We start from the raw sequence: 57671 nt of genomic DNA on the forward strand, positions 1-57671 counted from the left end.
GTCTTTTTACGAATTCACTTTAAAATTATTGTCTTTTCATATTATTTTATATAAAATTTAATCAATTGAGAAGGCCCATACAAACTATAACTTAACCGAAGAGGATATGCACTTATGAGTAATGAATTTATCAACCTTGGCTCCGCCACGAGCAGTCGCGACGATTTTAGTCTTCGCTATATTTCTATTTCTAAATACGAAGGTGACTGGAACTCTCTACCGCACACACATCAGTTCTCAGAACTCTTCTATGTTTTGCACGGTGAGGGTATCTTCTATATAGAAGATGAAAAGTTTCTATGAAAACAGATGATTTAATGATCATTAATCCTTATGTAGAACACACTGAAAAAACACTTCCAAACAACCCAATGGAATACATTGTATTTGGTGTTGAAGGACTTGCGTTTTCTTTCGATGATCCTGAACAGGACGCTTCAAAAGGATATAGTTTCTATAGTTATGGTTCTGATAAAAATCAGTTTATTAATTTTGCACAATTAATGATGCATGAATTTCAAGAACAAAAACCCGGATTTGAAAAAGTCTGTCACGGATTACTTGAGGTTCTTCTGGTATACATTTCCAGAAAGCAAAACCTTTCTGTTATTTCTGAATCCTCTTTCCAGCTTTCTAAGGAATGTGCATTAGCTAAACGATATATTGATACAAACTATTCCCAAAATATTACATTGGATTTATTAGCTGAGATCACACATATCAATAAATTTTATCTGGCACATTCTTTTACAGAATGCATTGGTCAATCTCCGATCAACTATTTAGCAGATCGAAGGATCGAAGCATGCAAAGAACTTTTGACAACCTCAGATCTCTCTGTAACACAGATTGCCTCCAGTGCAGGTTTCTCTTCCCAATCTTATTTCTCACAGATCTTTAATAAGAAGGTTGGAATGTCACCAAGGCAATACCGTAAATTATATTCACATGTAAAAAGGGAGTAATATATTTATACCAAGAAAGGGCTGGCACATGCCAGCCCTTTCTTTTGAAAGAATTCTTGAAAACTTCTTTCCTTTTACTTTTCAGGAAAATTTTTATCTTCTTTTACGTCTGCGTAAAATAACTGTAACGCTGGCACCTGCTGCCAGTATTGTCGCAGTTCCCCACAAGATCAGTGGAGTTGCATCTCCGGTCTTAACCGCACCTGACTTCTTATCAGAATTATTCTTCTTGGAATTATCTTTCTTAGAATCATCTTTCTTATCATTATCAGTTGCAGGTTTTTCAATCAATTCCGCATATGCCTTATTGATTGCTGCTGCCATTGCATCAACTTTATCCTGTTTGGATTCTTTCAGACCTTTTTCTACTGCTGCTACTGCATCATCTAAAGCTTTCAGACTTTCCTTTGTATACTTACTTCTGTCGATCTTTCCTGCTTTTTCCAAAGCTGCGTTCACTGCTGTATAATCGGCGTCTTTTTCTGGTTCTACCACTGGTTTTTCTACCAGTTCATTTAATGCTTTCTCAATCGCTGCTGCCATTGCATCAACTTTGCTCTGTTCGGATTCTTTCAGACCTTTTTCTACTGCTGCGATTGCATCATCCAAAGCTTTCAGACTTTCTTCTGTATACTTACTTCTGTCAATCTTCTTTGCTTTTTCCATTGCTGCGCTTACTGCTGTGTAGTCTGCTTCCTCTTCTACAGCTGGTTTCTCAACTAATGCTGCATAAGCCTTATTGATTGCTTCTGCCATTGCATCAACTTTATCCTGTTTGGATTCTTTCAGACCCTTTTCTACCGCTGCTACTGCATCATCCAAAGCTTTCAGACTTTCTTCTGTATATTTACTTCTGTCAATCTTTTCTGCTTTTTCTATTGCTGCGTTCACTGCTGTATAATCTGCGTCTTTTTCTGGTTTAACTACTGGTTTTTCTACCAGATCACCTAACGCTTTCTCAATCGCTGCTGCCATTGCATCAACTTTGCTCTGCTCGGATTCTTTCAGGCCCTTTTCTACTGCCGCTACTGCATCGTCCAAAGCTTTCAGACTTTCTTCTGTATATTTACTTCTGTCAATCTTATTTGCTTTTTCCATTGCTGCATTCACAGCTGTGTAATCAGCGTCTTTTTCTGGTTTCGGTTCTTCTTCCTTTTTCTTAACTGTTACTGTTACAGAAGCAGTCAACTCCTTCGGATTGGTAACATCATCTGCAAAGGAAAGCTTTCCTGTCAGAGTATAGTCTCCTGCTTTATTTCCATCGTAGTTGTCTGTATTCCATGTAACACTTGCTATTCCTTTTGTTCCGTCTGTGTAGCTTACTTCTACTTCTGTCGGAAGTCCAAGATCTGTTGCCGCTGTTCCGTATGCAACTTCTTTCTTATCCAGTTTTGCAACGGACTTAATCTCATACGGTTTCTTTGTAACTGTTACCTTGATAGAAGCTTTCACGCCATCTGGGTTTTTCATATTCTTACCCATTGTCAGTGTTCCTTCCAATGTGTAAGTTCCCGGTGTTGTCTGGTAATCACCTTCTGCCCATGTTACTTCTACTTCTTGATCCAAGTTTCCTGTCACTGTGACAGTTACTTTCTCTGGTAATTCAAGCTTCTTAAATGCAGTTCCTTCTTCTACTGAAATTCCTTCTGGGTTTGTTACACTAAGTACTTTTACACTATTTTTCATTTCAAAAGAAAACTGCTTTGGAAGTGCTGACTGTCCTGCTGCTGTCTTTGCAACAATCTTAACAACGTATGTGCCGTCTTCCAGATCCTTAAGTGTGAACTCTTTTTCTGTCGTATTACCTTTCAGCTGACCATTGACATAAATTTCATAGCTTGCGAAAGTGGAGCCTTCTTTTAATGTCCATGTGAGTTTTACAGAATCATCACTGACCGGAGTCTTTGTAACAGACTCGATCTCACCTTTTGTTGATCCGTCACCCATTGTTGCCACATTGCTGATCTCAATTGCCTTCTCTGATGCAACATCTACACTATTCAGAGCATATACTTTGAAGTTATAAGTTGTTCCAGGTGTCAGATTCTCCAGTGTTACGGTTGTACCACTTACAATCTTTTCAATTCCATTCTTTTCATCAACTACTTTGTATTTTGCTGCTCCCAGAACCTTCGTCCATTTCAGTACAACTTTCTTGCTTTCCACAAGAACTGCTGAACCTGTCTGGTCTTCTACTGTAGGAACTTTCGGTGCTCCAAGTGCTCTGATTGCTGCATCTAATGCTTCTTTCTTTTCATCTACAGTTTCCTTTGTTGCAGCTGCATCATTCATTACCGCAACCGCAGCATTATATGCGTCCATAAATGCATTCCAGTTTGTCTCATCATATTCTGATTTAACAAGTGCTGCTCCTGCCTCAACTGATTCCTGGAGCGCTGCTTTATCAACTGTTGCACCTTCGCCTGGTGAAAAGATCTTTAAGTAATCCAGGTTGACCTGATATTTTCCGTCACGCTCAGCTGCCACACATTTGATTGTGTGCTTACCATTCTCAAGACCTTTCTTTGAGAAGATAAGTTCCTGCTTTTCTCCAGTGCCTGAACCCGCTAATGAACAATTTTCAATCTTGTTATCATCAATATAAACATCAAAGCTTGCAAAGTTAGCATGCTTCTGAGAATAAACATCTACGCCAGTTCCAGTGAATGTATATGTAAAAGAGTGTCCCTTACCATTCTCACCATCTCCAGTTTCTGTTTTTGTTCCACCATGTTGTCCATTCTCAGCCCAGGTATACCATGACTCACCCTCCCATTTGATATCATTACTTTTTGTTCCGTATGTATTTGTTCCTGACGCCGGTGGATTACCATCTTCTACGATTGTCTCAACATCTGCCACATCCTGTTTGATTGCAACTGTCAGTTCAATTGTGCCAGACTTTGTAGCATCTGCAGCGGATGTTGCAGTGATAGTAACTGTTCCGTTCTTACTTAAGAATGTTACCAGTCCGTTTGTATCTACTGTTGCAATGCTATCATCTGATGTACTCCATGTAACTGTTTTATCTGTTGCATTCTCCGGTTCTACAGTTGCTTTTAACTGTAATGTGCTGTTTGCTTTAGATACTGTAGTCATTCCGGATTTGGAGCTTACTGTCACACCTGTCGGTGCTACCAGTGTTGAATCTAGAATTTCAAATGCATCAAGTTCAATCTTTGTACCAGAACTTGCAGCCTGTTTCTCATTGAGAACTTTCAGCTGAAGTGTATGGATTCCTGCTTTAAGGTCATCTTTGCTGAAGTATTCCACCTGACGCACTGTGCTTGCACTATATGTATCAACTACTTTCTGGGACTCGCCATCGATAAATACTTCAATCTTACCTCTGTCTTTATTCGTACAACCAATTACCTTGATTCCTGTTCCCTTAAATGTAAGAGTAACCGTCTCTCCGCCCTTTGGACTATTCAGATATTGAATTGTATCCATATAGTTGACATTTTTATCCTGTGTCCAGTTGCCCCATTCACCTACATATGCGATTCTTTCATCAGCATTGTCAATCTTACCTGCGCCAATCGGCTCTGTTACAGTTACTACTGCACTCTTTTCAGATTCAATTCCATCCACAACTGCGGCCACCTGATATTTCATTGCTCCAAGTGTCTTGTATGCTGTTGTATCTTTATAAGTTGTTGTTGTTAAACCTGTCTCAATACAGATCACATCACCATCTTCTACCTGACGGTATACATTATATGTTACATTGCTTCCCTCTTCTGCTGTCACAGCGTTCCAGGAAAGGTTTACATTTTCAGCATCTGCACGAAGTGCTGTCAGTCCTGTCGGAGCTGTCACAGTAGCGGATGTCGGAATGTCCTTTAATGTATAACTCTTTCCTGCTTCTGTTACGAAAGAAATACGGTTTTCCTTTACAGGTGTCACATCAACTACATTTCCATCACTGTCTACCACTGTTGCAAGAGATGCATTCGCTGTCTGCACAACTGCTTCTCCGCCATTCTTAGAAAGGATTGTAGCAGTTTTTACATTTCCATCTGCCCAGTCCATAGATACTTCAAAGTTACCCTGTGCAACCAATCCATCTACACTTCCGTTAGCCCAAGCGTCTGGAACTGCCGGAAGAAGATTGATATATCCTGCATTGCTCTGCAGAAGCATCTCAGCTACACCTGATGTATATCCGAAGTTTCCATCAATCTGGAAATATTTTGGCTCATGATAATCGAACAAGTTCGCATAGATTCCATTCTTGAACAGGTTCTCAATAAGCTGAAGAGCTTTATTTCCATCACCAAGTCTTGCCCAGCTGTTGATTCTCTGTGCCATTCCCCATCCGGTACTCACGTCCGTACGGTTCTGCATGGAAACCTTTGCTGCTGCAAACCATTCTGCATTGTCCTCTGTGATGAGATCTCCAGGATAAAGTCCGAGCAAGTGAGACATATGACGGTGACCATATCCATCACCCATTGAATTAACAGTTGTCTCTGTATACCACTCTTTAATCTGTCCGCTATCACCAACTTCAATTGGTCCTTTCAGATCTGCCTGGTTTGCTTTCCATGTAGCTACCAGCTCGGCATCTTTTCCAAGTACCTCTGCAGCTTTAATCGTATCTTCATATAACTGCCAGATCAAAGACTGCTCATATGTATTTCCATTTGTAACCGGTCCATGCTCCGGTGAAAATGCCGGTGAAGATACCAACTTTCCATCTGCTCCACGAACAAGCATCTGGTCATACAGTTTAGCTTCTTCTTTCATCATTGGATAGATATTATTTTCTAAGTAAGAAGTATCTCCAGTATATTCATAATAATCCCAGCAATTCTGTAAGATCCACGGTACTGCAGCCGGTGACCATCCCCAACTAAAGTCCCATCCAGGACATGTCCATCCAAACGGATTGTTCTGTGTATGTGCCATGAATCCATTTTCTTCACCTTCGGCACTGGAAACTCCTGCATAGATTGCCGCGGTCACACGCCCCGGTTCTCTCAAAGCATCGATATAATCGATCAGTGGTTCTGCACACTCTGCCATGTTGGTAGAATATGTCGGCCAGTAGTTCATCTGTAAGTTTACATTCATATGGTAGTCTGAATGCCATGGAGAATTGTTCGCTCCTACCCACAGTCCCTGAAGATTGGAAGGAAGTGTCTCTCTTACATAACCATTCTCATCTGTAGTTGTCTCTCTGGAAGACTCAATTGTCATAAATCTTCCATACTGGAATAACATAACTTCCAACTGACGTCTTTCAGCATCTGTTGCAGTTCCTGCTTTGTATGCAGAAAGAAGTTCGTCTGTTGGCTTTGTTGAGACTGTCTGTCCAAGATTCAGATCCACACGGTCAAAGATCTTCTGATAATCACTTACATGATTTGCTTTCAGTTCTTCGTATGTCTTCGCTGCCGCCTGATCTACATACCATTTCACACGACTTGTCAGTTCATCCGCAGATTCGCCTGTTCTATAGGACGGATATTCATCCTTATAATCTGTTCCTATAGACGTGATGATGGTAACCTCACTTGCTCCGGAAACACTTACTTTTCCATTCCCATCTTTCACAGTACCGGCATTGTCAGTAATAACCTGTGTCTGGGATGTGAATTTCATCTGATTGTCTTTAAGCTGTCCGTTGATGGAAATCAATCCATTTGATACTTTTGTATCCCAATCTCTCTTATAGCTGCTATCACCAATCCCATTAACAGCATCCCCTCTGTTATTATCCGGTTCTACACTTACATCCAGACTGATCTTCTCAGAACCGTCTGCTGTGATATGAGTAACAATAACATTGTCCGGATAGCTTGTGAAGTTCTCTCTTGAATAATGGGTACTTCCTTTATCATAATTAACACCGGCAATTGCTGTATTCAGATCCAGATCACGAGTGTAATTTTTCACATCGCTGTTGGATGATACATTCTTAAAATCGATATACATATTTCCAAAACTCAGATAATATCCATATCCATTTGTTCCGTTATCATCACTTGCACCTATCAAGTTTCTTTTTGCAAGATTAGTTGCAGAATTATCCTGGCCATTCGCAAAGTACTCATGGATTGAATTCATTGTCGCTCCATTATTTCCTTTATTCTCCAGATTACCTCCATTGTAATTCTTTCTACTCTCACTTGGTCCTCCTGACCAAAGTGATTTTTCATTGAGCTGGATACGTTCTCTGGTAATTCCACCAAATACCGTTCCACCGATTCCTCCATTACCTATAGGAAGGGACTTTTCCTGCCATCCTTGGTAATACTTGGTAATATCTGCCGGGCTCGTATACCATAGCTTCAGATCATTATTACCGGTCTGCTGCGTTACAGCCGCTGGTTCTGCATGGACCTGCGTTGCCATATACGGCATAGATGTCACAGCTACCGCTGCTGCACAAGCACTTGCAAGCACCCTCCATTTCATTTTCCTTCTCATAATTTCCCTTTCTGATACATATTTGATGTATCTTTTTTATTGTCTTAAGATTCATCTGTTTTTGGACAGACTCCACCTAGTGACTGATTATTCTCATTGTAAATTTTTTCTATTCATTGTGCTTGTTTAATTCATCCTTTATAGGTGCCTTTTTTGTCAAATTCGGAACTCCAGTATTCCTTTTCATTTATGCTATTTCTTTTTCATTGCCTTGTAACCAATCAGTACTGTCCACTGCTCGCTACAGTCGTCCCATATACCAGACAATTCTTCCCTTCACATCATCCATATCAACAACTCCAAACGCTCTGGAATCGTCGGACACTTCTCTATTATCTCCCAGTACGAAGATCTGGTCATCACCTACCGTCAATGGATAGCTTACTTGATTGTTTTCCTCAGTCAGTGTCTCACCAAGCGTTCCTTCCTGCTTTTCTTCTGCTCCGTTCACATACAGCTTGCCGTTCTGTATATTCACAGTATCCCCGGCCACAGCCACGATTCGCTTCACAAACTCTTCTCCATCCGGTCTTTTCAAGACAATCACATCTCCGGCTTTATAATCACTGACTCTTTGGTTATACACAACCTTCTCACCACTGTGCAATATCGGATACATAGAGTTTCCCTGCACTGTTGAAATTCCCATCAAAGCATAGAATAACACCATAATAAGTACGATCAGGACAACAAATTCTAATGTTATCACTGCACGGTATTTGCGCATCTGTTTCTTCTTTCTTCTTCCGATCGAAGTTGAAAACTTATCTGTTCCAACGGATTCCCAAGTCCGATACTCTACTCATTAAAATACGGTAATTCCTTGCTGCATGTCAATGAGTTTCACTAAAAGAAACAGCAGCCGGAACATTGCTGCCCCGGCTGCCATTTCATCCTAGAATTTCTTCTAATTTAAGAATTTCTTCTAAACTTTTGTTTTTACTTCACGATCTTTTCATTCCCGCTTATTCCTGTATCACCGAATTGTCTTTTTTCGCATCTCCTGAATACAGGTCATCCAGCTGATCTTCCAGATCTTTCTGCTGCTTTTTCAAGTCTCGATTTCTGACACCGAATACAACGATTACTGCCAGCAATATAAGCAATGCAAGAAGGTCCAACCAGCAAAAACCAAATTTGGTATGTTCAAATAAATATGCCATATATCTCCCTCCTATACTCTTGCGGTCTGATCATTTCCTGAGTTCTGTTCTCCTCGAATCTCCTGAATCTTATCTGCCAGCTCTTTCTCAAAATCATAATCACGCTTTTTCTGATTGTTATGATGCACAATAATCATAATTACTAAAATCACCAGGGCAACTAATGCTGGAATATCCCAGGCATGTAAGCCAAGGTTATGAACAAATTCAAAATAACGCATATCGCTACCTCCTAGTATAATAATGATGTAGTCAATCAAGACTACATCATTATTATACTAGGGAGGTGATGACCGTGGAGAAAATGAAAACCGGCTTTGTAGAGAGAATCGGCGACACGATTTTCGTTGTCAATGCAATGCCCGCAGAGAACGCAAAGCACACGCAGGAGGAGCTTGTAAAGGCTCTGGTTGCAAGAGAAACAATGGCTTTGCAGGAAGCAGATGTTGCCTGATTGACTTTACGCACAACTATACGCTTTGGAGATTTTTCAAAAAATATCTCAAAACCACTTGACAGAATGTCTGGTTTTCTACTTTCTTGCTATCGTGAAGTTTCGTTGTTGTTCCCTCTTCATAATAGTTTACTGTGTAAGCAAGATCCGCTCTCTTTGTGTAATAGAATGTGATCTCATTCTTTCCTGTTGTGATCTTTACATTTTTTGTTTCAGCATCTACTGTATATCCGTCAATTGCTTCTGCAGCCGGTAATAAGAGCTCTGCAGACAAATTCACTGCACATAGTACAAATTATTATAAAGCATCGAATCAGGCGAAAGAGATTCTAGATCAGATTGATGGAATCCTTGCGAAGTCCTATCAGATCTCCCCTGATTCCAGCTCTTATTTTTCTGAAATTGAAGCAATGCTAGTGAATCGGATATGGATGTGAACTTAAACTTTTCTATAGAAATTAATTCAGCTACTCTTAATTACACTACTACTGTTGACGACTCACAGGCTCAGGAAGTGGATTTAACACTGAATGATCCATGGACGACTTCCTCCGGATTCTATACGATCACATCCTGGAAGGAAGTAGCAACCAATGCGTGGGATGCCGACAACTCTATGAAGCTGATTCAATAAGTAGGTGCATCCGATGTGTTTATCGTCGCCGGTCTTCCATGCTCCATGCGAATCAATGGAATTATCACTAGAAAAAATGGGGAAAATCTTCCCCCTGCCGATACGAGTAACATTGTATCTCCAATCTACCAGTTGGCCGGAAATCGTGATGTGAATGACTTCGAACAAAGCGGTGACGACGACTTTTCTTTTGCTATCCCGGGATTGTCACGTTTCCGTGTCAGTGCATATAAGCAAAGGGGTGCGCTGTCCGTTGTGATTCGAATCATTTCCTTCTCTCTGCCAAATCCGACTGAGATTGGAATCCCGCAACGGATCATTGACTTTTCTAATTTTTCTAAAGGTCTTGTCCTTGTAACGGGAACTGCCGGAAGCGGAAAGTCTACAACACTCGCTTGTATTATTGATGCGATCAATCATCATTATAGGAAGCATATCATCACGCTGGAGGATCCTCTGGAATTCCTTCACAGACATGACTTAAGTATCGTCAGCCAACGTGAGATCAACGTCGATACAGAGAGCTATGTGACTGCTCTGCGTGCTTCTCTTCGCCAGAGTCCCGACGTTATCCTACTTGGGGAGATGCGCGACTACGAGACTATGCAGGTCGCAATGACGGCGGCTGAGACCGGACATTTGATCTTCTCAACATTGCATACGATTGGTGCTGCCAGCACAATTGACCGTATCATTGACGTATTCCCGCCAAACCAGCAGCATCAGATCGCAGTGCAGCTATCTATGGTTCTGCAGGCCGTTATCTCACAGCAGCTTGTACCGACGATTGATGGGAAAATGATCCCTGTCTTCGAGATTATGACTGTGACACCTGCCATCCGAAATATGATCAGAGATAATCAGGACCACCCGTCCAACGCAACATCATAAACTTAAGGAAAAAATAGAAAGGAATCTGTTCGCAGGTTCCTTTCATTGTGTTAAAATATAGGCAAGGGTGTATATGATTAAATCTTATAAAACAAGATTTCAAAAGTTTTCTGCATTATTATCTGATCCGGAAATTGCAAAATATGCGAGACAGAATGAAAACTATGCTTTTATTTCATGCTATTATTTTATCCTATTTATAACTCAAATACAATCACAAACCTGACGGCTCTGCAAATCACTCCTGTACATTTGTTTTTTGTTTTCTCTGCCTGATCACTTCCAACACCCAATTTTCCTGTTTTTTCCACAGATTTCATTCAATCTTTCAATTTCTGTGCTATAATACGATATTGCAAAAATATAGAATGCTTAAACAGGGGTGATTTACTTGAAGAAGAAAACGCTTGTGCCTCTAATCGTTTTTTTACTGGGCATGTGCCTTGTTAGTTTGATTGTATACAAAACAGACGCCTTTGAAAAAGAACAGAGACACACAACTGCACAATTAAACGCAGCGACCTATGGAGAACGCATAAAAAATGAGATTGTAAATGGAACTGAGATTACGGATACTCTGGAACAAATCTTGATCAGTGATGATGGAACGATCAAGCACTTTAACACGATCGCTAAAAATCTTATGTCTGATTCCATTGAAAGTGTGCAGCTCGCTCCACATGGTGTTGTGACAGATATTTATCCTGCTGAAGGAAACGAAGCGGGTAAGATTGATCTGCTTCATGATAAAGATCGTGGTGAAATCTCCTGTTATGCAAGAGACAATCATACAGTCATTACGCAGGGACCCTTTGAATTAAAACAAGGTGACTATGGAATTGCGGTTCGCAATCCAGTCTACTTAAATGATGAAAACGGACAAGAATATTTCTGGGGATTTACGATTGTTATTTTGCGTGTTCCTGAGATTTTTTCCGACTCGATCAGTGCACTTTCAAATTTTGGTTATGAATATAAGCTTTCAAAAACAGACGCTCCCTGGAGTGACACATATGAAGTTGTTTGTCAGTCAGATGGAAATTTAACAAATCCTGTTTCTTATGATTTTACAATAGGTGAAGAGAACTGGAGATTTGAGGTTATGCCTGTGAGTGGATGGAGAAATGCTAAACTTATAGCTGTAATCATCGGACTTTATACTTCTATCGTATTTGTTCTGTCGGTTCTTATCTGGGTCTGGTTAACAGCAAAAGAACATAAAAACAAATTCCAGAAACTAGCACATATGGATTCACTTACCAATATTTATAATCGTTACGGATTTGATGAATTAGCAGAAGAAATGATCGCTAAAAATCCGAACGCTCCTTATGTAGTTGCACTCTTTGATATAGATAATTTTAAGTTTATTAATGATATCTATGGACATGTTTACGGTGACAGGGCTTTAAAGAATCTTGCTGACAGTATGAAGAGTTTTTTTCCATCGGATACATTGTTGGGACGAAACGGCGGTGACGAATTCTGTATTCTTCTCCCAAATTGCACATATGATGATGTGAAAGAACAGTTACAACAATTCACTATGCTTCCAAAGATATTCTCATGCAAGGGAAATGACTACCCGTTTTATATTTCTCTTGGATATGCTGAATATCCTATAGCTGCATCAAACCGTGCACAGCTCATGCGCTGTGCTGATGCTGCACTTTATGAAGTAAAACTGCATGGTAAAAATGGATGTATGGCTTACAGAGAAGGACTCCATTCAAGGAGCCGCAAACAACTTGGATTTGCACTCAAGGATATCTCTGAACATCTTCCTGGTGCGTTTATTATCTACAGAGCGGACAAGGAAAATGATGAACTCTTTTATGCAAACCATGAGTTTCTCCACATGACCGGATATAAAGATATAGATGAGCTGTTTAAGCTTACAAAGAAGAGCTTTCGAAACCTTATCCGTGAAGATGAGCAACAGCAGATTGAGGCAAGTATCTGGCAGCAAATTGACAGCGGCAATGAAAATGACTATATTCATTTTCATCTTCGAAAAGCTGATGGAACTTACCTTTCTGTACTTGATCATGGAAGAATAGTAGAAAACCAGCAATATGGAAGAGTATTTTATGTGTTGTTTATGGATTGGGCAGACATGCATATCCGTTACAGTGATAAGTTCTCTGAATAAATAACAGATGGTGTGGGATTATATTAAAATCCCACACCATCTGTTATTTCTTTCAAGAATGCCTTTTTATAAATCTTCCTGTATTTTGACGTCGCTGTTATCTGCCAGACACTGTTTTAACACAGTGATCATTTTTTCCCCATCCAATGGTTTTGCAATATGACCGTTCATTCCTGCATTTTTTGCCATCTGTATATCTTCCGCAAGAAGAATTCGCTTTCCAATACTCTTATCAGATATAACAGACTGTTCCGACTCTTTCTTTTTGTATACATCCTCTTCTGATGCAATCTCCAGTGGAATTTCCACTGTGAATTTTGTTCCTTTCCCCTGTTTGCTTTCTACATAAATCTTTCCGCCCATCAGTTCAACAAAAGATTTCACAATAGAAAGTCCAAGACCAGTACCGACCACTTTATTCTCTGTCGCCGTATGTTCTCTTGAAAATTCATCAAAAATATGTGGAAGGTATTCCTGCTTCATCCCTATTCCGGTATCTTCACAGATGAATACATACCATGCTTTTTTATCATCTGATGCTGTTTCCGTAATATTTACATGAATCGCCTGACCGTTTGGAGTATATTTGATTGCATTACTCACTATATTTAAATATATTTCCTGAAGTTTTGTCTTATCACAGACTGCGTATTTATGCTGTATATTTGTATCTATCGAATATTGAATTTCCTTCGATTGGATAGCAGATTCAAATACTGTATTCACAGAATAAAACATTTCGCTCAAATTCTCTGCCTGCATTTTTAACACAGCTGTTCCACTTTCAATGCGAGCCTTTTCCAGCACCTGATCAATAATCGTCATCAGAAAATTGCCCGAGGACTTGATCTTTCCTAAATACTCCCTTGCTTTTTCCTCGTTCTTAAGATTCTTTCCGAGAAGATCTGAAAATCCAATAATTGCATTCATCGGGGTTCGGATGTCATGACTCATATTAAACAGAAATCGTGTTTTTGCCTCACTTGCTTCTTTTGCCTGTTCTGCCGATTTTTTCAATTCAGCTGCATACTGCTTCTCTCGACGTTTTTTGCTGCAGATCTGATCAAAAATAGTAGCACCCATCATGGCAATTATGAGGGCTGATACAATAACAGCAATCCATTGATAAATTGAAATCCATCCCTCCTTTGGTACGATATCCACATACCATGTGTAATTAGGAATCTCACACTCTACCGTAAGGCTATTCTCAGGCATATGTTCCTGATTTTGAGCCAGAACAATCCGATCATCGGTATTCTCATCATTCGTCCATATCTCATAACAATAGGATGCTTCACTTAGCCGTTCCATGCCAATTTCATCTATAAATTTATCCCAGTCGATAACTATGATCACAAACCCCCAAAAGGTGTCATTTCCTGTAATATTATTCTGATAAACCGGATGGAACAGCAAAGCTCCTGTTTCTCCCTGTTTTAATTGATATGGACCTCCAAGAGTATATTTTCCCGTTTCTTTGGCACGCTTTGCGTCTCCACTGCGTTCATGCTCTGTCAGCATATTCATTCCAAAAGCCTGCTCATTTCCCTGCTCTGGAAAAATATCAGTAATAATCCCATCCGGTGCGAGTTCGAATGCTTTTACAACACCTGCTTCATTCGGAAGCATTTCTGCCAATTCTGAGAATGTAGTCTGATTCAGATCATATCCTGCAAGAATCACGTTTTCAAGAAATTCTGAAAGTTCAACATACTGATCTAATTGTGCATTGATCCGCTTTACTGTACTTTGTGCAGTATAAGCAGCTGCTGTCTTTTTTTCTTTCTCTATGTTCTTTACAATAATACAGCCCAAAAGAAGTGCTGTTATAAAAATAAGCAAGCCAATGATCCAACTGTATCTTTTTGTCTGTTTAGAACCGGTACTTCCCTTGTCCATTTACTGTTGCCTATTCATCTTCAATGTTTTCTGTTATTTTTAATTATATTATGTCATGTTTTTTCATGTCTTTTTTTTCTACAGTAAACGGATAACAAGTTCTTTCATTGTCTGCTGCTTTCCTTCGCATTATCCTTAACCTATTTCTTTTTTCTTATGTCAAATAGATCTTTTCAGCATTACCAGCATTGTAATAAAGCATAAACTTCCACCAATCACATTAGATATAGGCTCTGCTAAGAACACCCCTCTCGTTCCCATGCGAAATGTATATGGAAACAAATATGTAAGCGGTACAACGATAAATACTTTTCTAAGTAGCGAGAAGAAAATCGCCTGCTTCTTTTTGTTCAATGATTTGAAAACCGTTTGCCCAACATATTGCAGATCCATAAATATAAATGCTGCGAAATAAAGTTTCAGTGCTTCTACGCAATCGGCAAGTAATTCACTGTCTGTGCTGAAAATTCCGATCAGAAATTCCGGTTCGAAAATAATCACGCTCCACGCAATTGCTGTATAGATCAATATCATACAAGTCAATACGCAGATAGCTTTCTTGACTTTCTTCGGACGCTGAGCTCCATAATTATAGCTCAAGATCGGAGAAGTTCCTTCATTGATAGCATAAATCGGAGTTTCCACCATCTGACGAACACTTGATACGATCGTCATAACAGAGATATATACATCACCGCCACTTCCAAATAAATTGCTAAATGCAGTGATGAGCACAATGATCGGAAAGCACAATCCCACTGCTCCAAGCGCTGTTGTTCCCACGGACGGAATTCTGGCAATATAAATACGGTCTACGATATTGTACAAAAGGCTCAATATCTGTGCCACAAGCATCGGTAACGCTGCTCCTAAAATATTCCCTGTAACCGTTCCGTGGTCAAAATCAATCTGTTTCATCTTTATAATATTATCTTAAACCAATCTTTCTCTTCAAATTCAACAACCGTACAATCATTTGCATAAGTACATTCCGGAAGTACGATCATTGCATGAAGTACCTCATTATTCGCCGGAAGTGGACACAGATGCCAGATCGCTGCATTGATCTTTACCATGCATCCCTTTGGTACAAGGAAAGCCTTCGCAAGTTCCGGAACCGGTGTTCCGCCGGAAGCAGGTGCAACATGGATAAGCATGTCGTCATCAAGAGCAACAATCCCTTCCCATGTAGTTGTATGATATTCTGCCATCTTGACAATTCTTTCGTCCTTGCGAACTTCAATCGGTGAAAATGCCATTGTTCCAACACAGGTTCCTGAGATGCGGTCCGGATAGAATTTATGAATCTCTCCCTCCAGTGGATATCCCTCTGGTTCTGTCATACTGCAAAATGTTCCGTACGGTGCAAAATCTGCTGCATTAATCTTTACTGCTTTTACTTCTCTCATCGAGTAAGTCCTCCTTTGTTTTAATATAATCGTATCGCTGATGGAAAGCAGACCAGCTTGCTCCACTCTCACTACCAACTCATTACGTCTAGTATATCATAATCAGGACCAATAGCGGGTGGTTTTTTGTTTCTATGGATTCTGGTCTATTGACTCTATACAAGGAAAACCGAATCACTGCGGAAACAGCTCTGGAGTATGCTGCAAATCCGGAAATGTTGAAACGTAAAATGTAACGTCTTCTTTCCGGATTCGCAAACATTTAATATCCAGTAATTTATGCAATTAAATCTGCGAATCCTGTGGATACAAGGAACAGGACAAGCATTACGACCGGAACAACATAACGGATCATAAAGCGGTACATACCTGCACGTTTGAATTTCTCTCCGTTGCGTTCTACTTCTCCTATGATCCAATCCGGTCCGATTACCCAGCCGATCAGGATACTTGTCAGAAGTGAAATAAACGGCATCAGAAAGCTGTTGCTGATATAGTCCATAACATCGAGCAGCTGTCCTACGGATCCGTTCGGAAGCTTCAATTCGAAGTAGAGTTTGTTATATCCAAGACAGATCAAAACCGCTGTAATAAAGGAGTAAATACCAACTACTCCACACATTTTCTTACGTGGTTTGTGATACAATTCCATACCGTTTGCAACCAGTGTCTCCATGACAGATACGCAGGATGTCAGTGCTGCGAATCCCATCATTAGGAAGAATGCAATCGCTGCAGGGCGTCCGAATACTCCCATAGCATCAAATACCTTCGGCAGTGAGATGAAGATCAAACTCGGGCCGGAAGCCATTCCGTCATTTCCAAGGAAAACAAATACTGCTGGGATGATCATCATTCCGGCAAGAATTGCCACACCTGTGTCAAAAATCTCAATCTGATTTGTCGCTTTATTCAAATCAATGTCATTTTTCACATAAGAACCATATGTGATCATAATTCCCATGGATACACTCAGAGAGAAGAACAGCTGGCTCATCGCATCCAGGAGAATCTCGAGGAAACGCTTCACTGTCAATCCGTGGAAATCCGGTTTCAGATAAACAGCCAGTCCCTGCATACCTGTACGAACAGTTCCGTCTGGTGCTGTATTTGTCAATGTCAGACAGAAGACTGCAATGATCACGATCAGAAGGATCAATCCCGGCATAATAATCTTGGAGAATTTCTCAATTCCCTTCTCTACACCGCGAAACACGATCCATGCTGTCAGCGCAAGGAAGATCAGCATAAATACGATCGGTGCAATATCTGATGTAATAAAGGATGTGAAATATCCATCTGCCGCAGCTTCTATTCCATCAGAAACGAGGTATACAAACAGATATTTTGTGATCCAACCGCCGATAACGGAATAATATGTCATGATCAGTACTGGAACGAGGAATGTCAAACGTCCCAGAAACTTCCACTTCGGGTTAAGCTCCTCAAAGGCTTTCAATGCATTTTTCTTAGTCTTTCTTCCAATCGCAACATCTGTTGTCAGCAATACGAATCCAAAAGTCAATACAAGTACAAGATAAACTAAGAGAAACAATCCGCCCCCATCTTTCGCACAGAGGTACGGGAATCTCCAGATATTACCAACACCTACAGCACTTCCGGCTGCCGCTAAGACAAAGCCTATCGACCCGGAAAAGCTACTTCTTTTTTCTTTCATGTCAAAATCCCCACATTCATAAAGTTATTTAAAGGGCCTGAATATCAAGCCCAATAGCTATATTCTATATAAATTTCTGATAAATGCAAACCGAAGAAGTTTCTTTATGCGAAATTTTTTATCAAAAAAGTTTCTTGTGACTTTACAAATACGCTGTTTCTCAGATATAATCATATAAAAACAGCATTTATCATGAAAATGGATAGTATGAGGAAACAATATGAGTAATTATACATGTTATGTCGGAAAACAAATTCGAAAATACCGAAAAGCAGGGAAAATGACACTGCAGGATCTCGCAGATGCCATCCATAAGAGCCGCGCCACAATATGTAAATATGAAAATGGAGAGATTGCTGTTGATATTGAGACTTTATATGAGATTAGCCAGGTTCTTCAGGTCTCAATCTCTCAGCTGACTACTTATCTTCCGGAAACAACCAGTGAGCTTATCAGTACGCCCGGAAGAAGTCGGAAAAGTCCTTTCTTTCAGGCGCAACGATTATATTTCTACTTCTATGACGGACGATATCAACGCACGAAAGATGGCGTCATTGATATTTATGAGAAGAAAGGTGAACCCGGAAAGTACGAAGCGACTCTGACGATTTGCTCTGTCTCCGCTAACGGAAGCAGCAGCGAGATTTTCTACACCGGACGAGTTCTTTATAGTGATATGCTAATCCGCTTTTCTTTCGTAAATCAATATAACCCACTGGAAGAAGACCTTCTGTACATCTTCAACCCTCTGGAACTTCGAGATTTCACAATGGGACTCTTGTGCGGTATCTCCAGTGCAGACCTTATGCCTTGTGCATTTAAATGCGTAGTCACCTTAAAACCACAGGAACACACAGAGAACTTCCGCCATCAGTTGCTTTTTACAAAGAAGGATCTTAAACGGTTAGAACAACTTAATATGCTGTTGGTGGAGAATAAAGAGAATTAACATACAGTGAAAGGGTTCGGCATCTTGCCGAACCCTTCGTTTTCATCTGACATATCACCGCAAAACTACTGCGGATAAAATCATAAATCCTACAATTGATACCATCGTGTATACCGAAATCGCCGATGAGTAGAATTCTTTTTTCTCTTTTCCATTCCATTCTGATGTATCACACTTGATATTTTTCTATCACACACGTATGCTTCCGTTCGCCCACCGGAGCATCTTTATCATAATTAATTCCAACCAGCAAAATCTCACCGCCAAAATCTTTGATTGCCGCCGGGTAGTTCCGTTTCTTAATCTGTGTAATTGCTCCTTCCGCTGATTTATCCCACTTCATTTCAACTACTAATGCCGGAAGATTCGACGTTTTCTTTGGAAAATATACAATATCTGCATAGCCATTGCCTGACGGAAGTTCTTCGAACTTCAGATAATAATCGCGATAACTAAAATATGCAAGCTTGATCACGCTTCGTAATGCCTGCTCATTATTGTAGAAAAGAGCCGTTGTCTCCTCTATATGGATCTTCTCAATCTGTGTTGCTACTGCATCCGCATTCATATGTACTGTATCTGAAATTATCTGGTCGCTTTCACGCACACGTTGAATTGTCTCGTTCCGTCTGACTCCCCTGATCGTCCTTGAAAATTCCCGCTTGATTTCTTCATTTGGAATATGCACTTTTTCCGTTTCTTTGTCATAAGCCAGATAGCCCAGATGAATCAACAATGTCAGTACATCATCTTTCTCTCTGAATGTTACAAGATCATTCGAAAATCCACTCGTATCAACTTCTACTTCAATACCACCGATCAGTTCAGCGATTGTCTTGGAAAGTCCGTCATAATCAAGACTAATATATTCCATCAAACTCTCTGCTGCCGATGTCTGCGTCCAGTAGGAATCGAAATCATCATTTCTAAGTGCTTTCATTACAGAGTTCGGATTATAAATTGAATTTGCATTTGGGAATGAATATCCATCATACCATAGCTTCATCTTCGAAAAATCTATTTGATATTCGCTGCACAGGTTCTTTACTTCCTGTTCTGTAAAACCTACATATGGCGCAAACTTTCTTGGTTTTACCATTGTAAATTCTTCGAAGTCAGAAATTGCAGACTGTGAACCATCTTTTTTAATCGGCAGGATTCCTGTCATATAAACTGCTGCGAAAATCTTATCCGTTGTTCCACTATTTTTAAATAATGACCGTAAAAATAATAGATACTCTCTCTGGATTCCTGCATTTCCACCATTCTCACGAATCGGTGCATCCCACTCATCGATAATCATAATGATTTTATTTCCTGTATAAGTCACCAGATTCGCTAATGTATCAAACAGTGCTTCTGCTTCTTTCACTTCCGAATAAATATCTAAAACTTCTTCTGTTATATTTCGTTTCACATAGGAGACTGCATCTTCCGATGATGTCACACCAAGAACACTCGCCATATCCAGATAGATCACATCATACTGATTCAAATATTTTAAATATTCATCATCTTTTGCAATTTTAAGATCATCAAACAATTCCTTGGAATCACAAGTCTTATCATAATATGCACACAACATTTTGGCAGCAAAAGATTTCCCAAAGCGCCGTGGTCTGCTAATACATGTCAGATTCCGTGGCGTATTGATTGTTTGATTAATCAGACTTATCATTTCTGTTTTATCGACATAAACGTCATTTCTCATATTCGAAAAACCGCTGTTTCCCGGATTCAAATAACTTCCCATCTGTGCTGTCACCTCCTCGCATATTTTTTATTTAATTTCTTGTAACTTACTTGTTATCTTATATGTTTTCTTACTATATTATATCTAATTTTTATTTGTTTTACCATAACTTACGTGTTATCTTGTACGTTTTCTTGTCTTTTATTAATTTGCGAACATATCAAGACTTCTCTCTGCAAGTTCCTCAAATTATCATTACAATCATCATTTTCTCTTGACAATCCTTTGAATTTCCATATAATTATCTATGGTAATTAACTTTGGTAACTATATAGGAGTTTTATTATGACAAATAAAAAAATCAAACGCATGCTCGATGCATGTTATCAGGCAAAACGAATTCGTGAGATGCTCCCTCCGCTTCCGGAAGGTATCGTGTCATCTCACATCCGCTATATGGATATGATCCAGGAGCTTCAGAAACAGAAAGTCCATGTAAGAGTTTCTGATCTAAGTGACGTTCTGAATATCCCGCGACCGGGTGTCACAAGGACAATAAAAGAGATGGAGAAGAAAGGATTAGTTCAAAAGATCTCCTCTCCGGATGACGGACGTGTCACATACTTGTCTTTGACAGAGCACGGGAAGAAAATCTCAGAAAAGTATAATGAAAATTATTTTAATGAGCTGATTCCTTACCTTGACGGAATCTCTGATGCGGACGCTGACTGCATGATTCAGACGATTCAGAAATTTTACGACATCATGTGTGAAAGGAGTGCTCAAAAATGACTGATAAAACTGCTGATTTTACACAAGGAAGCATTTTAAAGAAACTGGTGGCATTTATGATGCCGGTACTTGGTGCATTGATCCTTCAGGCAGCATATGGAGCGGTTGACCTTCTGGTCGTTGGAAGATTTGGTTCTACTTCCGGGCTTTCTGCTGTTTCTACTGGAAGCCAGGTTCTGAATCTGGTCACTTTCGTAGTTGTCCAGTTTGCTATGGGTATCACGGTTCTGATTGCACGTTATCTCGGCGAAAAAAGACCGGAACAGATTGGCTCGGTCATCGGCGGTTCTGCAATTGTATTTACAGCGATTTCAGTTGGATTGTTCATCGTCATGGTTTGTTTCGCGCATCCAATCGCGATCCTGATGCAGGCTCCTGCAGAAGCTATAGAATTGACTGCTGTTTACATCCGTATCTGCGGAAGTGGAATCTTTTTTATCGTCGCTTACAACCTGCTTTCTGCGATTTTCCGTGGACTTGGAGACAGCAAGTCCCCTCTGCTTTTTGTACTTGTCGCATGCATCATAAATGTTTTCGGTGACTTGATACTTGTTGCAGGTTTCCACATGAACGCAGCCGGTGCCGCGATTGCAACTGTTTTCGCCCAGGCAATCAGTGTTGTCTTCGCAGTAGTTCTCCTTATCAAAAAAGAACTACCATTCAAGATTAGAAAGAAAGACTTCTGTCTGAATCCACAGTGCAAGAAATTCCTCATTATTGGACTCCCTCTTGCACTCCAGGAATTCCTGACACAGATGTCATTCCTCGCACTCTGCGCTTTTGTAAATCGGCTCGGACTGGAGGCTTCTTCTGGTTACGGCGTTGCCTGCAAAATCGTAAACTTTGCAATGCTGGTACCTAGCGCACTCATGCAGTCCATGGCTTCTTTCGTCTCTCAGAATGTCGGTGCCGGAAAAGCAAAGCGTGCAAAGAAATCTATGTTCACCGGAATCGGTGTCGGTCTGGTTGTGGGATGTTTCGTCTTCACTCTTGTATTTCTTAAGGGAGATGTGCTGGCCGGATTCTTCTCTACCGATGCAGCTGTTATTCAGAATGGTTTTGCTTACCTGAGAGGATTCGCACCGGAAACAATTGTAACAGCCGTTCTTTTCAGTATGGTAGGGTATTTTAATGGAAATGATAGGACTCTTTGGGTTATGACACAAGGTCTGATTCAGACACTTCTGGTTCGTTTGCCAATGGCATACATCATGAGTATCCAGCCAAACGCCAGCCTGACAAAGATCGGTCTTGCTGCACCGGTTTCTACAGCAGTTGGAATTATGTTGAACGTTGGATTTTATGTTTATTTAAATCGAAAAAAATAGCCCCCTGCAACCGCTGCCACCGGCATTACAACCCCGCAGGCGATTGCTCCGAAGATCATTGAGGCACAATTTTCAAACATGATTTTAGAATTCAACAGTAGTTCAAACGAATATCCCTGCATCCGCAGATAGGAAAAAAGCAGAAGTGATTCTCCTAAATATGCAAACAGAAGTGTATTCACCGTTGTTCCGGTCACTTCTTTTCCTATCTGCATTCCGCTGTGAATCAGTTCTTTAAAAGTCATATCTTCTTTATGGCTTTTCACTTCATAAACAGATGTGGTAACTGTCAGTGCCATATCAAGAACAGCTCCAAGAGTACTGAGAAGTATAACAGAGACAGCAACATTTCTCATACTGATATTCAGGTTTATATTATAATAAAATACATCTTCTCCAACCTGTTGTATCTCGTTAAGACCTCCCGCCTCACTTCTCCATACAACGATATATATGAAGAAGAACAGCAACAGCATTGTGATCATAGTTGCAAGAAATGCACTCCATGTCTTTCTATTGCTACCATTTTGATAGAACAACGTAATACAGGAAATGACAACACCGACACAAACCGTAACGAGAAGAACAGGAACTCCTGATGCCATAAGCCAGATTGCAAGACTTAAGATCAACAGATTTCCACACAAAGCAATAAGCGAAACGACACCTCTGTCTCCACCGACGACCATAATTAAAATCAGTAAAATCAATCCAAGTGTTATCAGCATTTTCCTTCTCCCTGCACCTTTCTTGCTTTCTTCTGTCTATGAAACATTCCTGAGACCTTTATCATCACAGAAGTAACCAAAATAGAAATCGGTATTGCCAGAACAATTCCTATACTTTCCACCAGAAATCTGCACAATTCACATGGAATGTGTAGCTTTATAATAGTAATTAAACTCACATCATTATTCATTCGGATCAGACACATTGGAATCAGTCCACAGCCAAAGACAAACAACAGCACATTTATCATCGTTCCCATAATGTCATATCCAATTTCTCTTCCTGATTTAAATAATTCCAAAAATGTCACTTCCGGCTTCTTTTCAACAATTTCACTTAAGGATGCAGCGATGGCGACCGCCACATCCATGATTGCTCCCAGTCCTGATATCAGGATTTCTGCATGGAAAATTTCATCCGGATTTTCAATACTTCCAAGATACTCCATGGTCGAATAATCAAGATCTTCTGCATGATGGATTACAACATCAAAGATTCCCATGATCATTACAAGAACAATCAATGTTGTAAAAAGTGCTGCCCATGTCTTTTTATGAATCCCGTTTAATCCAACCAATGTAATAACCGCAAAAAGAATCACCAGCCTGCTGCACATTTCCAGCACATTTGATGTATCTCCCGCTTTCCAAAAACCAATTGAAAAAACAGTAACATTAAAAATAACGGTCAATATCGTAAGCGCACCCTGTCTTCCTGCAACGATAATTAATATAAACATCAGAAATCCTATGAGTATCATAAGCTCTGTATCTCGTTTCAGTCCACGAATTCCAGAACCCATTCTCTTGCTTGTTCCATTGAGCAGTACCTTATCTCCCTTATGATATGGCTGTTTCATCATTCCGGTATACGTGCACTCATTCGTAAAACTTATTGTCTTTCCCTTGTTTTCTCCATTTAGGATTACTCCCTGGATATTCTGCTTATATTTTTTCTCCTTCGTCCCTCTGGTTCCTGTCTCTTCTCCTGAAACACTGGTTTCGACCTTTGTCAGTTTTGCAATGGGTGTGCTATACAACCATGCATCATTTGCAACAAAGATAATACACAGCAGATACAATATGCCAAGGATACAATATAACTTTCTTTTCTTGCTTTGTTTTACAAATTCCAACATTACTTTACTTCCATCTCGAATCTATCAAAAATCATTTTTTTATTTTAACGCAAAAAATTTTATTGTCAAGATGAATTTGAAAATGATTTTCATGTTAAAAGAACAGGACAGCACGCTAACGCGCACTACTCTGTTCTTCTGTTCTTCTTTTCTCTATTCTACTTTACTTCTCCCTCCGGGAAAATAATCTTATTCACGAAGAAGAATACCACCATCGACACTCCTCCGTTCAGCACGGTTGTTCCGATATTATAAAGCCATCCCGGTACAAACATTCCGGCAACTGCAACCCAGATACAATTGATTGAGTTTACAATACATGTAACAATACAGAATGCGATCAGATACCAGAACGCCTGATACCAGATCTTTCCTTTGCTGCGGAACACAAAGCTTCTCTGGATTGGGAAGTTGATACACTCACCAACGAGCATTGCAATCATGTATGCACAGAAATACGGAAGACCGCCATGTGCCGCATCATATCCGATAATATTCCACTTAAATGTCTCACCGAATAATGTAATGTCGATTCCCGGGAAACCGAAATCAATATTCGGAAGTCCTGCGAATGCCAGTGGCAAAAACAGCAACATTACATATTTAAGTACAGTGATCAGATTACTTACAATTACGAACAATCCGCCTTCTCTTATCCATTTTGAAGCACTCGGATGTTTCTCTGCAAAACGATTCCATATGTTGTTTAGCTTATTCATTCTACATTCTCCATTCTTCTAAGATTCTAGATTCTCTTGTCCTCCCTTGGACTTCGTATCTATATCCTAACATGGATTACATGCCTATCTATTATACTTACATAACCTGCACTTTTTCTGCATAAACTGCAAATGTTCTTTCTTATCGGAACCCAAAAATGTGTGCGGTCTTAATCTCCTTGTTCTTCTTTAATCGGAATCAAAATTTTCAAGTCAAACCAGTTCTCTTTTGTATCGATCGTGACTGCCCCGCCGTATTTATTCACTGTATAACGAATACTCTTCATTCCGTATCCATGATACTTTTTGTCTTTCTTTGTCGTCGCAATATTTCCATCCTGGTACTGCAGTTTTTCTTCACAGTAATTCTCGAACTTAAGAATCAAAAATGCCTTCTGTCTGGACACTGTAACATGGATCAGTCTTTTTTCCTTATCCGGTATTTTCATCTCGCATTCGATCGCATTATCGAGTGCATTTCCAAAGATACTGCAGATATCCATAACATCCATAAAGTCTAACAGCGTTCCGTCTGCCACACAGGTAAATGTAATTCCATTCTTATTACAATACAGACTTTTGCTCGTCAGCACAGTATCAAGTACCTTATTTCCGGTTTTATTCTGTGCTTCATACTGACGGATCTCCGCCTCCATCTCATCCAAAAATGCTTCTCTTTTCTGAGGATCTTCTTCACTTCTCAACACCGCAATCTGATGTTTCAGATCATGATATTTATAATTGATCAGTTCAATACTTTCTTTTGACTGCACATACTGTGCATACTGATTCTGAAGTACATTCTGAACTGCCTCAAGCTCTTTTCTTGCCCGCATCTCACAGCATTGCATGAGATGTGCGTACAGAATCGCAATTCCGGCCAAATCCACAATTGTACGGATATTTGCTATCTCAAATGAATACCTTCCGGAAAATGGAGTATTGATTGTAAGATAGCTAATATTACTGACAGCGAAAACAGATATCGCAATCAAAAATGCTGACAGACATTCTTTCCAACCTATCTCTATCTGGCCATCTTCCGGGAAATGTACATGCAAGATCTTGAACAAGATCACGCTGATTATTCCATATCCGAGGATAAGGCTAACCATTCTTTCCACCATACTCCTGATTGCGCTATCCTAAAGTAACAAGCAACCTGCCATTCAATCGACGCCATGAATTCTGCCACAACAAATGCAATCAACACGAAATATACTGCGTCTGTTACTTCAATCGCGCAGGATACATAAATGAAAAACAGCATAAGGAATACAGCTACCATCATGCAGGGAATCCAGAAAAACAAGCTGACATCTTCCGTCACGACCATGAATCCGCTCTGTACAACAAGCATCACCGCCATGATCACACCTGTCTTTATTTTTGAAAATCTCTTTTTAAATGGCAGGATAAATATCATGCATGCAAGCCACTCTGCAATTGCCGAGTAAAGTCTCGGGATATCCGGCATCAAATGATCAATCATTTTATCACCTCTCCCCAATATCTTGTCAAAGCTTCCATAAATTCCTTTTTACGTGCACGGCTCAACACCAGCTCTTCGCCTTTTACTACCGCACAGTTGTCCTGAATCCGGTCTACATGCTGCAGATTGATCAGATATCCTTTATTTCCTCTGCAGAAATTCATCCCCGAAAGCTTTTCATCCATCTCTTTCATTTTCCCTGTAGTTTCATAATCCCCAAGGATCGTATGAAGAATCAGTGTATGTCCCTGGCTTTCAATATAGTAAATATTTGCGATGTTAATACGCACCATACCGCCTTTTATATTTACCATAATGACCTTTGCCTCTCGCTTTTTCATACGTTCAATCGCACGGTTCAGTCTCTGTGAAAATGCGAAATAAGATACCGGTTTTAATACATAATCCAGCGCATCTACCGCGTAACCTCTGATTGCATACTGTGCCATGTTTGTAATAAAGATAATCACAACTTCACTGTCCATCTTGCGAATCTCTTCCGCAGCAGACATTCCATCCATGAATTTCATCTCAACATCCATAAGGATAATATCAAATTGGGACTTGTATTTATTTACAATCTGATCTCCGTCTGAATAGATTGTGATATCGAATGCTTCATGGTTTTCCGCCTCATATTGATGTAGAAATTCTTCCAACTGTTTTGCATACATTGCTTCGTCTTCTACAATCGCAATTTTGATCATCGGAATCCTCCTCCTGGTATATTTTCTGTCGTCTTATGTTCTATCTTATAATAAAGGAATTTTTATTCTGCCACAAGTCATATAATGAGATTTACCTGTTGCTGACTCTGAGCAATCACTATTTTAGCAAAAGGAAAACAGGATTGGCCTGTTTCTATCTGTCCAATCCTGTCTTTCATTTAATATATTACGCTTCTGCTTTATCTACATTTTTTCTTTTCTTTCTGAAACGTACGATCACGATCGCATCTGCTGCAATTAAGAGAACTGCCAGAATCACGTCTACTGTTACGAAAAGTTTTGTCATATTGCTCATACCTGCAGCCGGGTTACCATCTGCATAGTAGCCGCTGTTTGCTACAGTGTAAAGAATATTCTTGCATGCCTGTCTCATTGCGAGTACTGCTGTTGCACTCTTATCTGTAAGCTTGTTAGACTCAGCACTGTTGAATCCAAGCATCAGGTCGTTTCCATTTCTGATACAGTGATCTGTGATCATGTATCCGTAAGAACCGTCGTAATCTGTCTCTACCATTCCAACGAATCCCCATTCTCCACGAAGAACGTTATTCAGAAGTCCGTTGTTTGCACAGCTTGGAACTGTACCGATCCAGTTGAAAGCGGACATTGCTGCCATTGCATTTCCTTCGAATCCCTTAACTGCAAGCTCGAATGCTTTCAGGTATCCTTCACGGATCGTCTGCTCAGAAGCAAATGTCAGAAGGAAGGAACAACGGTTTGTTTCCTGATCATTTAATGCAAAATGTTTGATATAAGGATATACACCTTTCACTGCAGCTCCGTTCATCTCGTTTGCTGCCATGTATCCGGATAATACGCCGTCTTCTGAATAGTACTCGAAGTTACGTCCTGCAAATGCAGATCTGTGGATATTCATTGCCGGTCCATACCATCCGAAGTTGTCTGCGTCAACATACTCCTGTCCCATAGAATCTCCGACTTCTTTTGCCAGATCTTTATTCCATGTCTGAGCGATCAGTACTTCTGACGGATAAGCTGTTCCGTATGTCTTTGTGATAAAGTTATTCAGTCCTGCCGGTCCGTCACAATCAGATGTTGCAACCTTTCCTACAGACTTGATCTCTGCTGTCTGCCATCCACCTACATTGATAAGTGTTGACATATCCTCGAAGCTTAACTGGTCTAAGAGTTTATTCCAGTCTTCGTCATCATATGATTTTCCTGTAAGGTCTGCAAGCTGAAGTCCGTTATCCTGCTCCATCTTCGGCATCTCGTCGGAATCATCATTGTATTTTGTACTGTCATAGATTCCAAATACATTTTCTTCTACTGCTTTTCTTGTCTCGTCGCTCATTACATAAGCATCTTCACTTAACTTTCCACAAGCAGATTCATAATTTGCAAATCCGTTTGCTCTTGAAAGCTGTTCGAAATCACCACGTGAGTAATCTTCAAACTGGTTTGTTGATACAGTTTCGTCGGAAGAACGTCCGTCTTTACTGTAGTCAATATCACTGTCTACTGTAAATTTCTCTTCTGCTACAACAGTATGTGAATCGGAACGAAGAGAGATTGTGTATTCTCCAGCCTCTAAGATATATCCACCACCGGAAATCTTGATTCCTTCAGAATCATAGGATGCCATATCCTCTTTGTTAATAGTGATTGATTTTGTCTCTGCTGCTCCCGGATCAAGAGTTTCTGTTTTCTCAAATGCGATCAGATTCGCAGCTGCTTTTTCAATCCCACCATTTGTATATGGCGCTGTGTAATAAATCTCAATAACATCTTTACCTGCAACATCACCTGTGTTTTTCACTGTCACATCAAATGTTACTGTATCACCATTGTCTTTAAAATTCTCAATTGTCTTTTCAAATGTTGTATAGCTCAGACCATATCCAAATGGATACTGTACTGTATCTTCGTACTGGATCAGCCTTCTTCTGCTGCTGTCTCATAGAATTTATAACCTACATAGATTCCTTCTGCATAGTTTACAAATCCCATACTTCCTTCGTAAGCTGCATCATTTTTTGCGATCTGGTTTTTCAGATCATCTACATTTGTGTATGCGTTCAGACCCATATTGTTGTAATAAGGTGTCTGCTGAAGATCTTTTACAAATGTATCGACTGTCTTTCCTGATGGATTCACAGATCCGTTGATAATCTCTCCAAGTGCCTCGAATCCTGTTGCTCCTGCTCCCGGTGCATAGATAACAGCACCGATCTGCTCATACTTATCAACCCAGTCAAGTTCCATCGCATTGTTTGCATTTACAACCACAATAACATTTTCAAACTGAGAGCAGACTGTATCTAACATATCTTCTTCTGTGTTAGACAGTTCAAGATAGCTTTCGCCCTCGTCGAAATCATCATAATCACCGTTGTTTGTGTAACTTCCTTTTACATATCCGTAATTTTCCGGTGTGACTGACACCGTTTCTGCCAGTTTCTTGTAGCTTCCGTCGATCACTGATTTCATATCTGTCGGAAGGTCTGCACCTTCTCCACCGGAACGTCCGATCACTACAACAGCTGTATCAGAGAATTCTTTTGCTTCGTTCATAAGGCTGTCTGTATAATATTCTTTTGTTGGCTCCGGTAATGTCCAGTCCTGCTCAGCCATAGCGATTGTCGGACGGTCTTCTCGGTAATCTGTGTACATCTTTGTCAGAGATTCATTTGTCTCATATCCTGCATCTTTTAAAGACTGTAAAATACTGATCGCTGTGGAAGAATCTGAAGATCCGGATCCTGTTCCACCGTATAACGGATTTGTTGAATCCCATCCGAACACATTCAGTTTCTCCGTGTCAGAAGCGAGTGGTAAGATTCCTTTGTTTTTCAGAAGAACCATTCCTTCTTCTCCGACTTTCTGAATTGTTTCACGGCTCTGCTCTGTTGTTTCTTTTGAAAGCTCTACTTTCTTCGCATTTAAAATACTTGATACGTTGTTGTACATCGGACCATAACAGATCACATTAACAAGTACTGCAACGATAGCCACAAATGCAATTCCTGCCTGCCAGCGGATCACGTGGCGAACTCCCTTTTTCGCTTTATGCGCTGCGATCATTACTACGATCATTGCAACTAATGCAACAAGGATAGCAATAATATAACCACTCAGTCGTTCAATATATGACGTCAGGTCTGCAACACTTACTCCCAGACTAGTGAATATCGGGGACAATAAGTTTACTAAAAAGTTTGTCATAATGTTTCCTCCCTTTTGTTGATGGGCTTATGTTAACATAATTTATTCTCTCATGCCTTTTTTCGCATAAATGGTACGTTTTTTTCATAACCTGCAATTCCATTTGGCATATTTAACAATTTATATATTTCGTTTTTGTCTATATTGCCTATCCTCTGTTGATTGCAGCTTTGATCAGATGTGCTGTTCCTTTAATTCGATGTCCGTTCGCCATCTCTGTCAATGCCTCTGCCATTTTCATCGTCACAATACCGCCTGTCATTTTCGCATATCCACGAATTGGCATATTGTAGTTAAATAATACATTCAGGTTCGGCTTTCCCTTCCAGTCACTGATTTTCAGAAGTAATTTCAGGATTGCACAGAGCAGTTTTCCAAGAATTCCTTTTCCGTAATACAACTGACAAACTGCATCGTTCATTCGGATCTCACCGCTCCAGCTTCCATCCGGAATCTCTCTTCCATACAGAATACGGAATTTTTCGTCTGAAATGTCTTTAATCTTGCCGCTGAAATATTCCGGCAGTTCTTCTTTCTTGTAGCCGCCGTTTTCAACAGTACCTTTTACGTCTAAAGCACCTTCCAGAACCATCTGCTGCGCATTTTCACCGATCATGATCTGATAAGTACCGCTTTCAATCTCCCAGCTATCTGTTCTTGTATCATAAAAACGGAATGTCTTATCATCAAACCCGATTCTTACTTCCTTTTCTTCTCCTGGCTGAAGCTCTACTCTTACGAAACCTTTCAGCTCGCGAACCGGTCGAAAGACAGTCTCAGAAGATTTTCCAACATACAGCTGTGCGATCTCAGTTCCTGACACATTGCCTGTATTCTTAATTGTAAATGTCACACCTTCTGTATCTATTTTCAAATCTTTATATTCAAAGGTTGTATAGCTCAATCCGTAACCAAATGGGAAACGCGTTGATTTTCCAACAGTTGTGTAATAACGGTATCCGACATAAAGAGACTCTCTGTACTCACTGCTTCTTTCTTTACTTGGATAATATGCATACGCCGGCGTATCCTCATAATAGATTGGGTAAGTCTCATTTAACTTACCGGATGGATTCACCTTTCCTGTCAGAACGTTCAACATTGCTGACGCGCCTGCCTGTCCACCAAGATAACCGTGCACGATTCCTTTTACATATGGATACCATGGCATCTCGATCGCTGATCCGGCTGAAAGAACTACGATTATATTCTTATTTACTGTTGTAAGTTCATTAAGTAATGTCTCCTGTGCGGCAGGCATGGACATATGTGTACGGTCAAGTCCTTCGGATTCGCTGATTTCATCAAGTCCTCCGAAGAAAAGTACGATATCCGCCTTCTTTGCAAGTTCTACTGCTGCCTTTGTCAGCTTTTGGTTCGGTTTTCTGTTACGGATATATCCCTGCTCATATGCAACAACATCCAGATCTGTTGATCCAATCACATCAAGGATTGCTTCCGGCTGTTTTGCCGGGTTTACAAGTGATGATCCTGCGCCCTGATATCTTGGTGTCTTTGCAAAATCACCGATCACTGCAACTTTCGTTCCCGGTTTCAACGGAAGGATCTGATCCTCATTTTTCAGGAGGACAATACTTTCCTCTGCCGCTTTTCTTGCCAGGTTATGATGCGCTTCCACATCAAATGTTTTTCCCTTTGCGTCTTCTGTTGCCTGATGTGTTGAGAAAATCACATTTAAAAGTTCATCCAGTCTCTGATCCAATACTGCTTCATCAAGATCACCGTTCTCAACTGCATGAATAATATCATACATACCTGATTTTCCTGTTCCCGGCATCTCCAAATGGCTTCCATTCTTCACGCCAAGTGCATGGTCGTTACTTCCGCCCCAGTCAGATACAACAAAACCATCAAAGCCCCACTCATCTACCAGAATTTCCTGCAGCATATGGTTGTTTTCGTTTGCATAGATTCCATTTACTTCATTATAGGAAGACATGATGGATTTTGATTTACCTTCCTTGATCGCAATCTCGAATCCTGTTGTATAAATCTCACGGAACGTTCTTTCGTCTACGACAGAATCGTTCGCCATACGGCGCAGCTCCTGACTGTTTGCTGCGAAATGCTTTGGACAAGCTGCAATTCCTTTGCTTTGGATTCCACGGACATATGCCGCTGCCATCTTTCCTGCATGATACGGATCCTCTGAAAAATACTCAAAGTTTCTTCCACACAGCGGACTTCTCTTGATATTCAGTCCAGGGCCAAGGATCACATTGACTCCCATTGTCACTGCCTCTTCTGCAAGTGCTTCTCCGATTTCTTCTCCCAGTGCTTCATCCCAGCTGTTTGCCACTCCTGCCGCTGTCGGAAAACAAGTCGCCGGAAGACTTGCGTTCAATCCCAAATGATCTCCCGCTCCTGCCTGTCTTCTCAGTCCGTGAGGTCCGTCAGACATTACCATAGACGGAATTCCATATTTTTCAAAATCAACGGTCTCCCATGTGTTCTTTCCTGACATCATAACTGCTTTCTCTGCCAGTGTCATCTTTCTGATCAGTTTTTCGTATTTCAGACTCATTTTGAAACCTACCTTTTATTTTATACTATGTTACTTTGTTACCCTTCGCAGTACCTGTGATCGTTTTGCATTTTCCACTTCACAAGTATCTTTTTTACTGAACTTATCATAACATAAAAAGCAGACCGCTAAGGTCTGCTTTCATAAATGGTCGTTTTTTCTACATGAACTGTTTTAATAACATTTTTCTATTTTGATTTTTCCAATAATTTCTTATATGAGAAATCAATCGCAAATGCACCCAGCGGAGCTGTCAGCACAATCGCTAAAACAGCCACAGTAAGAACGGTATCTCCGCAGGCAAATCCCATCGCAAGAGGGATTCCGCCGATTGCGGCCTGAACTGTTGCTTTCGGTGTATAAGCCATCATGGCAAATAATCGTTCTGTCTTCTTGAGACTTGTTCCAAGAAGGCAGACGAATACGCCTAGCATACGGAACACCAGCGCACCTGCGATAACAACTAATGCTTTTACTCCGATTTTTCCAAGGTATCCGACATTCACCGTTGCTCCTACAAGCACGAACAGAAATACTTCTGCTGCCACCCACAGCTTCCCGTATTTCACAGAAATCCTCTTCGCAACGACTTCTCTCTTCTTCTGCAAACCGATTCCAATAAACATGATCGCGATCAATGCCGAAAATGTGATCGCTGTATTCAAGCTGTCTTCCATCACAACAAGCAACAGAGAAATACTCAAGATGATCAGCACTTTCGAGGTATCTCTTATATGTACTTTCTTAAAATAATATGCGAGACAACTTCCAATCAATAATCCAATGCCAATTCCAAGGAAAATAGAAACCGGAATATTAATAAAACTGAGTATAGATGTGCTCTGTCCCTGCATCATTCCTGTAAATGTTGAGAACAGCACGATGACATAGACATCATCTACAGATGCACCTGCCAAGATCAACTGCGGAATCCCCTGTTTCACGCCATATCCTTCTTCCATCAGTTTCACCATCCTCGGTACTACAAAAGCTGGTGAACTGCCGCAAGTACAGCACCCATGATTGCAGCTTCAAGTATAGATAATCCCATCAGCTTCGGAGCCAGCAGTACAATTCCAACAATCTCAAATGTCGCCGGCACGAAACACATCATCACAGCCGGCCTTCCAATCTTCTTAAGCCCTGAAAGATCCAGACCAAGACCGGCTCTTGTAAGAATAATGATCAGCGCAATCTTTCGAAGCTCGGCTGAGATTCCAAGAATACTGTCATCCAACAGATTCAGTACATATGGGCCGAGTGTCATGCCCGTAATCATCATTCCAAGCAGGCTTGGCAGTTTGATTTTCTTACAGATCCAGCCCATAGACATTCCTACAAGCAGGATCAAAGCGATACTTAATAACATGTTAATCTCCATTCCACCGCCTTTGGCTGGCGGCACAAATTTCTTTTAGATTAATCCGTTCTCTATACAATAATGATAAATTCCGTCTTCTGCAACATTTCCACAGATTTCATCTGCAATTGCCTTCAAATCCGCTGACGCATTTTCCATTGCAACTCCTGTTCCAACCGTCTGAAGCATCTCTATATCATTATTCCCATCTCCAAATGCGAGAGCTTCTGAACGATCCAGCTGGTAATGCTCCAACATCTTTTGGATTCCCATTCCTTTTCCGCCATTTGCCGGAATGATATCAGCTGCGTGATCCCACCATGCTGTAATCTTCGCCCCTTCTACATCTTCCAAAATTACAGAATAGTCACTCTCACGACACCCTAACATTACTTGATAAATCTCTTCCTGACAGATGATATCTTCAAAATCTTCCGCAATCACTACACTCTGATGAGCAAAGGAATAATACTCTTCAAGATCTTTATCTGTTCCATTTGCTGCAAGATGCTCCTTCGTTGCAACAGAGACCGGACGTCCAATTGCTGATGCATTGCCAACAATTTTCTGTACATCTTCCAAACAGATTGGATTACTATAGATCGTTTCCATTCTGTCATAACACAATGAACCGTTAAATGTCAGCCATGCATCAAACTCAATCTCTTTGATTTTTGGAAGTGTTATTGGTGCACGTCCCGTAGCAATACATAACTTAATCCCATTTTTCTTAAGTTTTTGCAGTGTTTCTATCATTTTTTCAGAGATCTGCTTTTTCTGCATATCAATCAATGTACCATCAATATCAAAGAAAATAATTTTAATTTTTCCCATATTAGTTTCCTCCTGTGCTTCTCTATTTTACGGCAAAAAGAAGAGTTTGCGCAAGATTCTCTTTCACAAACTCTTCATAATGGTTTTGTGCATATTACTTTTTACAATACCTGTGCAGATGCTCCCTTTGCATAAACAGTCATCTTCCGTTGATCTTTCAGACATTCTTCTGTTGGAATTTCTTTTTTAAACGTATCATTACTCAAAAACAAATTCCTTAAATCTAATGCTCCCTTCCCACATACCTTAAAATAAATTGGATAATCGCCCTTTTTCCCTTTTATCATTACTTCCTCCCAACTCCATTGCTTATGATTTTCTAAATGATTCACTGCAATTACCGCACAAAGATTATCTGGCTCTAGATTTCCTATATACATTTCTAATATTCCCTCGAATCTTCCTCTACTACAGATCTTTACTTTTCTTTCTGTCTCATCAAAATGAAAATATTTATATCCACAGATTGCCCCATTTCTAAGATTATATATATATTGCATTTCCGAAGTAGCATTATCCTGTATTCTTTCATGTGCAATATACGGATGTTTTTCATCCCAATGTACTGATTTTGAATATTGCTTTACTCCATCCACACTTTTTAAGCAACATGCAATTCGCGCCGGATAAGTCCCTTTTGCCTCTAATGATCCGTTATTCAATCCACAACTTGTCACTTCAGCCTGTGAAAATTCCCCATTGAAATCCATTTGTATTTTTTCAGCACAGCCTTGTCGCGAATACGGTATTCCATGAGTATGTCTATGATAAAAAATATAGTAATTATCTTCTATTTTTAAAATTCCTCCATGATTGTTTCCAAGATAGTTCACCGCATCCTTCTTTTTTCGGTCTTTTAATCCCACATCGCCATTTGATATCAGTGTTCCTTTATATCTGTAATTTCTATCTGGAGAATCACTTATCGCATAGGATAATTCATGTCCATTTTCTGATGAATATACAAAATAGTATTTGTCTCCATAATGCCGTATACTTGATGCTTCCAAAAATGCATGTCCTTCAAACTCTGTCTCCTTTGAATACAGTTTTCCCGGAATTATACATACAGGATCTGTTTTCATTGTCAACATATCATCTTCAAGTTTTGCACAGAATGCTCCACAATAACCATTTTCATTAAACTTTTCTTTTTTTTCCTGAAATGCAAATCCATAATACAAAAAGATATCATCTCCATCACACAATATCGACGGATCAAACGGCAATCCGTATCCACTATTTCCATCAAATACTTTTCTATTTTTTAGGTGTACGTCGCCTAAATACGTATAATGACCTGCTGGAAATTCACACACTGCAACACTAATTCGATCCAATTTATTTGAAAAATAGTATAAATAGAATTTTCCATCCTTCCCCTTACATACATCCGGTGCATAGAGCCGGACTCCTGATTCATTTCTATACCCTGGATCATCTTCTTTTCTATATATAGTTCCTTCAAAGCTCCATGATGTCAGGTCATTTATCGGTGCACTCCAGCATACATAATCCTCTGAACAATAATTTTGTCCTCCTGCAATATCATGTGAGCCAAATATGTAGACTCTATCGTCAAATATCTTTGGCTCTCCATCTGGAACATATTCCCATTCTGGAAGATATGGATTAAAGACCTGTTTACTCATATGTTTCTCCCTTATATTCAAGATCATTTCCATTTGATTGGATTACCTGTTTATACCAATAAAAACTAGCTTTTCGTCTTCTTACCAAACTGCCTGATCCATCATCTTTTTTATCTACATAAATAAATCCATATCTTTTCGTCATCTCGCCGGTAGATGCCGAAACCAAATCAATCGGTCCCCATGATGTATAGCCGATTACCGGAATTCCATCTTTTTCAACCGCATCTTTTAGTGCTTTAATATGCAACTGTAAATATTTTATTCTATAAATATCATGTATTTCACCATTTTCTTCAATCTCATCTACTGCACCCAAACCATTTTCAACAATAAATAATGGCTTTTGATATCTGTCATAAAGTGTATTTAAAGTAATCCTTAACCCTAACGGATCAATCTGCCATCCCCATTCGCTTGATTTAAGATATGGATTTACTAATGAAAGAATTGCCGCATTGCCTGGCCGTTTCTTTTTCTCTATTACTTCTGAATCCGCTGAAATACAACGACTGGAATAATAACTCAATGCAACAAAATCAACAGTTCCTTCCTTTAATATTTTCAAATCTTTTTCTGTTATGTCTAAAGTAATGTTCTTCTCCTTCATACGCATTTTTGCAAATATTGAATACTCTCCACGTGTTTGTACGTCAATAAAATAATAATTATCCCTGTCTGCCTCCATTGCACGATAAATATCTTCCGGATTACAGGTATATGGATAGTACTGTCCCGCTGCAAGCATGCATCCAATCTTTACCTTTGGCATCATTTTTTTTGCCATTTTCACAGCCTGTGCGCTGGCCAGTAATTCATAATGTGCAGCCTGATACTTCACAGCTTCTTTATTCTCATTTTCTTTAAAAACAATTCCTGCTCCCAAAAATGGCATATGCATCAACATATTAATTTCGTTAAATGTAATCCAATACTTTACTATTTTTCCATAATTCTTAAATAAAACATAACAGTAATTCAGATAACTATCTATCATCTTCCTACTTTTCCAGCCACCATATTTCTTTATAAGTGCTACAGGTGTGTCAAAATGGCAAATAGTTACTAATGGTTCAATATTATATTTTTTGCATTCCTTGATGACATCTTTATAGAATTTAATTCCTTCTTGATTCGGAATTTCATCATCTCCATTTGGAAAAATTCTTGTCCAGGAAATAGAAAAGCGAAAAACTTTAAATCCCATTTCTGCAAAAAGTTTTATATCTTCTCTGAATGTATGATAAAAATCAATCCCTTCATGACTTGGATATCTATGCTTATCGTCACATTCCAACATAATCATTTCACCTAAAGCTACTTTTCGTCTGTCTTCTCCATATGGTAATACATCAACTGATGAAAGACCTCGTTTTCCCTCTTGAAAAGCTCCTTCACACTGATTAGCTGCAACTGCTCCTCCCCATAAAAAATGTTCTGGAAAATTTTTCATTTTTACCTCTTTCTAAAAAAGCAGATCCCTATAGAATCTGCTTTTTCTGAATCTGCTTTTTCTGAATCTTCTATTTCTGAGCATCTACGCTGTTCTTGCTATAATAGACCCATCCAACACTGAAAGAAACTACTAATGCTGCAAGTGTTGCACCAAGTACAACCCATACACTATACATTCCCGCACCATTTGGTGCCGGATCAATATATGATGGAATTCCTAGCAGTCCTAATGCTCCCATCATATATCTTCTTGCCCCAAAAAATCCTGTGATAGCGCCTCCCACGGCGTTTCCTATAATTGCTATTATGAAAGGTTTTTTCATCGGAAGTAATGTTCCGTAAATTGCCGGTTCAGAAACACCAAAAAGCATAGAGATAATTGATGGAACCACTCTCTTCTTTGTATTGTTATTCTTTGTTTTCAAAAGAATAACAAATAATGCCCCCAGTACTCCGCCTGTAGTACAAAAATTGCACGGAAGAATCCAGTCATACCCAAGACTTCCAAGATTAATCAATCCCAATGGAACAATACCCCAATGGAATCCAAAAATAACAAGCACCTGCCAGAGAGCAGCAACTAATAATCCTCCCACAAGCCCTCCTACAACCGGAAGTGAAAACAGGAAATTAAATATCACCTGTAATACTGCACAGAACAGCGATGCCAGTGGTCCAATCAACAAATAAGTAAGTGGAGCCATTACTACTAATGTAATAACAGGTGTAATAAATGCTTTAATCACATCTGGCAAAACTTTATTCAACTTTCTTTCCAATTTCGATCCGATACACACAGCAAGAATGATTGGAATTACTGATGAGGTATATCCTGCTTTTGGCATTACAACTGGAATATTAAATATCGTCGTATAATAATTCATTTCAAAAGCAGTTCCTGCAAAAACAGTTCCAAGCACATCTCCTGATGTCAGTGCTGTCATGGTAGGATATACCAATGCAACACCAAGTGCCATTCCTGTAAATTCATTCATCTTGAATTTCTTAGCAGCTGTATATCCTAAAATAATTGGAAGAAAATAGAAAAAACCATCTCCTACAGAATATAAAATCTGATAGATTCCATCCGTGGTCTGAAGGACTCCGAAAAATGTACAACATGCCATAATTCCTTTGATGATTCCTGCTGCACACAATAATGAAATTGTTGGAGCCAAAATACCAGAAATAACATCAATCATTATATTTAGAGGCGTCTTTCGTTCTCTTGATTCTTCTACATCATCTTCAACTTCCCCGGAAGCTACATCTTGCAGATGTGCCACATTAATTACTGCCTGATAAACATCTCCAACCGTCTGTCCAATAACCACCTGATATTGGCCGTTTGACTGAATAACTTTCAGTACTCCATCTGTGCTTTCTAAAACATCTGTATTGGCCTTGCTTTCATCCTGCAGTTTGAAGCGAAGTCTTGTTACACAATGTGTCAGACTTACTATATTCCCTTTTCCTCCTACATTCTGCACTATGATCCGCGCAAGAGCATCGTATTTACTAGCCATACCCTTCCTCCTTTATGTATGTCCCTGTCGCCATTTCCAGCGAACTTTTCTTTACATAAATCAGTGTATCACTCCCAATCATTTCCTCCTATCCAACATTTTATTTTTTATGGTTTTGCTTGTTTTATTTTCTATCTTCGAGGCACTGCTTTCTATATTTGTAGAATTTCAACAAGTTATTTAAATTTTCTTTAAATCTTTTTAAAGGTATGTATAACGTAATTTATTAAATACTGTATTTCCCTCAATAACTCTCATACGATAATTTACAGTAATTGTTTGTAATTCTTTCTCTTGGATCTTTCTTATTAAATATTTCACACCTTCAATATGTCTCGACATATGTGCTCCTTTGACCATTGTCAAATGCAGCCCCCCTATACTCTCAGGTATAACTGGATCAAAGCCAATTAGTGAAAAATCTTTCGGAATTCTGTATTTTCCCTCAAATAATGCTTTCACTGTACCAATTGTCACTGCCGGACATTCACATATAAAGGCTGTTGAATTTTTTACTCCGTTATACAATAATCTTTGTATTCTCTGATAGGCCTCATTGTACTCAGCTCCTGTCTCATAAATCCTGTTGGAAGCATCTCCCATATGATTTTTTTTCATCAATCGAACAAAAGCATTTCTGCGTTCTTCAAAATTAAATGCAGGTAACCCGCTGGATAAATATAAGATATGCCGGTGCCCCTTGCTTCTCAGATAATCAATGCATAACTGTACTCCTTGATAACTGTCATTATTATAACTATCAATATCTGCTGTATAGAATTTATTGTCTCCAACAATAATTGGAATGTTTAATTCCAAAAATGGATAAATATCCTCTTCCTCCATTTCTGCTGCCAATATATAGATACCAACAACTTTTCTTTCACGACAGGTCTGTATTAATCTTTCTTCTGTTTCTCTTGTTCTATCAAGAAAATAGTTTGCAAATTGAAACCCCTGGACTTCGACAATCTTTTCAAGTTCTAGAAGCAAACGATAATGGTTATTTATCTTAGATGCTTTTCCACTTTCATATTTTTCGACACCATCTTCCGTTCCCAGTCTCCCATAATCTCCTAAAACCCATCCGTTCTTGAAATAATGAACAACCATGATTGTTTTATCCTTATTAATACGTTTATGATTCTCTATCTCTTTTGGCTTATCATTATCTATTATATACTTTTGAATTCTTTCCACTGTTTTTGCACTAACACCAGGGCGTTTATTTAACGCTAATGACACTGTTGCTTCTGAAATATCTAATGCTTTTGCAATTTCTTTTGATTTCATTTTTTCCCACCTCGTTCCTTTGTAGAATATTATTTCGACATATAGAAAATAAGTTTGTGCAAAGCCATCTTGCACAAACTTATCTTTTCATTAATAATGTGCAAGTATTCATTGCACGCTATTTTGATTTCAGTATTTCATAATTTTTTATATAACCCAAAAGCTGATTTTTTAAATTGCAAGCAGGTTCTTGATTGCTTCCATATAAACATGTACTGCTTCTTCAACTTCTGATACAAGTGTATACTCGTCTGCACCGTGAATACGGTAATCCACACCCGGTTTTTCCGGTCCGAATGCGATAATGTTCTTTAAGGATTTCGCATAAGTTCCGCCACCGATTACTAACGGCTTGTTCTCTGTATCTCCTGTTACATCTGTATAAGCTTTGTACAGTGCCTCTACAAGTGGAGACTCTTTCGGGAAGAACAATGGTTTTGTAGTTGTGTGGATCTCAATGCGTCCATTCTCGTCTTCGAGCTTTCCTTCGCACATCTTGAGCATATCTTCTACAGAATATGTTACCGGGAATCTGATATCGATTGTAGCGGAGATCACACCGTCTTCTGTCTTAACGATTCCGTTACAGAATGTAAGCTCTCCAAACTCATCTGCGCATTTCAGTCCGATTCCTGATCCGTCACATGCTGTGCCAATGTGTGAGTTATAGAATTCTACGAAATCATCTTCAAATCCGGCTTTTGCAAGACAGTCAAAGATAACACCTGCAGCATTAACTCCAAATGCCGGTGTACTTGCATGTGCAGATACTCCCTTTGCATAAATAGTGATCTTTCCATCTTCCTCTGTTACTTTGTATTCCTGAAGTTTTGTCTCTGCGAAAGCAGCTTCCAGTCTGTCTTTCAGTCCTTCTTCTGCCGGAATCTCTGCTGTACATGCATCACATACGGCATTGAATACAAATCCACCATTGATAGAAATAATCTTTGTATTCTTAGAAGTTGCCAGCATGCCAAGCATACCTTTCTCTCCGTGAATACATGGGTAACTTGCATCCGGTGTAAATCCACAAGATAACTCTTCTGCCACTTCATTATAATGCTCCATACATCTGGAACCATTTTCCTCATTACATCCCATGATCAGACGAACTCTCTTGTTAAGCTTCACACCTGAATCACGAAGAAGCTTCATCGCATAAAGTGCTTCCATAACAGGTCCTTTATCATCTGTTGTTCCACGTCCGTAAACGTAATCTCCTTCTCTTGTCAGCTTGAATGGATCATATGTCCAATCACCGCCTGCCGGTACGATATCCAGATGTCCTGCGATACCAACGATCTCTTCGCCTTCTCCCATCTCTGCATATCCACAGTAGTTATCCAGGTTCACTGTCTTGAATCCGAGTTCATCTGCAATCTGCAGTGCTTCGTGAAGAACCTTTGCCGGTCCCTCTCCAAATGGCATTCCTTCTGCCGGTGTTCCAAGCTGTGAATCTATCGCTACAAGTCTTTCCATATTACTTAACAATTCTTCTGTTGTTGCATGAATCTTTTCTTTAATATCCATTATTTTCATCCTTCCTTTTTTACTGTTTTCTATCATATGATATGAGTGTCAAAAGTAAATTTTGCCACTCACTGATGTAACCGGATTGCTCCATTGCTATGCAATTCCCGCAATCCTCGAGCACCTCAAACTCCCATAAAATGGCGTGTTCACACCATTTTATTCCGTTTTCGGTGTTCGGCGTGTCAAAAAGTATAAATTGCTTATTTGTGTGAGCACAAACGCAATTTATACTTTTTGACACTTACATCATCATATCATGTATCGTGAAAAATTTCCAGTCTTCCCTTAACGAAATTGTCGACATTTTGTCTATAATCTAGGTTAAACATTTCTTCAGTTTTAAATTATATTCTCTTAATAAATTTTACTTTTCTTTAGCTTTCGTGACACGAGGTGTTCATAATTCTTCCGTATAATAACATCATCAAGTTGATACAGATGAATGCTAAAGCAAACATGAATGTTACTGGTCACAACAAAAGATAGCTAGTACCATTCCAGTATCATAAATAAAAGAAGACGGTGATTGTATTAGCGACAGATCTTTTATGATTGCCGGACTTCGACCAAAAATTACGAATAGTTATATAGATAATGGCCCGGTGCAGTGCACCGGGCCACGTTTTTTATATTTTCTTAACCTCTTTTTCCATTTTTCAGATCTTCCACGATTTCATTGTAACGCTTTTTATTCAAACGATAGAAGAACAGTACAACCGCTGTGACAATCCACAAAATTCCGGGAATTGTTGAAAATGCATGTTTCATAACTGCAATTACTTCCGGATTCTGTACCTGATTTGCCACATATCCGTATTGACCAAGCAGTGCTGCAAGGAGTGCAGTTCCTATAGCCATTCCGATTTTATTTCCAAGAGAAACAAATGCGTACTGGAATCCATCATTTCTAAGTCCTGTTTTCCACTCACCGTATTCCACACAATCCGGAATGATTGCGTAGATTGCAGTATTAAATCCTGAAAAGAAGAACTGTGTAATACCTGCCAATGCATAGAATACAATTGGAGATTCTTTTACATTAAAGAAGAACATTGCAAGCATAGCGATTCCTGTAAGTAATGCAAAAACAGATGCTGTTCTTCCTTTATTATTCAACTTACGGAATACCGGCTGGAAACAAGCTGCACCGATAATTGAAGGAATAATAATACACATGGAATATGTTGTATAATAGGACGCATCTCCTTCTACATAAGTAAAGTAATATAAAATATCTGCATTTCTTCCATATAGTGTGAATCCGAACAGCACCTGTCCAACTAATGCAAGCAGATATGGTCTGTTCTGCATAACGGCCTTCAGCTGTACTTTAATGGAGATTTTTTCTTTCTCCGGAATTGTCACCTGCTCTTTTGTCTTTGCAAAACAGAAGAAATGACATGCAGCAAAGATGCATCCGTAAATAATTGCAACAAACAGATAACCGTTCTTTACACTGTTGCTTCCAAGCCTGCTGATCAGTGGCACTGTTACGATATTGATGATTCCGATTGCAATCATTGCTGCTACGGAACGAGATGTGTTGATCTTGGCACGCTCATCAATATCCTGTGTCATAGCACCGCAAAGTGTTCCATATGGAATGTTTACACAAGTGTATCCTAAGACAAGAAGACAGTATGTAATTACCATGTAAACTATTTTCGATGTATTTGACCAATCTGGATGTGCCCAGAAAGAAAGGATCAAAAGCACTGATGTGATCGGTGCTGCCACCAACAGCCATGGACGGTATCTTCCCCATCTTGTGTTTGTTTTATCTGTTAATCCACCTACGATCGGATCATTGATCGCATCCCAGAATCTTGAGAAAAGCATCAATGCTGATACTGCTGCCATACTGATTCCAAATACATCTGTATAGAAAATCATTAAAAAGTTACTGACAAACATCCAGCTAAAGTTACATCCTACATCTCCGAAACCATATGCAATCTTGCTGATCAGAGGCACTTTTCCATTATTGCTCTCGTTTTCCATTAATACCTCCTTGCCAGAGTTTCTGATAAAACTCTGTTCTCTCTTGATTCGATCACCTATTTCTCCTGCACATTGATGATTACTTTCATCGTTGTCTCGCGGTTATCATCAATATACTGATATGCTTTCAGATAATCTTTGAATGCAAATGTCTTAGAAATCAATGGTCTTAAATGAACTTTTCCTTCATTTACAAGTTCTATACCATCTACATAATCATCATGACGATACATCATTGTGCTCTTGATATCCAGTTCGTGATCATTTGCAACTGCAAGGTCTACTGTTGCCATTCCCGCAAATACGGCAACAAGAACGATGATACTTCCTTTTCTTGCGTATTTAATTGCCTGTCCCATTGTGATATTATTTCCTGCGCAATCATAGATCACATCTGCCTTGTCAGGACCAAAGGCTTCAACCATTGCCTCTCCAAAGTCCTTCTCCATAGTATTAACGCATACATCAATACCACATTCTTTTGCCTTATCCAGACGAAGGTCGCTGACATCTGTGATCATTACCTTTGCGGCGCCCATTCCTTTTGCTGCCTGTGCAACCAGGTTACCGATCGGTCCTGCACCAAGAACTGCAATATTCAATCCCTTTACATCTCCTACCTGCTTTACTCCATGCACTGCAACTGCCAGAGGCTCGATCATGGCACCTTCTTCATAAGACATATCTTCCGGAATCGGTGTTACTTTAGAGGCATCTACTGCAAAATATTCTGAAGCTGTTCCTGTTGTCTGGAATCCCATAACCTTAAGTTCCTCACAAAGGTTATATTTTCCGTGGCGGCACGGATAACACTGTCCGCAGTAAACCTGTGGCTCAATCGTAACTTTCTGTCCTTCATGAAATTCTGTAACATCTTTTCCGACCTTGGCAATCTCACCGGATACCTCATGCCCCTGAGTCACCGGGTATTTTGTAAATGGATGTTTTCCATGATATACGTGAATATCAGATCCACAGATTCCAATATTCATAATCTTAACTAGTACCTGATCATCTTTCACTTCCGGACTGGTACCTCTCTGAAAATAATTTCTCCCGGGTTTGTCATTACCTGCTGTAACATAATGTTTTCCTCCTTTATTGAATATCTTTTATCAAATGTTTTATTAAAGTAATTACATTATTGTTCAGGAAATATATTTTGTCAATATGTTATTGTTCAGTTCTGCCTATTGCACAAGATTTCGCTATGATTTTTATGCAGTTTGCGCAAAAAAAGTCCAGGGAAGAAACATGTATTAAAAATGTTTCTTCTCTGGACTTTCTAACTTTCCATCATTCTGATCATTATAATGTTTTAATAAAAGCCTGTAAATAATGTTTTGCCACACCAACTGCCGAGGCTTCTCTCTTATATGAACAAACTTTCAGGTATCTCGCATCATGCTCAAATCCATTATATTCCATTACTTTTTTCCCTAAGGTTATCATATGATCTGCAAGATATCCCCCTACTTCTCCTCCAAGAATAATATCCATATCATATGCCATTCTCAGATTTGAAATAAGGATTGCCAGATTATTAAGATACTCTTTCCAAACCTTCACAGCCTGTCCGTCCTGCTCTTCCACCTTCTTCATAAACTGTTCCAGTGTCTCTTTGGTATCATCTGTCAGCACGCTCGCCGCACAGTAAGCATCCGCACAGCCTTGTTTTCCGCAATAACATTTCTTTCCGCCCGGAACAAGGATCATATGTCCAAATTCTCCGGCTTTCTGATTCTCTCCCGGAATCAATTTCCCGTCAATGCAAAATGCTCCTCCGAGTGTGTTATTCAATGAAAGATACAATGCATTTCTATAGTTATTTAAATCCTCTGCCATCATTGCCGCATTGGCATCATTTTCAAAATAAACCGGAAGTGAAAAGATCTGTTCCAAAAAGCTTAAACTATAATTCTCCAATTGGAGCGCATGAGATTTGATCAGCATTCGTTCTTTCGAATTAACAATTCCCGGAATTGAAATTCCGATTCCCAAGATTCGTTCTCTGTGTTCTACATCTGAAAGAAATCTTTCCAATGCTTCGCTCAATTGTAAGTAGTAAGCGGCCTCTGTTGAAAATTCTAAGCGGATCCTTTCATATTTCTCTATCTCATAGCTCAAATTCACAAGTACAAATCCTGCATGCTTCGCAGTGATCCTTATCCCAACCGCATAACGGTACGCTGGATTAATACTGATTCGTTTTGCTTTTCGCCCGCCTGTAGATTCATATTCTCCGGTTTCAACCGCAATTCCATTAGCCAAGAGCTCATTCACATTCGACAATACAGTCGGCATACTAAGATTGAGATCCTTCGACAATTCCACTTTAGACGTTGCTTCGTGATTTATAATATAGTTTACTATTTTTGATTTTGTGATATTTCTCTTTTCCGTTCCAGCCATATCCAAGGCTCCTTTTATAAATTATTTTATAAAAGTATCTTATCCCTTCTTTGCCGGTTTGTAAAGGTTACAAATCCATTTTATTCTTCTACTTCCACCGGATTTGTCACGCTGACCTTGTGATCATACCATGTTCCCTTTTTTCCGATCAATGCAAGATCAAATTCTTTGTCCAGTGCCGGAACCGGAACGTCGAATCCATAGACCTCATCAGATGTTCCATCGCTGTAATTAATAGTATCTGTTGTAGGCTGAAGCAGTTCTGCGCCGTCCTTCTGTGCATCCTCGGCAGTTCCTTCGAACAGATTGACAATATTTTTAGACACCAGACTTATATGAATTGTCATTTTGCCGTCTTCTACTGTCAGTGTTCCTTTTCCGTCCATCGCTTCATTTACATGGAACATAGAACTGTCTGTCTGAAATTCTGCTGTATATGTTCCGTCTTCCAGTGCTGCCTGCTCCTCATCTGCCTTATCTGCAGAATCCTCTTTTGTATCCGCCTGTTCTGTTTGTGCTTTTCCACTGTCTTTAGCCTCTGTGCTATTTCCACATCCTGTAAATACAGATGCGATCATAGAAACAGAAATTAATACCATTAATAACTTCTTTTTCATCTAAATCCTTCCTTTCATTGATTCAAAAAAGGTCATGCAATTCCTTTTTCTCTGAACAAGCATGACCTTCTCAATATCTTCTTACAAATTACTCTGCATCAATTGCAGCCTGTGTATGTGCTACATACAGCTGCTGGATTGCCTGGATTTCTCCTAAACCTGCAATCTGAGTATCAATGCTGTCAAATGCTCCTGATGCCTCAAACTGGCTCTTCCAGGAATCATCGTCATCTCCGGCCATATCGTTGTTCGCATGGTCTCCTGCAACAACCATCAGCGGACGAAGGATTACTTTCTTATATCCTGCTTCTTTCAGTTTCTCGATCACTGCCTCGCAGGATGTATCTTCCGGCTCACCCTCTACAGTTCCGATAAATACATTGTCATATCCAAGCTGTTCCATCTGTGTCTGCATCTGAGAATAACTTACCTTTGCAGTATGAGATGTACCATGTCCCATGAATACAAATGCTGTTCCGTCTTCTTTCACTGCATCCAGACTGTCAAATCCTGCGTCTTTCACTGCCTCTGCTGTGATTGCTTCCGCTACTGCTGCCTTGTCTGCATTGATAACAGTCGCATCAGCTCCAACTTCTCCGAGAAGTGGCTCTGCAATCTTAACAGATTCAAACTTATCTTTATATCCCTCTAATGCTGCTGTAAGTTCATCATATTCTGCTCCATGCATCAGATGTGTTGGCTGTACAACGAGGTTCTTCACACCATTGTCTACTGCTCTCTGCAATGCCTGATCCACATTATCGATCTTCTCTCCATCACGGGCCTGTACATGATTGATAATGATCTGCGCTGTAAATGCTCTTCTTACAGACCAGTCCGGATAAGCTGCCTGAACTGCCTTCTCAATACCACCGATATCTGTCGCACGGCTGTCATTGAAGGATGTTCCAAAACTTACTACAAGGATTTCATTTTCACCGATCTCATCAGCGTTGAGTGGATCATCCTTGGATGCATCTCCCGTATCTCTTCCGAAATAATCCGGATCCGCATTCTCTCCCTCAACGAGTTCTTTCTGTGCATCTGTCAGTGCATCCCATGCTTCTTTCGCTGCTGTACACTGCTCATCTGTCTTGTCTGTTCTTTCCTGAACATAAATGTCATCAATCAGCTTCGCAACTTTATCTGCTGCTTCCTGATCACTGTCCTGTTTTGACTCTGTCTTTGTTGTGTCAGTGTTGTTGTCGCCCTTTGATCCACATCCTGCAATCATGGACACACTAAGTGTTGCTGCCAGTAAAACCATTAATACTTTCTTTTTCATTGTCATCCTCCTGATTTCTTGTTCTCAGAAATGAAAACACCCTCGAATCAAACGAGGGTACGCAAAGAAAAACCGGTGATTATTTACAACCTATCTGTAAATAATTACTGCAGTCTAAATCATTTCCTTTCGTACGGCCAATTCCTCGTGGCATGAACTCTTCATTCCTGTACTGCGAAAGGCAGGTCTCCCGGCTGATCGTTCAAACGCTTCTGCTTCACCTTCCCGGTCTCCCAGTGGTCTCAAAACAAAAGCTCACGAAATACGGTGACGAGTTCGTACAGGATTCTCACCTGTTTCCCTTTTCACCAGTCCAGATTTCCCATGTCATTCCCCTGAGCATTCATAATCAGGACACCATCATCCATCTGACTGACACCTCACGCATCTGTATTAAATTATATGTTACAACGGGGTCATTCTATCACACTTACATAAATGCGTCAAGAAATGTTATAAATTGGGGGATTTGTCCTCATTTCCGACTTTGATTTCCTCCGCAGAAATGATACAATATCCCTCAGAGACAAAATTTGTAACTAAGGTGGTTTATTATTATGAAAGAATCTAATAGACAAGCATTTCGTCGTGGTTTTTGCGATGGAATTCCGATTGGACTTGGATATCTTGCGGTCTCCTTTTCAATCGGTATCGCCGCAAGAAATATCGGCCTGAATGCATTTCAGGGATTCCTTATGAGTCTGTTAAATAATGCATCTGCCGGAGAGTATGCCGGACTGACTGTAATTGCTGCAAACTCTCCTTATATTGAGGTCGCAATTGTCACATTGATCACAAATGCACGTTATCTTCTGATGAGCTGTGCCATGAGTCAGCGTTTAAGTCCCGACCTTTCGTTAGGACACCGTCTGCTGATGAGTTATGATATCACAGACGAACTTTTTGGAATTGCGATCAGCAGACCCGGTACTTTAAATCCTTATTATACCTATGGCGCGATGGTAACTCCGCTTCCGGGCTGGGCTTTTGGAACTATGCTCGGTGTCATTGCCGGAAATATCATGTCACCACGTATGGTCAGTGCATTTAGTGTTGCCCTCTTTGGAATGTTTATCGCTATCATCATTCCTCCTTCAAAGCAGAATAAAGTCGTTGCAGGACTGGTTACTCTTGCATTTATCTCAAGCTTCGCAGCAACTTGCCTACCTTGGATCTCCACTCTGTCGGATGGTACCAGAACAATCATACTGACCGTCGCACTTTCAGCCGGAGCAGCATTCTTCTTCCCGATACCGACAGAAGACGAAACTTCAGCTTCAACTAAGCAATAATAAAAACGTAACTTCAGTTACTCAGAAGGAATAAAATTATGACACACAATATTTATATCTATATTCTTATCATGGGCGGTATCTCTTATTTCATCCGCGTACTGCCGATGACCTTGATCCGAAAACCTTTGAAGAACCAGTTTCTTCAGTCCTTTCTATACTATGTACCTTATGTCACACTAGCAGTGATGACATTCCCGGCAATCCTTCATGCCACACAGTCTCCAATCTCCGGAGCCCTCGCTCTCGTTGTTGGAGTTGTGGCCGCATGGTGCGGTGCAGGACTGCTGCCAGTCGCAGTTCTTTGCTGCGCAGTTGTATTTATTGCAGAGCTTTTCTTGTAGAGTAATCTTATAGATTTTAGTAACTGTCGATGCCCTTTTTTCTGCCATTGATGCTTTTTTCGCTACTGTCGATGCCCTTTTTCGTTTGGCGAAACAAATTTTCTTAATTTTCTGACATTTAAGACAATTTCTTTAAAAAGTCTAACGTAAAAATATAAAAAAAGGGGTTGCATTTTTCTGTAGCTTTGATATAATAACCATGTTGTTTGAAACAAGCAACAAACAAAACTCAAGTAATGCGGAATGGTGTAATTGGCAGCACAGCAGACTCTGACTCTGTTAGTAGGGGTTCAAGTCCCTTTTCCGTAGCTGGGAATTTGCTTCGGCAAGTTCCCTATTTTATCGGAGTGTGGCTCAGTTTGGTAGAGCGCTACGTTCGGGACGTAGAGGTCGCAAGTTCGAATCTTGTCACTCCGATGTTTTAAGAGATTACAATTTGTAATCTCTTTTTTTGTATATTAGGATTATAGTCTCTTTGTTGTTACAGATGCGTTGACCAAAAATCTTAAAATGAAAGTTTAGTCAACGCATTCTAATCAAATCTTTATTTCAGCTCTCCATCAAATACAACAGTTGCCGGTCCTGTCATATAAACCGTGTTCTTCTCCTGATCCCACTGAATCTCCAAATCTCCGCCAAGAAGCTTTACAGTTACTTCATCTTCTGTCAATCCATTCAGAATACAAGAAACAGCTACAGCACATGCTCCTGTTCCGCAGGCAAGTGTCTCAGCAGATCCTCTCTCCCAAACACGCATCTGTGCAGTATGTCTATCCAACACTTTTACAAACTCTGTGTTCACACGTCTTGGAAATCTCTCATGGCTTTCGAATTTCGGTCCGATTTCTTCAATCGGAAGATTGTCCACATCATCTACATAAACGACTGCGTGCGGATTTCCCATAGATACACAAGTCATATGATATTCTTTTCCATCCACAAGAATCGGTTCATCTACAGCTTTATCTCCCTCAGCCACAACCGGAATTTCTGCCGGTGTCAAGATTGGACTTCCCATATCAACTCGAACCTTCGCAACCTTTCCATTTTCTATGAAAAGCTGAAGTGTTTTGATTCCTGCTAAAGTCTCAACTGTAATCTCTTTTTTATCAGTCAGACCGTAATCATACATATATTTTCCGACACAGCGAACTCCATTTCCACACATTTCTCCTCTGGAGCCATCCGCATTATACATGGCCATCTCACAGTCTGCCACTTCTGACGGACAGATCAGGATCAATCCATCAGATCCTATTCCAAAATGTCTGTCACTCACCTGGATTGCCAACGCTGATGGATCTTCCACCTTCTCCTCAAAACAGTTTACATACACATAATCATTTCCAATTCCCTGCATTTTTGTAAATTTCATTCTCTTCTCCGTTCCGCTGTCATCACTGACAGTCCTCTCCTTTATTATTGTTTACAGCACTTCTTATTCGTTACTGTTAACAACTGCCTCTTATTCATTCATAATTGTCAGCACCATCTGTGCTGTTTCGAGCATATTAGTTCCACTTTCCATACTGCTCTTCTGTAAATATCGATGTGCTTCCTCTTCTGACATGTTATTTCGTTCTATCAGAAGCGCTTTCGCCTGATCGATTATCTTTCTCTGAGAATCGTCTCTCTTTCGTATCGTTTCTCTGCGCTTTCTTCTCTTCCTGCTCTGTGTCTGCTGAATCATTTCAACGGTATTTACCAAATCATAAACTTTGATTGGGAGTGGAAGTCCTACAACCCCATCCGGCAGTCCATCCATCCACTTATCCGCTGAAGCCACCAAAAGCATGTCAAACGTATCCGGAAGAGATTCTCGTAAATCTGTATACTGCATATCTTGAAACCGATAACCACACACGACAATTCCATCGTTCCAGTTATCAGCATACTGCAAAACCTTAGCTCCTGTCAAACATACCGCAGATACTTCAATACCCGCACGAACCAAACTATTACGGATATTTACTGCATTTTCCCTCTTTGGAAAAACGACAATAATGTTGCTCATATCTGCTCACCTCTTCCGCTAACTTCTTTTCTGTCAATCTGTTCTCTCTAAAATGTTCTATACCAATATATGTGGTCTCTAAATGCCCAATGACAAGATATCCAGACTACAGTCTGTAAAGATAATGATTGATCTCCCAGTCTGTCACCTGCATACAATATTCTTTATATTCTTTCTTATTTGCTTTGATGATCTTCTCGGCAAGCTCTTTCCCTAATACGCTGATCAGCAGTTCGTCTTTCTCAAGCTCTGCTGTAGCAGCTCCAAGCGTTCTCGGCAGTTCTTCCACTTGAAGTTCATCTCTTCTTTCCTGCGTCATCTTCTGAATATTTTCATCAATATTCTTCGGAGGCATAATCTGATTCTTAATTCCGTCCACCCCGGCTTTCAGAAGTACTGCAAGCGCCAGATATGGATTCGCCGTAGCATCCGGACTGCGAAGTTCCAGTCTTGAATTGTCTTCTTTCTCCATAGACACACGGATCAAAGGTCCTCTTGTCTTAGCTGACCATCCCATATAAACAGGTGCTTCATACCCCGGCACAAAACGTTTATAAGAATTGATCGTCGGATTTGTAATACAGGTGATTGCCTTCATATGTTTCATCAAGCCACCAATAAAATAATATCCTTCCTGGCTGAGTCCGTTCTCATCCTCTGCGTTATAAAGTGCATTTGTTCCATCGTTTTTATATAAAGACAAATTAATGTGCATTCCTGACCCATAAGTCTCACTCTTCGGCTTTGGCATAAATGTCGCGTGCAGACCGTGTCGTTTTGCGATTGTCTTGACAACCATCTTAAATGTCATCAGATTATCTGCTGTAATCATCGCCTTATCGTAGTGAAAGTCGATTTCATGTTGCGCCGGCGCAATCTCATGATGTGAGGAAATAATCTCAAACCCCATATCTTCTAATGTTAAGATCATATCTCTTCTCGCATTTTCTCCAAGATCCAACGGCCCTACATCAAAATATCCACCCTGCTCGTGAGTTACTGTTGTCGGTCTACCGTCATCATCTGTATGGAAAAGAAAGAACTCGCATTCCGGACCGACATTCATCGTATATCCCATCTCTTTCGCCTCCGCAACAGCCTTTCTGAGTACATAACGTGGATCGCCTTCATACGGTGTTCCGTCCTTTTTATACACATCACAGATCAGTCTTGCAACTTTTCCCTGCTGTGGTCTCCATGGAAAGATTTCAAATGTACTCAAATCCGGATACAAGTACATATCTGATTCTTCCTCATCTGCAACCCCTTCCAAGGAAGAAACATCAAACATACAGCGGTTATCCAATGCTTTTTCAAGCTGTCCTACTGTTACCGCCATATTTTTCATCGTTCCAAAAATATCTGTAAACTGCAATCTGATGAAAGCGACATCTTCTTCCTCTACTATGTGAAAAATATCATCTCTTGTATAGTTATGCATTATTTTTCGACCTCCTTTATCATAAACTGATACGATAAAAGGGCGTTCTCCACCTAAGTTGGAAACGCCCTTGTTTCTGTGTTACATTATAATGATTGACTGTTTTCTTGTCAATTATTTCTGAATCAGTTCAAGAACTTCTTCTTTTACAGGCATTGCTTTGATCGCACCCTTCTTTGTTGTTACAAGTGCTGCTGCCGCATTCGCAAATGTCAGCATCTCTCCTAACTGTTCCTCTGTCAGATTCTCAAAATCATGATCAACCAGATAATTCAAAGAACTTCCACAGAAAGTATCTCCTGCACCGGTTGTCTCAATTGCTTTCACTGAAAATCCTGGTCTCTCTACGCGCATGCCTTTGTAATAAGCTCTGCTTCCGTCTTTTCCCATAGTCAGAAGAATCAGCGGAATATTGTATGTCTCCTGCAGATATGCGATTCCCTCATCATAGTCTTCCTTACCGGATACAAACTGAATTTCATTATCAGAGATCTTCAGGATATCACATTTTCCAAATCCATACTCCATCTGCTCTTTTGCAAGATCAAGAGAACTCCACAGCGGCGGTCTTAGATTTGGATCAAAGGATACAAGGCAACCATTTGCTTTTGCTGTTTCTACCGCTTTCTTTGTTGCTTCACGCACACCTTCATGTGTCATAGAAAGTGTTCCGAAATGAAAGACTTTTGTATCTTTTACCACTTCTGGATTCACTTCATCTGCTGTAAGCATCATATCTGCTCCCGGATTACGGTAAAATGAGAACTCTCTGTCTCCATCTGGGAATGTATGTACAAACGCAAGTGTTGTATTCACATTTTCATCAACCATCAGATTGGAGGCATCGATTCCGGCTTCCGTAATCGTATCTCTTAATAACGTTCCGAACTGATCTTTTCCAACTTTTCCTATAAATGCTGTCTTCTTTCCCATCTTGTTCAGAAGCGCCAGCACATTACACGGTGCACCTCCCGGGCAAGCCTCAAACATATTGTTTCCCTGTTCGCTTTGTCCATTCATTGTAAAATCAATCAGAAGCTCTCCTAATGCGATTACATCATATTTCTTTGCCATGAAGTTCTCCTCCTATTTCTTGTCCTATTACTTTGTCTTATTGCTTGTCTTAATTAAAATATACTAACTCTTCAATTGGTTCTGCAGGCTCAATATTCTCTGCCTCAAGCACCGGTCCTTCTCCGCCATATACAGACAGATTCGCATAACACACTTTTGCACGAATTTTTACCCAGTCTCCTGCATTCAGCTTCGGCGCATAAGCGCTTCTGCAAACATATCCAAGGAAAGATGTATCATCTGCACAGCAAGTCATTGCCATACGTCCCGGATAGAATACCTTAGACGGAAATGCTTTCGGTTTCATAACCTTTGCAACAAATTCTACAACTTTTCCTTTATAGCGCTCCGGATGCTCCTGCATATCAATATACCAGATACCATAATCTTCTCTTGGAATCTCAATCACAGGTGCTTTGAGATCATACGGTACTTCGTCTTCAAAGATATTGTCTACCTCACCGTTCTCATCCTCAAAGATTACTTCTGCCTGAGGACTTACAACCTTAACACTTCTGCGGTATCCTGCCAACGGTTTCTTATCTTCACAACGATTAAACAGCACAAGTTCAGCTCCCTTTACCATCTCGACAAACAGTGGTTTTAAGTTTGTCAGATACATCTGGAATGTACTCGCATCTACTGTTGTAATCTTCTGCTCGATAGCCCAGCCTGCCGGAAGCTTCATCTTCTCAAATTCACTCACCTGCCACATACCATTATATTCAATAACAACACGTTCCGGCTCATGCTTCTTATTCATCTCTTCCAGCCATTCTTCTGTCAGATCTTCTTTATCTTCTACAGTCTCAATAACGACACCATACTTCAGCATTTCCATTGGATCATACTGTTCTTCCCCCTCTTCGCAGAGAATCAGAAGTGTCTTTCCATCAATCTGAAAGTAATCCTGAGATAGTGTAAAATTCAGGAACTGAGTTTTACCACTGTCCAGAAAACCTGTCATCAGATAAACCATAACATCTGGCTCTTTCATCATATCTATCTCCATTCCGTCTCCTTTTCGCAGAAGACATCTGTTATTACATAATGCTACGCAGCCCCCTATGGGGTACTGCTTTGCTTATCCTTTTTATTTCAGCTTAAATAATTCTGCAAGCTTGTCTTCGTTAAGCTCAGCTCCGATCACACAGATTCTTCCTGTGTATTCCGGTGCTCCTGTTCTTACTTCATGCTCCTCCGGAACCATATCAAAGTAAATCCACTCTCCATCTGCTCCTGCTACCATTCCTTTTGCACGGAGTACATTTCCGTAAGAGCCATCCTCTTCAAGAGTCTTCAGAATTGCACTGACCTCATCCTTTGTATAAGTATGAATTGTCTCTTTACCCCAGCTTGTGAATACCTCATCTGCATGATGATGACCCTCATGATCGTGGTGATGATGGTGTCCACAGCCGCAGCTGCACTCTCCATCATGATGATGGTGCTCATGCTCTTCATGATCATGGTGATGATGCTCGTGCTCACACTCTTCATGATCGTGGTGATGATGCTCGTGCTCACACTCTTCATGATCGTGATGGTGATGCTCATGATCATGTTCTTCATGGTCGTGATGGTGATGCTCATGATCATGTTCTTCATGGTCGTGGTGATGATGCTCGTGATCGCACTCTTCGTGATCGTGGTGGTGATGATGTTCATGATCATGTGCTTCCTTGGCTACTTCTGCGAGTAACTCATCTTCAAGAGATTTGCTTGATTCCATTGTTTCAAGAATCTTCTCGCCCGGAAGCTGCTCGATCGGTGTTGTGATGATTGGAGCTTTTTCATTCAGTTCTCTTAACAGTGCAACACTTTCCTGAATCTTCTCCGGTTTTGCTTTATCTGTACGGCTTAAAATAACTGCACCTGCATATTCAATCTGGTTGCTGAAAAATTCGCCAAAGTTCTTACGGTAAATCTTGCACTTTGTTACATCTACAACTGTTGTAAAGCTATTGAGCTCTGCATCGATTTCACCCTGAACATCCTGTACAGCCTTGATTACATCAGAAAGCTTTCCAACTCCTGATGGCTCGATCAGAATACGATCCGGATGATAAGTATCTACGACCTCATGAAGAGATTTTCCAAAATCTCCAACCAGTGAACAACAGATACATCCTGAATTCATCTCACGAATCTCAATTCCTGCTTCCTTCAAAAATCCACCATCAATACCGATCTCTCCAAATTCATTCTCGATCAGTACAACCTGTTCTCCCTTGTATGCGTCGGAAAGAAGCTTCTTAATTAAAGTTGTCTTTCCTGCTCCAAGAAATCCTGAAATAATGTCAATCTTTGTCATTTTTCTCTTCTCCTTTTTCTATCATTTATTTCAAATCCAATTCAACCGGGCAATGATCTGATCCCATAATATCTGTAAGTATCTTCGCATCGTCCAGTCTGTCCTTTAAACTTTCCGAGACACAGAAGTAGTCTATACGCCAGCCTGCATTCTTCGCTCTGGCACTGAAACGATAAGACCACCAGGAATAGATTCCTGTCTGCTCCGGATAAAAGTACCGGAATGTATCAATAAATCCG

General features: G+C 40.0%; 49 protein-coding genes, 2 tRNA genes, 1 pseudogene and 1 riboswitch (1 of these 53 running past the window's edge). Of the genes and pseudogenes, 13 read left to right on the forward strand and 39 right to left on the reverse strand.

The genetic code is table 11. The annotated features are described in order from the left end of the window. Window positions 1-114 precede the first annotated feature (114 nt). Both DXB52_RS16855 and DXB52_RS06630 read left to right on the forward strand, forming a co-directional pair. The gene (locus DXB52_RS16855; RefSeq protein WP_472520002.1) at window positions 115-303 is read left to right on the forward strand and encodes a cupin domain-containing protein; all 189 of its coding nucleotides are present in this window, start codon (window positions 115-117) and stop codon (window positions 301-303) included. After that, window positions 300-965, forward strand: coding sequence for an AraC family transcriptional regulator (locus DXB52_RS06630; RefSeq protein WP_472520003.1), 666 nt, complete (start codon window positions 300-302; stop codon window positions 963-965). The genes DXB52_RS16855 and DXB52_RS06630 overlap by 4 nt, the downstream gene beginning before the upstream one ends. A 93-nt stretch (window positions 966-1058) precedes the next feature. Here the strand turns inward: DXB52_RS06630 and DXB52_RS06635 are convergent, their stop codons facing one another. From DXB52_RS06635 to DXB52_RS06650, 4 genes are all read right to left on the reverse strand, one after another. Beyond that, a complete protein-coding gene (locus DXB52_RS06635; RefSeq protein WP_472520004.1) occupies window positions 1059-7391 on the reverse strand; it encodes a glycosyl hydrolase family 95 catalytic domain-containing protein in 6333 nt (2110 codons plus the stop codon). Between the two features lie 253 nt (window positions 7392-7644). Then, the gene (lepB, locus tag DXB52_RS06640) at window positions 7645-8130 is read right to left on the reverse strand and encodes a signal peptidase I (RefSeq protein ID WP_117569591.1); all 486 of its coding nucleotides are present in this window, start codon (window positions 8128-8130) and stop codon (window positions 7645-7647) included. Window positions 8131-8368: 238 nt separating this feature from the next. Next, window positions 8369-8566, reverse strand: a complete 198-nt coding sequence (locus DXB52_RS06645; protein ID WP_117540307.1) for a hypothetical protein — start codon at window positions 8564-8566, stop codon at window positions 8369-8371. A gap of 11 nt (window positions 8567-8577) precedes the next feature. Further along, window positions 8578-8787, reverse strand: a complete 210-nt coding sequence (locus DXB52_RS06650; protein ID WP_117540305.1) for a hypothetical protein — start codon at window positions 8785-8787, stop codon at window positions 8578-8580. Window positions 8788-8861: 74 nt separating this feature from the next. Between DXB52_RS06650 and DXB52_RS16150 the strand changes: the two genes are divergently transcribed. After that, window positions 8862-9020, forward strand: coding sequence for a hypothetical protein (locus DXB52_RS16150; RefSeq protein WP_181989176.1), 159 nt, complete (start codon window positions 8862-8864; stop codon window positions 9018-9020). Between the two features lie 16 nt (window positions 9021-9036). On the opposite strand, the gene DXB52_RS06655 is transcribed toward DXB52_RS16150, so the two are convergent. After that, window positions 9037-9294 (reverse strand): hypothetical protein, encoded by a 258-nt coding sequence (locus DXB52_RS06655; protein ID WP_117836221.1) that lies wholly within the window; start codon window positions 9292-9294, stop codon window positions 9037-9039. 153 nt (window positions 9295-9447) lie between these two features. Between DXB52_RS06655 and DXB52_RS16050 the strand changes: the two genes are divergently transcribed. The 3 genes from DXB52_RS16050 to DXB52_RS06670 all read left to right on the forward strand — a co-directional run bounded on the left by DXB52_RS16050 (window position 9448) and on the right by DXB52_RS06670 (window position 12697). Then, entirely contained in the window at window positions 9448-9654 is a 207-nt protein-coding gene (locus tag DXB52_RS16050; RefSeq protein WP_147343356.1) for a hypothetical protein, read from the forward strand. A gap of 15 nt (window positions 9655-9669) precedes the next feature. Next, the gene (locus tag DXB52_RS06660) at window positions 9670-10545 is read left to right on the forward strand and encodes a type IV pilus twitching motility protein PilT (protein ID WP_270346984.1); all 876 of its coding nucleotides are present in this window, start codon (window positions 9670-9672) and stop codon (window positions 10543-10545) included. A 436-nt stretch (window positions 10546-10981) separates the two neighbouring features. Next, a complete protein-coding gene (locus tag DXB52_RS06670) occupies window positions 10982-12697 on the forward strand; it encodes a diguanylate cyclase domain-containing protein (RefSeq protein ID WP_181985412.1) in 1716 nt (571 codons plus the stop codon). Between the two features lie 66 nt (window positions 12698-12763). Here the strand turns inward: DXB52_RS06670 and DXB52_RS06675 are convergent, their stop codons facing one another. The 4 genes from DXB52_RS06675 to DXB52_RS06690 all read right to left on the reverse strand — a co-directional run bounded on the left by DXB52_RS06675 (window position 12764) and on the right by DXB52_RS06690 (window position 17686). Continuing rightward, entirely contained in the window at window positions 12764-14599 is a 1836-nt protein-coding gene (locus tag DXB52_RS06675; RefSeq protein ID WP_118106808.1) for an ATP-binding protein, read from the reverse strand. A gap of 159 nt (window positions 14600-14758) precedes the next feature. Further along, window positions 14759-15517, reverse strand: a complete 759-nt coding sequence (locus DXB52_RS06680; protein WP_118106809.1) for an MATE family efflux transporter — start codon at window positions 15515-15517, stop codon at window positions 14759-14761. A 2-nt stretch (window positions 15518-15519) separates the two neighbouring features. Further along, window positions 15520-16008 carry an ureidoglycolate lyase gene (locus DXB52_RS06685; RefSeq protein WP_015529939.1) on the reverse strand — a complete coding sequence of 163 codons (489 nt, stop codon included), beginning with the start codon at window positions 16006-16008 and terminating at the stop codon, window positions 15520-15522. Window positions 16009-16285: 277 nt separating this feature from the next. Continuing rightward, window positions 16286-17686, reverse strand: a complete 1401-nt coding sequence (locus DXB52_RS06690) for a sodium-dependent transporter (RefSeq protein ID WP_117579479.1) — start codon at window positions 17684-17686, stop codon at window positions 16286-16288. Between the two features lie 220 nt (window positions 17687-17906). Between DXB52_RS06690 and DXB52_RS06695 the strand changes: the two genes are divergently transcribed. Beyond that, window positions 17907-18635 carry a helix-turn-helix domain-containing protein gene (locus tag DXB52_RS06695; RefSeq protein WP_117540293.1) on the forward strand — a complete coding sequence of 243 codons (729 nt, stop codon included), beginning with the start codon at window positions 17907-17909 and terminating at the stop codon, window positions 18633-18635. Between the two features lie 169 nt (window positions 18636-18804). Here DXB52_RS06695 and DXB52_RS06700 read toward each other — a convergent pair whose 3' ends face one another. After that, window positions 18805-20388 (reverse strand): AAA family ATPase, encoded by a 1584-nt coding sequence (locus DXB52_RS06700; protein WP_117540291.1) that lies wholly within the window; start codon window positions 20386-20388, stop codon window positions 18805-18807. A gap of 285 nt (window positions 20389-20673) precedes the next feature. Between DXB52_RS06700 and DXB52_RS06705 the strand changes: the two genes are divergently transcribed. Together DXB52_RS06705 and DXB52_RS06710 are read left to right on the forward strand one after the other, a co-directional pair. Then, on the forward strand, window positions 20674-21120 hold the full coding sequence (locus DXB52_RS06705; RefSeq protein ID WP_118106810.1) for a MarR family winged helix-turn-helix transcriptional regulator: 447 nt from the start codon (window positions 20674-20676) through the stop codon (window positions 21118-21120). Continuing rightward, entirely contained in the window at window positions 21117-22448 is a 1332-nt protein-coding gene (locus DXB52_RS06710; protein ID WP_118106811.1) for an MATE family efflux transporter, read from the forward strand. Before DXB52_RS06705 ends, DXB52_RS06710 begins: the two co-directional genes overlap by 4 nt. Here the strand turns inward: DXB52_RS06710 and DXB52_RS06715 are convergent. The 22 genes and pseudogenes from DXB52_RS06715 to DXB52_RS06805 form a co-directional block, all read right to left on the reverse strand. Next, window positions 22427-23176 (reverse strand): YibE/F family protein, encoded by a 750-nt coding sequence (locus DXB52_RS06715; protein WP_117540286.1) that lies wholly within the window; start codon window positions 23174-23176, stop codon window positions 22427-22429. The two genes, DXB52_RS06710 and DXB52_RS06715, sit on opposite strands and share 22 nt — an antisense overlap. Continuing rightward, window positions 23170-24315 carry a YibE/F family protein gene (locus tag DXB52_RS06720; RefSeq protein WP_118106812.1) on the reverse strand — a complete coding sequence of 382 codons (1146 nt, stop codon included), beginning with the start codon at window positions 24313-24315 and terminating at the stop codon, window positions 23170-23172. Before DXB52_RS06720 ends, DXB52_RS06715 begins: the two co-directional genes overlap by 7 nt. Before the next feature lie 158 nt (window positions 24316-24473). Continuing rightward, the gene (locus DXB52_RS06725; protein ID WP_118106813.1) at window positions 24474-25034 is read right to left on the reverse strand and encodes a GtrA family protein; all 561 of its coding nucleotides are present in this window, start codon (window positions 25032-25034) and stop codon (window positions 24474-24476) included. Between the two features lie 170 nt (window positions 25035-25204). After that, window positions 25205-26149, reverse strand: a complete 945-nt coding sequence (locus DXB52_RS06730; protein WP_472520005.1) for an ATP-binding protein — start codon at window positions 26147-26149, stop codon at window positions 25205-25207. Continuing rightward, window positions 26119-26526, reverse strand: a complete 408-nt coding sequence (locus DXB52_RS16860) for a hypothetical protein (protein ID WP_472520006.1) — start codon at window positions 26524-26526, stop codon at window positions 26119-26121. The genes DXB52_RS06730 and DXB52_RS16860 overlap by 31 nt, the downstream gene beginning before the upstream one ends. Further along, window positions 26523-27233, reverse strand: coding sequence for a LytR/AlgR family response regulator transcription factor (locus tag DXB52_RS06735; RefSeq protein WP_020436592.1), 711 nt, complete (start codon window positions 27231-27233; stop codon window positions 26523-26525). The genes DXB52_RS16860 and DXB52_RS06735 overlap by 4 nt, the downstream gene beginning before the upstream one ends. Window positions 27234-27420: 187 nt before the next feature. Further along, complete coding sequence (locus DXB52_RS16865; RefSeq protein ID WP_472520007.1) at window positions 27421-29040, reverse strand: glycoside hydrolase family 3 N-terminal domain-containing protein; 1620 nt, start codon at window positions 29038-29040, stop codon at window positions 27421-27423. Window positions 29041-29150: 110 nt separating this feature from the next. After that, on the reverse strand, window positions 29151-30440 hold the full coding sequence (locus DXB52_RS16870) for a glycoside hydrolase family 3 C-terminal domain-containing protein (protein ID WP_472520008.1): 1290 nt from the start codon (window positions 30438-30440) through the stop codon (window positions 29151-29153). A 148-nt stretch (window positions 30441-30588) separates the two neighbouring features. Next, entirely contained in the window at window positions 30589-32985 is a 2397-nt protein-coding gene (locus DXB52_RS06745) for a glycoside hydrolase family 3 C-terminal domain-containing protein (protein WP_118106814.1), read from the reverse strand. A 188-nt stretch (window positions 32986-33173) separates the two neighbouring features. After that, window positions 33174-33947 carry a cation:proton antiporter domain-containing protein gene (locus DXB52_RS06750; protein WP_472520009.1) on the reverse strand — a complete coding sequence of 258 codons (774 nt, stop codon included), beginning with the start codon at window positions 33945-33947 and terminating at the stop codon, window positions 33174-33176. Window positions 33948-33967: 20 nt separating this feature from the next. Beyond that, the gene (locus tag DXB52_RS16875; RefSeq protein WP_472520010.1) at window positions 33968-34366 is read right to left on the reverse strand and encodes a cation:proton antiporter domain-containing protein; all 399 of its coding nucleotides are present in this window, start codon (window positions 34364-34366) and stop codon (window positions 33968-33970) included. 33 nt (window positions 34367-34399) lie between these two features. Next, window positions 34400-35179, reverse strand: coding sequence for a Cof-type HAD-IIB family hydrolase (locus DXB52_RS06755; protein WP_118106815.1), 780 nt, complete (start codon window positions 35177-35179; stop codon window positions 34400-34402). A gap of 101 nt (window positions 35180-35280) precedes the next feature. Continuing rightward, window positions 35281-36831, reverse strand: a complete 1551-nt coding sequence (locus tag DXB52_RS06760) for a family 43 glycosylhydrolase (protein WP_181989173.1) — start codon at window positions 36829-36831, stop codon at window positions 35281-35283. Further along, on the reverse strand, window positions 36824-38284 hold the full coding sequence (locus DXB52_RS06765) for a 6-phospho-beta-glucosidase (protein WP_118106817.1): 1461 nt from the start codon (window positions 38282-38284) through the stop codon (window positions 36824-36826). Before DXB52_RS06765 ends, DXB52_RS06760 begins: the two co-directional genes overlap by 8 nt. Before the next feature lie 70 nt (window positions 38285-38354). Further along, window positions 38355-39812, reverse strand: a complete 1458-nt coding sequence (locus DXB52_RS06770) for a PTS transporter subunit EIIC (protein ID WP_118106818.1) — start codon at window positions 39810-39812, stop codon at window positions 38355-38357. A gap of 201 nt (window positions 39813-40013) precedes the next feature. Beyond that, window positions 40014-41105 carry a LacI family DNA-binding transcriptional regulator gene (locus DXB52_RS06775; RefSeq protein ID WP_118106819.1) on the reverse strand — a complete coding sequence of 364 codons (1092 nt, stop codon included), beginning with the start codon at window positions 41103-41105 and terminating at the stop codon, window positions 40014-40016. Window positions 41106-41276: 171 nt separating this feature from the next. Continuing rightward, window positions 41277-42635, reverse strand: a complete 1359-nt coding sequence (locus tag DXB52_RS06780) for a M20 family metallopeptidase (protein WP_181989174.1) — start codon at window positions 42633-42635, stop codon at window positions 41277-41279. A gap of 639 nt (window positions 42636-43274) precedes the next feature. Next, window positions 43275-44639, reverse strand: a complete 1365-nt coding sequence (locus DXB52_RS06785; protein WP_118084870.1) for an MFS transporter — start codon at window positions 44637-44639, stop codon at window positions 43275-43277. A gap of 56 nt (window positions 44640-44695) precedes the next feature. Further along, window positions 44696-45723 (reverse strand): annotated as a pseudogene (locus DXB52_RS06790) (zinc-dependent alcohol dehydrogenase). 224 nt (window positions 45724-45947) lie between these two features. Then, window positions 45948-47051: an ROK family transcriptional regulator gene (locus tag DXB52_RS06795; RefSeq protein WP_118106820.1), complete on the reverse strand. Its 1104-nt coding sequence runs from the start codon at window positions 47049-47051 to the stop codon at window positions 45948-45950. 80 nt (window positions 47052-47131) lie between these two features. Further along, window positions 47132-47668, reverse strand: a complete 537-nt coding sequence (locus DXB52_RS06800; RefSeq protein WP_117569546.1) for a hypothetical protein — start codon at window positions 47666-47668, stop codon at window positions 47132-47134. A gap of 88 nt (window positions 47669-47756) precedes the next feature. Continuing rightward, the gene (locus DXB52_RS06805; protein WP_055146451.1) at window positions 47757-48953 is read right to left on the reverse strand and encodes a sirohydrochlorin cobaltochelatase; all 1197 of its coding nucleotides are present in this window, start codon (window positions 48951-48953) and stop codon (window positions 47757-47759) included. A gap of 163 nt (window positions 48954-49116) precedes the next feature. Continuing rightward, window positions 49117-49330: riboswitch (cobalamin riboswitch) on the reverse strand. Window positions 49331-49510: 180 nt separating this feature from the next. Here DXB52_RS06805 and DXB52_RS06810 point away from each other — a divergent pair. From DXB52_RS06810 to DXB52_RS06825, 4 genes are all read left to right on the forward strand, one after another. Beyond that, window positions 49511-50245, forward strand: a complete 735-nt coding sequence (locus tag DXB52_RS06810) for an AzlC family ABC transporter permease (protein ID WP_117861710.1) — start codon at window positions 49511-49513, stop codon at window positions 50243-50245. A gap of 38 nt (window positions 50246-50283) precedes the next feature. Continuing rightward, window positions 50284-50589 (forward strand): AzlD domain-containing protein, encoded by a 306-nt coding sequence (locus tag DXB52_RS06815; RefSeq protein ID WP_117861709.1) that lies wholly within the window; start codon window positions 50284-50286, stop codon window positions 50587-50589. Between the two features lie 237 nt (window positions 50590-50826). Beyond that, window positions 50827-50898: transfer RNA gene (locus DXB52_RS06820), tRNA-Gln, on the forward strand. A gap of 34 nt (window positions 50899-50932) precedes the next feature. After that, a tRNA-Pro gene (locus DXB52_RS06825) sits at window positions 50933-51006 on the forward strand. 127 nt (window positions 51007-51133) lie between these two features. Here the strand turns inward: DXB52_RS06825 and dapF are convergent. The 7 genes from dapF to DXB52_RS06860 form a co-directional block, all read right to left on the reverse strand. Then, window positions 51134-51964, reverse strand: a complete 831-nt coding sequence (gene dapF / locus DXB52_RS06830; protein WP_117908312.1) for a diaminopimelate epimerase — start codon at window positions 51962-51964, stop codon at window positions 51134-51136. 90 nt (window positions 51965-52054) lie between these two features. Continuing rightward, window positions 52055-52603, reverse strand: coding sequence for an ANTAR domain-containing response regulator (locus DXB52_RS06835; protein ID WP_015529923.1), 549 nt, complete (start codon window positions 52601-52603; stop codon window positions 52055-52057). Between the two features lie 106 nt (window positions 52604-52709). Then, window positions 52710-54044: a type I glutamate--ammonia ligase gene (gene glnA / locus DXB52_RS06840; protein WP_118106821.1), complete on the reverse strand. Its 1335-nt coding sequence runs from the start codon at window positions 54042-54044 to the stop codon at window positions 52710-52712. Between the two features lie 114 nt (window positions 54045-54158). After that, complete coding sequence (locus DXB52_RS06845) at window positions 54159-55118, reverse strand: carbohydrate kinase family protein (RefSeq protein WP_117540257.1); 960 nt, start codon at window positions 55116-55118, stop codon at window positions 54159-54161. Between the two features lie 49 nt (window positions 55119-55167). After that, window positions 55168-56130, reverse strand: a complete 963-nt coding sequence (locus DXB52_RS06850; protein ID WP_472520011.1) for a TIGR03943 family putative permease subunit — start codon at window positions 56128-56130, stop codon at window positions 55168-55170. Between the two features lie 81 nt (window positions 56131-56211). Next, window positions 56212-57432: a CobW family GTP-binding protein gene (locus DXB52_RS06855; protein ID WP_118106822.1), complete on the reverse strand. Its 1221-nt coding sequence runs from the start codon at window positions 57430-57432 to the stop codon at window positions 56212-56214. A gap of 25 nt (window positions 57433-57457) precedes the next feature. Further along, window positions 57458-57671 carry the 3' portion of an exodeoxyribonuclease III gene (locus DXB52_RS06860; RefSeq protein WP_117836260.1) on the reverse strand. Its footprint extends 539 nt past the window's final position, so the window shows 214 of its 753 coding nt (coding positions 540-753); its start codon lies off the right edge, out of view; its stop codon occupies window positions 57458-57460.

Origin of the sequence: Ruminococcus sp. OM04-4AA, from assembly GCF_003462585.1 — a bacterium.
Classification (GTDB): domain Bacteria; phylum Bacillota; class Clostridia; order Lachnospirales; family Lachnospiraceae; genus Mediterraneibacter; species Mediterraneibacter faecis.

Excerpts from the sequence above, each read along its gene's own strand:
- DXB52_RS16855 (WP_472520002.1), top strand. The coding sequence starts at position 115 with ATGAGTAATGAATTTATCAACCTTGGCTCCGCCACGAGCAGTCGCGAC.
- DXB52_RS06630 (WP_472520003.1), top strand. The coding sequence starts at position 300 with ATGAAAACAGATGATTTAATGATCATTAATCCTTATGTAGAACACACT.
- DXB52_RS06635 (WP_472520004.1), bottom strand. The coding sequence starts at position 7,391 with ATGAAATGGAGGGTGCTTGCAAGTGCTTGTGCAGCAGCGGTAGCTGTG.
- lepB (WP_117569591.1), bottom strand. The coding sequence starts at position 8,130 with ATGCGCAAATACCGTGCAGTGATAACATTAGAATTTGTTGTCCTGATC.
- DXB52_RS06645 (WP_117540307.1), bottom strand. The coding sequence starts at position 8,566 with ATGGCATATTTATTTGAACATACCAAATTTGGTTTTTGCTGGTTGGAC.
- DXB52_RS06650 (WP_117540305.1), bottom strand. The coding sequence starts at position 8,787 with ATGCGTTATTTTGAATTTGTTCATAACCTTGGCTTACATGCCTGGGAT.
- DXB52_RS16050 (WP_147343356.1), top strand. The coding sequence starts at position 9,448 with ATGGATGTGAACTTAAACTTTTCTATAGAAATTAATTCAGCTACTCTT.
- DXB52_RS06670 (WP_181985412.1), top strand. The coding sequence starts at position 10,982 with ATGTGCCTTGTTAGTTTGATTGTATACAAAACAGACGCCTTTGAAAAA.
- DXB52_RS06675 (WP_118106808.1), bottom strand. The coding sequence starts at position 14,599 with ATGGACAAGGGAAGTACCGGTTCTAAACAGACAAAAAGATACAGTTGG.
- DXB52_RS06680 (WP_118106809.1), bottom strand. The coding sequence starts at position 15,517 with ATGAAACAGATTGATTTTGACCACGGAACGGTTACAGGGAATATTTTA.
- DXB52_RS06685 (WP_015529939.1), bottom strand. The coding sequence starts at position 16,008 with ATGAGAGAAGTAAAAGCAGTAAAGATTAATGCAGCAGATTTTGCACCG.
- DXB52_RS06690 (WP_117579479.1), bottom strand. The coding sequence starts at position 17,686 with ATGAAAGAAAAAAGAAGTAGCTTTTCCGGGTCGATAGGCTTTGTCTTA.
- DXB52_RS06695 (WP_117540293.1), top strand. The coding sequence starts at position 17,907 with ATGAGTAATTATACATGTTATGTCGGAAAACAAATTCGAAAATACCGA.
- DXB52_RS06700 (WP_117540291.1), bottom strand. The coding sequence starts at position 20,388 with ATGGGAAGTTATTTGAATCCGGGAAACAGCGGTTTTTCGAATATGAGA.
- DXB52_RS06705 (WP_118106810.1), top strand. The coding sequence starts at position 20,674 with ATGACAAATAAAAAAATCAAACGCATGCTCGATGCATGTTATCAGGCA.
- DXB52_RS06710 (WP_118106811.1), top strand. The coding sequence starts at position 21,117 with ATGACTGATAAAACTGCTGATTTTACACAAGGAAGCATTTTAAAGAAA.
- DXB52_RS06715 (WP_117540286.1), bottom strand. The coding sequence starts at position 23,176 with ATGCTGATAACACTTGGATTGATTTTACTGATTTTAATTATGGTCGTC.
- DXB52_RS06720 (WP_118106812.1), bottom strand. The coding sequence starts at position 24,315 with ATGTTGGAATTTGTAAAACAAAGCAAGAAAAGAAAGTTATATTGTATC.
- DXB52_RS06725 (WP_118106813.1), bottom strand. The coding sequence starts at position 25,034 with ATGAATAAGCTAAACAACATATGGAATCGTTTTGCAGAGAAACATCCG.
- DXB52_RS06730 (WP_472520005.1), bottom strand. The coding sequence starts at position 26,149 with ATGGTTAGCCTTATCCTCGGATATGGAATAATCAGCGTGATCTTGTTC.
- DXB52_RS16860 (WP_472520006.1), bottom strand. The coding sequence starts at position 26,526 with ATGATTGATCATTTGATGCCGGATATCCCGAGACTTTACTCGGCAATT.
- DXB52_RS06735 (WP_020436592.1), bottom strand. The coding sequence starts at position 27,233 with ATGATCAAAATTGCGATTGTAGAAGACGAAGCAATGTATGCAAAACAG.
- DXB52_RS16870 (WP_472520008.1), bottom strand. The coding sequence starts at position 30,440 with ATGACAAACTTTTTAGTAAACTTATTGTCCCCGATATTCACTAGTCTG.
- DXB52_RS06745 (WP_118106814.1), bottom strand. The coding sequence starts at position 32,985 with ATGAGTCTGAAATACGAAAAACTGATCAGAAAGATGACACTGGCAGAG.
- DXB52_RS06750 (WP_472520009.1), bottom strand. The coding sequence starts at position 33,947 with ATGGAAGAAGGATATGGCGTGAAACAGGGGATTCCGCAGTTGATCTTG.
- DXB52_RS16875 (WP_472520010.1), bottom strand. The coding sequence starts at position 34,366 with ATGGAGATTAACATGTTATTAAGTATCGCTTTGATCCTGCTTGTAGGA.
- DXB52_RS06755 (WP_118106815.1), bottom strand. The coding sequence starts at position 35,179 with ATGGGAAAAATTAAAATTATTTTCTTTGATATTGATGGTACATTGATT.
- DXB52_RS06760 (WP_181989173.1), bottom strand. The coding sequence starts at position 36,831 with ATGAGTAAACAGGTCTTTAATCCATATCTTCCAGAATGGGAATATGTT.
- DXB52_RS06765 (WP_118106817.1), bottom strand. The coding sequence starts at position 38,284 with ATGAAAAATTTTCCAGAACATTTTTTATGGGGAGGAGCAGTTGCAGCT.
- DXB52_RS06770 (WP_118106818.1), bottom strand. The coding sequence starts at position 39,812 with ATGGCTAGTAAATACGATGCTCTTGCGCGGATCATAGTGCAGAATGTA.
- DXB52_RS06775 (WP_118106819.1), bottom strand. The coding sequence starts at position 41,105 with ATGAAATCAAAAGAAATTGCAAAAGCATTAGATATTTCAGAAGCAACA.
- DXB52_RS06780 (WP_181989174.1), bottom strand. The coding sequence starts at position 42,635 with ATGGATATTAAAGAAAAGATTCATGCAACAACAGAAGAATTGTTAAGT.
- DXB52_RS06785 (WP_118084870.1), bottom strand. The coding sequence starts at position 44,639 with ATGGAAAACGAGAGCAATAATGGAAAAGTGCCTCTGATCAGCAAGATT.
- DXB52_RS06795 (WP_118106820.1), bottom strand. The coding sequence starts at position 47,051 with ATGGCTGGAACGGAAAAGAGAAATATCACAAAATCAAAAATAGTAAAC.
- DXB52_RS06800 (WP_117569546.1), bottom strand. The coding sequence starts at position 47,668 with ATGAAAAAGAAGTTATTAATGGTATTAATTTCTGTTTCTATGATCGCA.
- DXB52_RS06805 (WP_055146451.1), bottom strand. The coding sequence starts at position 48,953 with ATGAAAAAGAAAGTATTAATGGTTTTACTGGCAGCAACACTTAGTGTG.
- DXB52_RS06810 (WP_117861710.1), top strand. The coding sequence starts at position 49,511 with ATGAAAGAATCTAATAGACAAGCATTTCGTCGTGGTTTTTGCGATGGA.
- DXB52_RS06815 (WP_117861709.1), top strand. The coding sequence starts at position 50,284 with ATGACACACAATATTTATATCTATATTCTTATCATGGGCGGTATCTCT.
- dapF (WP_117908312.1), bottom strand. The coding sequence starts at position 51,964 with ATGAAATTTACAAAAATGCAGGGAATTGGAAATGATTATGTGTATGTA.
- DXB52_RS06835 (WP_015529923.1), bottom strand. The coding sequence starts at position 52,603 with ATGAGCAACATTATTGTCGTTTTTCCAAAGAGGGAAAATGCAGTAAAT.
- glnA (WP_118106821.1), bottom strand. The coding sequence starts at position 54,044 with ATGCATAACTATACAAGAGATGATATTTTTCACATAGTAGAGGAAGAA.
- DXB52_RS06845 (WP_117540257.1), bottom strand. The coding sequence starts at position 55,118 with ATGGCAAAGAAATATGATGTAATCGCATTAGGAGAGCTTCTGATTGAT.
- DXB52_RS06850 (WP_472520011.1), bottom strand. The coding sequence starts at position 56,130 with ATGGAGATAGATATGATGAAAGAGCCAGATGTTATGGTTTATCTGATG.
- DXB52_RS06855 (WP_118106822.1), bottom strand. The coding sequence starts at position 57,432 with ATGACAAAGATTGACATTATTTCAGGATTTCTTGGAGCAGGAAAGACA.